This is a genomic window from Caballeronia sordidicola (assembly GCF_002220365.1).
Taxonomy (GTDB): domain Bacteria; phylum Pseudomonadota; class Gammaproteobacteria; order Burkholderiales; family Burkholderiaceae; genus Caballeronia; species Caballeronia sordidicola_C.
Genome location: NZ_MTHB01000262.1, coordinates 56,242 through 113,266, shown reverse-complemented (window position 1 = coordinate 113,266; position 57,025 = coordinate 56,242). Strand labels below are relative to the sequence as shown.

Genomic DNA, 57,025 nt, shown 5'->3' with positions numbered 1-57,025 from the left:
GCCTCGACGTTGCGCCGCGCGCGGCCCCAGGTCACCGCAAACAAAGCCGCGCGCGGCTTGTCACCGCTGCAGCAGTGGGTAACGCGCTCGAGTTCTACGACTTTACCGTCTATGGGTTCTTCGCCTTGCTGATCGGGAAGCTGTTCTTTCCCGTACACGATCCGGTCGGGCAGTTGTTGCTGGCGGTCGCGAGCTTCGGTGTCGGCTTTTTCACGCGGCCCGTGGGCGGGCTTGTGATCGGCATGTACGCGGATCGCGCCGGACGCAAGAAGGCGATGGTACTCACGCTCGGGCTGATGGCAGTCGGCACGGCGATGATCGCCGTCGCGCCGACGTACGGACAAGCGGGGGTCGCAGCGCCCATCATCCTGGTGGTCGCACGGCTCATTCAAGGATTTTCGGCGGGCGGCGAAGTGGGGGCATCGACTACGCTGCTACTCGAACAAGCGCCGCCCAACCGGCGCGGCCTGTATGCGTCGTGGCAGTTCGCGAGCCAGGGTCTCGCCGCGCTCGCGGGCGCGTTGACCGGCGTAGCGCTGACGGCAACGCTTACGACCGCACAACTCGAAAGCTGGGGATGGCGCGTGCCGTTCCTGATCGGCACACTGATCGTGCCGGTCGGCTGGTGGTTGCGCAAGACGCTCGAAGAAGAGCCCATGCCCACCCCGCAGCAAAAGGCACCGAAGCTACCTCTGCTCGATGTACTCCGCGATCACAGGCGCGCCGTGCTAATGGGCCTGGGACTGACGATTGCCGGTACATCGGCGCATTTCATCATCGTGTTCTATCTGTCGATCTACGCCGTCAAGACGCTCGGCCTGCCGCCTGGCATCGCGATGCTGTCAGGTTGTGTATCGGGCGCGATTATTTTTGTGCTCGCACCGGTCGGTGGATACCTGACCGACCGCTTCGGACGCAACACGCTCGCACAAGGCTCCCGCGTCGTGCTGTTGCTCGCGATCTATCCAGCCTTCGTTGCATTGAACCGATGGCCCACGACCAGCACGCTGCTCACGGTCGTCACGCTTCTTTCGTCGATCCACGCGATCAACGTCGGCGGCGTTGGCGCGATGCTCGGTGAGCTCTTCCCGCGCTCGGTGCGGGCGACCGGCGGGGCCGTGGTCTATAGCATCGGGGTCGCGATTTTTGGGGGGTTCGCGCAATTCTTCGTGACTTCACTGATCATCGCGACCGGTAGCACGCTTGCGCCCGCTTGGTATGTGATCGGCTGCGGTCTGCTGGGGTTGATCGCCGTCGCGTTCATGGATGAAAAGTCGCACAAGGCGCTGGATTGATTGAGCAGGCGAGGAGCCCGCAGACGTCGTAAATGTCTACGCGGGCCCGACACACAACGACGAATCAGTGCGGCGTCTCATTCAGGTCGTATTTCATGACCCGTCCGTGGCGTCCTTCCAGATCTCGCTCGCTGCTGTAAACATCGCCATCAAGTAGACGACGCTGGGCCAATACGGCGTCGAGTGCCGCCAGATCGGTTGGATCGAGCGTTGCCTGCATGACGCGCAAGTGATCGGGCAAGTGATCGCCACGTCGGACACCGACAATAATCGCTGCGACCTGCGGTTGCTGCAGCACCCAGCGCATCGCGATAGTCGGGATGGACACCGCATGGCGCTCCGCGATTCCCTTCAGCACAGACAAAAGCTGCTGAAACAAATCCCAGCCCCCGAAGTCATCGATCATCAGTTTGTATTTGACGAGCGACCGGTTCTCGAGATCGTCGGTCGGCTCGCTCTTGGCCAACCAGCGCTCCGAAAGAAAACCTCCCGCGACCGTGCCGTAGCACAGCAGTTGCATGCCCGCGCTCGCACAAAACGGCGAAAGCGTCGGCAACGGACGCTGATCCAGCAACGAGTATTGAACCTGCATGCTGACGAGCGGCGTTCCGCCTTCAACAAGTTCGCGAGTGTGCGAGGTATCGAAATTGGTGCCGCCAAGATGCGCGATCTTTCCTGCCCGCTGCAACTCGGTGAGCCAGTGCGCCGTCTCGAGATAACGCGGCACGTTGTAGTCCCACCAATGGAACTGCACTAAGTCGAGACGTTCGACGCCCAGGCGAGCCAGCGACCGGTCGATGGTCCGCTCGACCTGCTGGCGATCGAGCGTGGGCAGCGTCGCGAGATCGGGCACGTACTTGGTATGAACGCGCAAATCGCGAAGGCTGTCCTGGCCATTGCGAGCCAGGTAATCGCGGCGGAATTCACCGATCATTTCTTCTACGCCCGTGTAGATATCCGCGCAGTCGAACGTCGTGATACCGGCTTCGTAGTAGGCCGCCATGTCGGCGATTGCCGCTTCCCGATCGACCGAACCGTGACCACCGGCGAGTTGCCAGCCGCCTTTGAGAAGACGCGAAATCGTGTAACCGGGGGCGAGGTCGATGCTGTACTGCGAACTCATTGCTGTTGCTCCGTAGAGGAAAGTTTGACGGCCGTGGTATCGGCGTGGCTAAAGCGGCGCAGACCTGAGCGCACGATCCTGAAACGCGAGGGGCAGTTTGGATCGGGACAGGCGACCTCCGCGTCGGTGCTCATCCAGTCGTTCGGATGCAGCCGCCGTTGCTTGGACGCGAGCAGCGGCAGCAGCGCAGCGAGCGAGTAGATGGAGAAACCCTGACCGGGCGGCAGATGAAGCATCTCGCCCTTCAACTCGAAGTAGTCACCAACCTTTGCGCCGCAATACAGCTTCGCCCCGTCCGGCGCGACGACCTCGACACGCAGGTCGTATAACTCAAAAACGTCGTCCGCGGAGCCAGTCGGGTCTTGGATGGAAGGCATGGATATCTCCTGGAATAGGGGTGGCGATAAACGGCTCAGCCGTCGTGCCGCATCGGCATGTAAAGTATTTTCGTGCAGGCTGAACATACAGTTTTGTCGAGTGTACGTATCGTTATTTTGTACGTCAATACTGCACGACTATATAGAGTCACCCGATTTTCTAGGCGTTTTCCCGGCCTTATAGCGAAAATATCCCTCATTTATTTTTGACATGCTTGAATTTGTGTGCTGCCTGAGTGCACACTTCACCTCACAATATGTGCAGTCAGAACTTACAGGAGGTGGCATGGACAGCAACTTTCAAGGTGAGCGAAGTCGCCCTCGTTACTGGTATCGATGGATGCTGGTCATTCCGTTCATCTGGCAAGCCGCGTTGGCGCCAGCGGTGAACGACATCGCCGCGAGGCCGTTTGGACTGCCCTTCCCCATGTTCTGGCAGATGGCCGGCATTGTCCTGGCGAGCATCGTCATAGGGCTGGTGTTCTTCATGGATCGCCGGGCCGGCGTAGAAGACGAAGAAGCCGCTTTCCTGGAACAAACCTCCGCTTCCACGGGAGATGCGCAATGAAAATAGCCATCGTGCTGTGCATCCTGCTCGCAACCGTAGTCGGCGCAGTCGCTTACGGGCGGCGTACCCGCAAGAGTGCAACGCTCGCGGAGTGGGCGGTCGGCGGTCGCAGCCTGGGCACGCTGATCTTCTGGTTCATGAATGCCGGCGAGGTCTACACCACCTTCGCCGTGCTCGGTATTTCCGGCTATGCATGGGCGCTCGGCGCGCCGGCGTATCTTGCGTTCTGCTCTGTATCGATGAGTTACGCCGTCGGGTACTGGTTGATGCCCCGGATCTGGAAGGCCGGGCGGCTCGGCAAGCTCGTGACGCAAGCGGACTTCTTTGCAGCGCGCTTCGACGCGCCCTGGCTCGGCGTGATCACCGGCTTGATCGGGATAGCCTCGCTGATCGTGTACGTCCAGATCCAGTTGGTGAGCCTAGGGTTGATCGTGCAGCTCACACTCGACAACGCCATCTCAAGCAGCGCGGCGACCATCCTGGCGGGGCTGCTCATGATTGCGTTCGTGTTTGTCGCGGGCATCCGCTCGGCTGCGTTCGCCGCCGGCGTGAAGGACGTGCTGATGATCATCGTGGTGGTGTTGCTGAGTGCGACCGTGGCAAGCAAAGTAGGTGCAGGGTCGCTGCTCGATATCTTCGGCATGGTCGAAGCGAAGCATCCGGGCATCGGCAAGTTTCCGGGACTCGACCCCAGTTCGCCCACCACCGCCATCTGGTTGATGACCTCCGCTATCAACATCGCGCTCGGCAACTGGGTGTTTCCGCATCTGTTCCAGATGTCATATTCGGCGCGAAGCGCGACCTCCATTCGACGCAATGCCATTTGGCAACCGCTGTATTCGCTCGCGTACTTCTTCATTATCCTGCTCGGCTTTGCCGCGCTGCTCGCCAATACGCATCCGCCCGGCGACAACCTGAACGCCGCGTTGCTGCAGTTCGTGTCGGAGCGATATCCGTCCTGGGTGATCGGGCTGGTGGCGGGCACCGGATTTCTGCTTGCACTTGCACCAGGCGCCCTGCTGCTGGTCGCGGCGGGTTCGATCTTCACGCGAAATGTCGTGCGGCCGTTTGCTCCGCGCCTGAGCGAAAGTCAATCGCTGGCGTTATCGCGGGCCTCGCTCGTGTGTTTTGCTGCGGTGGCCGTGTACTTGTCGCTCGCCCAGAAGGGATCGCTGGTCAAGATTCTCCTCGATGCGTACTCGGCTATCGGCATGCTCGCTCCCGGGGTGTTTCTCGGTTTCCTCTGGAGACGCACAAGTGCAACGGGTGTTCTGGCCGGCATGCTGGCGGGTTTTATCGCGTTGCTCGCGCCGTTCTCCGCGCATTACTGGGGTACGCACTGGCCGCAGTGGGAGCCTGGCTTGATCGCCATGGCGATCAACGCTGGCGTGACCATTCTTGTCAGCCTTGTCACGCCGGCACCTGCGCCGGCCGCCGTTGGAATCGGCCTGCTGGACAGCGCCGCGCCGCCGGCTACGTCGCGCACCGGCTACAAGGTCGGCGCCTGAGATGCCATACCTGAAACGCGATCCCTGACTCGCGTTCAACCCTTCATTCGACTTATCCGCGCTCGCCCCGGCCGCCATCAAAACATGGCGAACGCGTCCCGCTTTGCACCCTCGACACGCCTTCTGGAGATCGCCGTGAAAAAGAGCTGGTTCTGTATTGGCGCGTTAATCGCGTCGCCTCAAGTCGTATTCGCCCAAAGCAGCGTGACGCTTTACGGCCTCGTGACGGCTGGGGTTACCTACGTCAATAACACTGGCAAGGGGCCTGTGTACGAGACCGAAACGTGTGCACCGCCCGGATGTAACCGATGGGGATTGAAAGGCCGTGAAGACCTGGGCGGCGGCAATGCAGCAATCTTCACTTTGGAAAACGGCTTCAACATCCAGAACGGGCGGCTGGGCCAGGGAGGCACGGAATTTGGCCGTCAGGCGTTCGTCGGATTGACGAATAACTACGGGACCATCACGCTTGGACGCCAGTACGATTCGCTGTCGGATACGGTGGGGATGTTTCCGTCGAGCAATAACTTTGCAACCGGCTACGGGTCGCACTTCGGTGACCTGGACAACCTTAACCAGTCGATCCGCATCAACAACGTGATCAAGTATGTGAGCCCGGTCTGGAACGGCTTGCAAATGGACGGCATGTTCAGCCTGGGTGGTCAGGCGGGCGACTTCTCGACCAACCGCGTGTGGGCCCTGGCGGGCTCCTACACGGCGGGACCCTTCGCGTTTGCGGCCGGTTACCTCGATATCAACACGCCCGCGACCAGCGCAAACGGAACGGGTGGCGTGTACGCGTCCAACGGAAATTATGTAGGATCGCTGAGCAACTACGTCGCGCTCCAGGACGCGAACGCCATGAAGGTCCTTAGCGCGGGCGCGTCGTATTCCATAGGAAATGCGAACGTGGGGTTGGTCTATTCGCATACGCTTCTGAAGAACAGCCAGTATTTCGTGGCAAATGGTTTCGCCAATGCCGGTAGCGGCAGCGATTTCAAACTCGATAGCTACGAAGTCACTGCCACGTATCACATCACGCCTGCCCTGCTGGTGGGAGGCGCTTATATCTACAACGCGGGCAAGGCGGATTACGAAGGGTTGAAGCCGACGTTCCAGCAGATCAACCTGGGCACGAACTATTCGATTTCCAAGCGCACCAGCCTCTTCGCCGTAGCCGTGCTCCAGAAAGCCGGCGGGGATGGCATAGCGCCGGTCTTCAACTCTGCAGGCGCTAATGTGGGGAGGACGGCAATTGCGGAAATTGCCGGCGCCGGAGTGGACTCCAGCTCGGCGAAACAGGTCCTTGTATCAGTCGGGATTACGCACGCGTTCTAAAGCGCTACTGTCGAAATTCGCCTGACATCGACTCTTGTTCGTTTCACTTTGCGATTGCTGAAGCAGGCCTTTGTCGACGTTCCCAGGCACTGGCTTTAGCTTCAGGGAACCATATGCTGTCTCGGCGACAGCGTCATGTCTGGGGTTTCATCATCTTCACCATCTGCTTCAGCATGAATTGCGGTGCGACCCGGCTCATCAGCTTCAGCACATTGCTAAGGCCCGGCCGGGATTTGTCCGAGCAACGGATGCTGGCAGTGCACGATGGCCAGAAAACCTTCGGCAGCGGCAATATCGTGCTGAACAGCGGTGGCCTGATCGACCTCAGTCACGGCGGCGGCCTGTCCGCCGGCAACCTGACGCTCCTCGCCGGAGGGACGCTGAACGCCAATGCTTCGGCGCACCTAAATTTGGGCGGCACGTCATCAAAAACGACGTGTACGACATGGATCACCCGGAGAAGGACAAAGTCGCCATCCGCGGTTAACGGCGGTCTGCGCTCGGTCACCGGCCTGATCGGAAAGCGCAACCATGATGCTGTCAGCTTCGAGACGCCGACGGGCACCATCGGCGTACGTGGCACCAACTTCGGCGCGCTGTTCTGCCAGAGCAATTGCGGCAGCATACCGACGTCGAGCGGGAACACGCCCCAGAATGGTCTTTATGTCGACGTGTCGCAGGGCGCCGTAGTGGTCAGCAATGGAGCAGGCCAACAGGTATTTCAGACCGGCCAGTTCGGCTATGTAGCCAACCTGAACACTCCGCCGGTAGTGATACCGCCGACACAGGGCATACCGGCTACGATGCCGCTGTCGATCAGCAAGAATGCACCGGCGGCGCAGAGTTCCAGTGCGAAGAGCGGTAGCGTGGATTGCATGGTGCGGTAAATGCCGCAAGCATTCTGGCCCTGTGTTGTAGCGCGAACCGGGCGGCAGGATCAAATGCAAACCGCTGAAACTGGATTCAACCGATGATCGGGGGCTCGCGGCCCCCTTCAGCGTATTGACACGCAAAACTCACTGGCCGTTTTGCAGTCTGGTCCGGCCTTTCGGCGCGAATGCCGACTTTCCAGCATCTCGTCTCATGCCTGATCTCACGGCTTCAGTGATGACTGCCGCCAGCCGCTTCGCAGCCTCCTTCATTTGCTCATTGCTGAACCCGCCGAACCCGAGCACCAGACCGGGCCGGCCGTTCCCCGGCGAAAACATCGGCGATACCGCTCGTACCGCTACTCCGGCTCGCGCCGCCATTGCGACCACCTCGCGGTCGTCCAGGCTTTCCTCGAGCCAGAGAACAAGATGCATGCCCTGGTCGCCGGGCTGAACCCACGCGACCTCTGGAGGCAGCAGCGTGTCGATAGCGGCAATAAGCTGTGCGCGATGGTTCGCATACACATTGCGAACCCGCCTGATGTGACGCTCGAGATGTCCATCCGCCATGAAAGCCGCGAGAACGTGCTGATCCGCATTCGGCGGGTGCCGGTCCATCAGGACACGCGCGCCACAAAACGCATCGGCCAGATCGTGCGGCACGATGACATAACCCAGTCGCAGCGACGGAAACAGGACCTTGCTGAACGTACCAAGGTAGACCACCCGGTCCGGCTCCGAGCTATGCAGCGACGGGAACGGATGACCCTCGTACCGGAACTCGCTGTCGTAGTTGTCCTCGACCACCCATGCGTCGTTCGTGCGTGCCCACGCGAGGATCGCACTGCGTCTTGCCATGCTCATCGGCATACCGAGCGGATATTGATGCAACGGCGTCACGAACGCCACTTTCGCGTGCGGCGCTTGCCTGATGCCTGCTTCGACATCGATGCCCTCACCATCCACCGGCACCCGAATCATTGCACTGCCCCGTCCGTTATTCTCGAGCGTGGCAGTGATACCGCGATATGCGGGATCTTCCACCCACGCCTGATCCTTCGAGCCCAACAATACCTGGCTCGCGAGATACAACCCCTGCTGCGTTCCGCTAGTGATGATGACCTGGCCGGCTTCACAGTGCACCGACCGCGACTTGCGCGCATAGGCAACAATCGCTTCACGCAGCGGCAGCGCGCCTCTTGGAGCGTCATAGCCGGCGGGCGCGCCCGGCCCTTTGGCGCGCACACGGTTGCCGAGCCGCCGCCAGATGTCGGCAGGCGCCGTCAGGCCCACCGGGACCGAGACGGCAAATGGCACCGGCGGTAGTGGACTGAATTCGCGCGCCACTTGGGCAAAGCGCGCCGCGGGTTCAGGCAAACGCGTCCGCGATGCTTGCCCGCGAGCCGACTGCGCTCGGCGAACTCGCGCCCCCGCCACCGACAATGCCTCGGCAACGCGCGTGGACGCACCTCGTTGCGACTCGAGGAAGCCCTCGGCGATCAGTTGCTCGTAGGCTTGCACCACCGTTCCTCGCGCGACCTGCAAGGAAGCGGCGAGCAGCCGCGTGGACGGCAACGCGTCGCCGGGCCTGATTTCTCCCCTGTGTATCGCCTCTCGCAGCAACTGCGCCAACTGACCGGACAGGTTTCCCGCACCGCGCTCGAGTGCGCCGAGCGCGGGAACGTCTAAAGCAAGGGGAGTCCGCGCCATTATTCTGGTCCAATGGAAATGATTCAAATTGGCTCTACAGAATAAACCAGTTTTGGCACACACTGCATGCAAGACGAATCCTCTTCGCAGAGGTGAACGACAGAAACCTACTGGAGCAAGCATGTATATACCCGCCCATTTCAACGAGTCTCGCAAAGACGTGCTGCACGCACTCATCGCGGAAAATCCGTTTGGCAGTCTGATTACCCATGGCAAGAGCGGTCTGGACGCCAATCACATTCCACTTGACCTTGCAGCGAACGAAGGTGACCTGGGCGTGCTGCATGCGCATGTCGCGCGGACCAACCCCTTGTGGCTGGACGTCGCCAATGGCGACGAAGTGCTCGTCGTCTTCCGTGCTGGTGACGCGTATATCTCCCCCACGTGGTATCCGAGCAAGCATGAAACGCACAAGCAGGTGCCGACCTGGAATTACATCGTCGTTCACGCTCATGGGCGCATCACCATTCGTGACGATGAGAAATATGTGCGTGGCGTAATCGCCCGTCTTACCCGCACGCACGAGGCAACGGAGCCCGAACCTTGGAAGATGGGAGACGCGCCGAGGGAATTCATCGACACCATGGTCAAATCGATTGTGGGTTTGCAAATCGATATCACTCGGCTCACGGGCAAGAGCAAGCTCAGCCAGAATAAGGAAGTCCGTGATATTCAAGGCGCCGGGGAGGCGCTTAAGGCACGCGAAAATCGGATTGGCAATGCGATGCTTGAGCGCGCAGCGGAGAAGCAGCGATAGTCCATGTCCTTTGGCGATATTCCGGCGAAATTTTGGGCCAGAAGGACGGCTACGACAGCGCGGAAGGGCATTACGCTCGGGACGCTTCCAGTCACCGATCGCTCGCGAGACTGAAATTCATCTTCCGCTGAGCGCTCACGTAACGGCTGATCTCCGTCAGCAGGTCTTTGGGGGCGGAGGACTTGCGCAATAGCACGAACGGCTCGGGGAAGTCGCGAAGGACGTGATCGGAGAGCAACTCGCCGGTGATAAATGCGACGGGAATAACGCCCGCCCAGGCGAAATGACGCCTGATTCGATCAGCAACCTCCATACCTGTGACTCCTTCGCGCAGACGGATATCGGCGACGATGAGATCGGGAATGCGGCTGTCATCAGCAAGGATGGCTTCGAATCCAGCCATCGACTCGGCGGCGTGCACGAGCGCGCCCGCGCTTGAGAAAAGACGTCTGAGGCCTTCGAGGACGGTAGGTTCATCGTCGCACACTAGCATGAACGTGCCAGTGAGATCGGGCGTGTAGACGTCGTCATCCTGAGCATTTGCCTCAACGGGCGGGGTCGATGCCGAAACTGTCGCGTAAAGGGAAAAGCGCGATCCGCGCCCTTCCACGGAGGCGAAACTTATGCCGTGACCCGGCAGAATATGGATCGCACGATGCACAATCGACAGCCCTAGTCCCAGCCCTTTCGAACGGTCGCGTCCCGGATTGTTGATCTGATAGTACTCGGAGAAGATCGCGTCCCGATGCGCAGGCGCAATGCCGGTGCCGGTATCCCATACATCGACGCGCAGCCGTTCATTCAGTTGCACCCAGCCAAGCACAACGCCACCCGATGACGTGTTCTTGATCGCGTTCGATACGAGATTCGATACGGACCGCTTGAAGAGCGATCGGTCGGTCTCGATGGACGGCGGGCACCGTCGGCGCCCCGCGATTCTTAGATCGATGCCACGCAACCGGGCCGTCTCCCGGTATTGCTCGAAGACCTCTGTCAACAGGCCGTGGGTATCGACCGGTACGACATGGGGAACATATGAGCCCAGCTCGCTGTAGTCCTGAATGTCCTTGAACATGTCGAGGATGTCGGACGCGGTCTCCTCGATGACATCGAGCTCGCGATCTACTGCGTATCCGTCCCTGATCCTCGTCCGGGCGCTTCGGATGAAAAGGTTGATTGCGGCGAGAGGCTGCTGGATGTCGTGATACGCCGATGAAAAGAATCGCTCTTTCTCCCTGCCGAGCTCCTGCATGCGTCTGTTTTGCTCGTTGACCACGCGCGACGCCGCTTCGACGCGCGCCTTGGCCGCGCGCAAGGTGCGCCGGTGTACGAATTCGCGCCTCGCGGCGCGTTCCAGCGGAATACTGAGCAGCACGCCGACGACAGACATCATCGGCAGCATCGTGGCATGCGCAGTCACCAACTCCACGCGCAGTTCGACACTTCCGCCGACGGGTTTGAAATAAAGCATGATCAGATAACTGACAACACATATCCCGATCAGCCAAGCCGCCGTGATCACCCGAAGCCGAAAGGCCATGAATATCACGAAAAGAGAAAATAAGAGCACCGGATAGACTTCCCGCCAGCCAAGGTCGCCCGGATAGAACTGCAGCATTCTCAGGGCGGTGAACCAGCAACTGATCGTCCAGACACTGAGCAGCCCGACGGCCCAACGTTCATCGAGTGCGCGCGGGGTCCAGAGCAGCACGGGAATCGTCATTCCGATCGCTCCGGCGACTCTCAGAAAAATCAGCTCGTTGTGGTGCAGATGGGCGGGATCGAGTACGTTTAACCGGCAGAAGTCGCGGATGGACCATACGACCCACAACGCGGTGAAGATTGCGATGGCGAGCCTCCGTTGTCCGGAGAACCGTCGCGCGTAGTCCCACCGGAACGCGCGTTCCTGAGCCGCCGAGCTGAACCTGCGCACCTTGAGGCCTGACGATCTCATGACAACGCTCGATCAGGAAATTCGCCGTCCGCGGATAGGGCAGCGTGCAATTCAAACAAGATAGCAGCCCGCCATCCAAAGTTATACACACAAATGTAGCGTTCCGGATGCGGCGGCCAGATCAGGAGCGCCTACATCTTTCCGGACTCAATTCCGGCCGCCCACCTACCTACGTGGGTGGCGACGGCGTCCAGGCCGACCGAGAATCGATATGACAGCACCGGCAAACGAGAGTCGAGGTTTTTCGTAACTGTTATTCGCCTCGGTACGCCGTCCTCTCCCGGACTTCGTTCCCATTGTTTTTGTTCTTGAGGCGGTCCGGGTTTGTCTCGTCCCGTCGCAACCGGATGTTGCGGCAACGCTCGTTAAAGGAGATTCTCATGAAAACAGTCTTGCTCGTCGCTGGTGGACTACTCTGCGCGTGCGCCTTGCACGCCAATGCGCAGGCAACCGGCGCAAATCCGACGACTGGGGTGCAGACCAGCGCGGACAATTCGGAAGGTTCGGACATATCTGGAAACTCCATGTCTGGCGCTCCTGCCACGCTCAATGGCAAAACCCGCGAGCAAGTCTATCAAGACCTTGTGCGCTCACAGAAGAGTGGCGAAGCGGCGCGGCTGCAAGAACTCTTTAAAGGCAGTTGAGCTTCCCTTAATCATGCGATCGGGGCTGCGCGTGAAAAGGGAAGGTGATAGCAATGGGCATTCCCTAAATCACCGTTCTCTATCGAACGGCGAATACACCCAGGCGTAGTCCCGGCCGCATCTGTCAACCCGCTCCGTGTTTTTGTCCTGTTTCCTACAGGACTCCATCGCTTTGCGGGTAAAGATCGGCTTTAACAGATGACCGCATGTAAGCGCAGCTACCCGGTGCCTCGGGATAAGCGTGCCGCTACCTCTCGGCACGTGGTCGGCACCGTTAATCCGAACCAGGCCCGGGACGCCATGCTATCTATTTCGTCAGTGAGGGGGTTGCGATCAATGCGTCGATCTTGCTGCTTTTGTTTTACTGATCGCACGCGTCGCAAAGCTTAAGAGTCTCCACGTCCTACGCAACTCGGATACGGCGGTTGTTCCCCGGGTACGATCGAGCAAAGCTTCAAAGGCATGAGACCTTTCATCCTCGCGGCCCACATCTTCACGTCGATATCCATTGGGGTCGGCATTGCATCGCCTCTCTGAGACCATTGCAAAGTATAGAAATCCTTTTCTCCTTTGACCACGGCAATCATGGCTGTCTCACTGTGTCCTGCGCTCGCCGCCGCGTTACCGCAACTGACGACCATGATGAACGCGTCCCGCGCGTTCAACTGCCCCTCATAGAGTCCCTTCACGGCGAAGGACGACGGACAGGCACGTTGAAACCCGCTGGCGATGCTGGTTGCGAACACTTTAGGCGTAGCGTCGGGATGCTTTGCGCTGAAATCTTGCGCCCCTGTGACCGTCAGCATCTGCGTCCAGTTCGAAACACTCTCGCCTGGCAAAACCCATTCATGGATGTAGCGATCCCCATGCGTGTTTTCGAATACCGAGACGAAGTTAGCTGGCTCGTGGAAATAGACAAGCTGACTGAAAATCGGTGCGATTACACCAACTGAACCTCCTCCACCCTCTTTAGGGGAATTCTCAGGCTGCGCAAATACACCCATAGAAAGTGAAAGCGCAACGAGCGAACTCGCAAGCGCGATAGCGGATCGTGGAAGGTTCATATTTTCCTATTTGCGATAGTGCGGACAGTCTAGTTCGTCTGGAATGACTCTGCGGCAGGAAAGCTCACACATGAGCAAATTTCCATCTCAACGTTGGTTATACTGAATTATTCTTCGTGGCCAAATAGCGCAATGCGTAGAGAGATGGGAATTCAAGGATGCCTGAATTTCCACACCTGCATCGGGTATCGATTGAGAGAGGCTCGCCTGACGCGAGCTTCGATTGAATGAAATTCGTCCTGCGCCATTCGTGTAACGCCCCGCTTAGGGATTCGGCGGCGTCACCGACAGGATGATCTCGGTTTGCTTGTCCGACTCATTCCGATATCGATGAGGAAGGCGCCCATCGAAGGAAACACTCTCGCCACCGACCACGGTGTAGTCGACACCAGCAATTTCCGCGATGAGTTCGCCCGCGACCACATAGACACACTCCGTTGAAGCGTGACCCCTGGGTTCTTCGGCTGATGTTTGGCCGGGATCGAGGACTGCGCGCAGCACTTCTAGCTGGCCGTTACCCGCGGTGAGCCGTTCATAGGTCACTTGCCCCATGGGCGCGATCAATCGTGCGCGGTTGCCGGGCCGGCTGATCCACACAGACGGCGCTGCTGTCGCGGTAAAAAGCGACGCGACGGATTCACCAAAGACGCCGGCCAGTCGCCGCATGGTTTCCAGGCTGGGATCAGTAACAGATCGCTCAACCTGGCTCAACAACGTCGCGGATACGCCTGCCTGACTGGCCAGGTCCCGCAACGACAGGCCGTGTGCGGTTCGCAATTCCTTGAGTCTCTCTCCGATCACGATGTAGCCACCCGCTTGTAAAGTCTCAATTAACAAAAATAAGTATATGGAGCGTACCGCGAGTGGTCAAGCCAGCGGCCAAACACCTTGGCAAAGCCGGCCCAAAGCCCCATCACGCCTGCCCACACGGGAGTGCACGGCGGTCAGTATTTGACGGAGCGCCGGCCGGGCAGCTTTAGAAAGTGCGATGAAGCGACATTGCGTGTGCAGTATTTCTTCACACCGGGCTTTGCGCGAGCGACCGGATCTTTGCCCGAGGGCACGGGTGGTGAAGCGTGGCGCGAATTCCAGACAGGACCACAACCACCGCCAAGGGACAGATCACTTGAACCGGTAATTCACCGCGGCAAGAAAATTCAACTCAGTTCGTTGCTCGGTGATCGGGCTGTGCCCTGCGTTGTGCTCCAACCGGCCGGCCGTGAGCGAGACTGATCCCACCCATTTTTTCGAAAAATCGTAGCTGACGTAGGTGTTGAGGTGAACGTCCCGGATGCCCGAACTCGTGTCATAGACCGGCAAACCAGAAGCAGCACTTTGACTGGCGGAAACGCCAAACAGCGTCCGGTTATAGACGGCATTAGCCCACGTCACGCCGGGCCCAACCGACACCAGCAACTTCGAAGTAAGCGGCATATTCGCCACCAGATCCCCACTGACAAGCAAACCCTGCCCCGTCCCCGCTATGTCCTGATAGGCCGCGACCGAGCCCGTCAACAGCGACAGGGAATAATCCGCAAACACCTTCAGCTTCGGACCATAGTGCACATTACCCAGGCCGTGAAGACGCGGATCGTCGGACTCATTCCGCGATTGAAAATCGAAGCTGATTGCCGTGCCGAAGTGATAAGCCGGGCCTTTCAGGAGGTTGATGCCGAGTACGTCGAGACCTTGCGAGAAGATCCGGTCGTCGTAGGAAATATCGAGCGACGGCAGCGGCAGGACCTGGAACGCACGAGAACCGGGGTATTTCGGCGACACCATCAACGCGGGGCCGATCGAGACTTTCCATAGCCCGGCGGCAGCGGGGCTCGCATCGGGGGACGCGCTGGCATCAGGCGCAGTACTTGACTCGTCCGCAACGGCGTTCGTCAGCCAAACGCAAGTGAACGAGACTACGGTGCAACGGCAAAAATCGGCAAACTTCACTGCGGGTTCCCTGGCATGTCGAGTCCTTCGGGCTCGTGTGGATTGAACGTCCTCGGCGGCTCGGCCTGGTCGCCTGCAATGCTCGCCGCTTCGTTCAGGCGCAAGAATACGCCATTATCCCTGCGTCAATCTCCCGCACGCCGATCTTCGCTAGCCGCTAATCACAATGCGCGACCTCGCGCCGCTCGGCATTGTGCATGGGAAAGTCCGCGAACGCGCAACCCATGAGGTTGTGCAGCGCCGCGCCGCCGGCGGGATCGCGATCCGCATGGATGACGTTTACCTGGTAACTCACCGCCCCGCTCGTCCGCTCGACAAACTGGATAGTCAGTGCATGAACATAGTGCTTGCGCCCAAACCATTCCTTCTGCAGCGCGACGTCGTCACATGCGCTTTCGGGTACGCCGGTGCACTCGGCGTGCACGCGCACGGCTTGCGGACGCGTCGCATAACCCAGCTTGACGAGATAGTCCGCGCTGTTCAGAGGCGCCTGGCGCAAGCCCTTCGCGGCCAGCGCTTCATCAAGCCAGCGAGCGGGCGCAGCATCGGTCGCAACGTCACCCTGTGGCTCGACACTTGACGATTGCAACGCATAGGTCTTGACGCCCTCGGTCGAGAAATCCCCGCCGTCCGCACTGTAGGCGCTGATCCTCACTGGCGGCTCACTGGCGCAACCGCACAGGAGCGCGAGAAGGAAGATGGCGCTTGCCATCGATCGTATGTTCACTTCGTTCCCCAAAAAACGTTTATTGCTTCTGCGTAGCGGGTTGTTCGCCGCTCGCTTCGCGCGGTTCGATTGTCTGTGCACGCAAGGTGATCGTGACCGTAGTCCCTTGGTCCGGCGCGCTTTGAATTGCGATCTCCCCCGCGTGGCGGCTGACCACCGTCTTGACGAACGCCATCCCCAGCCCGGTTCCATCGCTCGGCGGCTGGCCATCGAGATGAAAGCGCCGGAAGCGTTCGAACAAATGCGCCTGCTGCTCAAGCGCAATACCGTAGCCCGCGTCCCGCACCACACACACGATTGCGCCCGGCTTCTCCGTGACGATACAGTCGACGCGCGTGCCAGGCGGGCTGTATTTCACCGCGTTGCTGAGCAGGTTGATGAGCGCGCGCGTCATCAGCGACCGGTCCGCCAAAACCCAGTAAGCCTGACCTTCGCTCTCGCAACGCACCTCAATGTTCTTCGCGTTCGCGAGCGGCCAGATTTCGTCACTGGCGTCGATTGCGAGTTCATGCAGGTTCAGCAGTTCGAGGCTATAGTGCTGCGACTCGGCGCGGGCAAGCTGCACAAAATCATCGGCCAGTGCGAGTGTGCGGCGCGCATAGCGTTCGACGCGCTCCATCAACTCCATCGCCGGCTTGGAGTCGATATGCGGCCGCTCGGTATCGAGCAACGCGAGAATCGACGCCTGCGGTGAGCGCATGTCGTGCGACAGCAGGTGCAGCATGTCGTCGCGCTGGCGCTCGGAAGCATGCAGCGCGGTGATATCGACCCAACTCGCAATCCACCCGAGCGATTCGCCCGTGCTGGTCGTGCAGGGCGCATACCGCAGCATGTGATCGCGGCCATGGCGATCGCGCACTTCAATGCCATGCATCATCACGGCGGTGTGCCGCTCGACGCGTGGGTCGAGCATCTCCGGCCATTGCATGCCGGTTGGCAGCGAACCGCTGCTGCCTTCGTCGACCAGACGCACGAAATGGAACTCGCCGAAGAGCTGCATGATCGACAAGTCGGCGAACTGCAAGGGACCAAAATGCAGCCGCGCGGGATCATTGACCATCAGGATGCGGCCATCGCGATCACAGACCATGATCGGCTCGGGCAAACTGTTCAGGCTGTCCCAGATGAACTGTCGCATGTTGCGCTGGCGCTGCACGGCCTGGCGTGTGAGTGCGATCAGGCGTTCCAGCACGTCGCCCGCCGTGCCCTGCGGTTTGGGGTGGGGACCCGGCAGCAGATTCGGCTCAGCGGCAAGCAGACGCATTTCCTGTCCGAGATACGACATCGCGACCTCGAGACGCCGCCAGCTCCACAGCAAATAGATCAGCGCCAGGCCGCCGAGCGCCGGTACCGGCGAGAGCCAGCGAGAGCGCAAATACACCAGGCAGGCGCTCGCAATCAGGCAGGCGCAACCCAGCGCGATCGTCAGCATGAGTGACTGCAGCGGCGACACCACCAGCAGGGCCGCGAGCAACATGCCAACCGGCACGACGCTCGCCCAGCCGGCCGCCTCGTCGCCTATCGGTTCAATGGCGCGGCCGTCGAACAACGCGTCGAGGATAGTCGCGTAGATATCTACGCCAGGCAGCTCGCCCACTTCGCCCGAGATCGGCGTGGCAAAGCGGTCGCGCAGGCCGGCCGCCGTTGCGCCAACCAGCACGATCTTGCCTGCGAAGAATTCAGGGGGAACGGCTCCCTGCATCGCGGCCGCGAACGACACCCGCGGATAATCCAGCGACGTGCGCGAGAACGGAATCATCATCCGATGCGCGCGCTTCAGATCGCCCACGCCCGCCGGTCCCGATGATGCGAACGCCGCGTCAGCCGCCGCCGTTTCGATGCCGGGCAGCACGGCATCCGGCCCCCGCAACGCCTGATACACCGGCACCGTGATGCTCGGCCACCAATCCTTGCCGCTGCCTTCGAACAGCGAGACGCTGCGCACGATACCGTCGTGGTTCACTTCCAGGTCGATGTGGCCCACGCCCGCCGCCGCCGCGCGCAACACCGGGGCAGGTTCGACCACGGCGGGCTCGTTCCGGTTGACGGGCAGCCGGTCGACAAGTAGCGGCAGATAGGTCGGCACATGTTTCATGGCCTCGGCGAAAGCGGCATCGCCGGGAGACGGTTCGGTGAACAGCACGTCGTACGCGACGCTCGCCGGTTTCGCCTTCGCAAGCTGCGTCAGCAGCGCCGCATGGGTCTCGCGCGGCCACGGCCAGCGCCCGAGTTCCGCAATGCTTTCGTCGTCGATCGCGACGATCACAATGCCGCTCGAGGCACGGCTCGCGGCGTGCAGCAACAACTGATCGTAGAACAGGAAACCGGCGCGTTCCGTCAGCGGGCTCATCACGCCAAAGAGCACCGCGGCGACCCCCACCACCCCGATCAGCGCCCATTCAAGGAAAAAGCGCTTGCCAATGGACGGCCCCAGCCAGCGCCAATTGTGAAAGGGGAAGCGCCATGGCATGGGTCGCGCCTACCGCGTTTGAGTGAACGACCGGACTTCGCTCGGTATCGACACGACCCGACCGTTCTCGAAGGTATCGACAACAATCGTCCAGTAGTACTTTCCTGGGCTCAGATGCGCCACCGACATCTCGCCGCCCGACACGTCGAGCAGGTCGATCAACGGCGCGCTCAGGTCCGCATGATTCGACAGGATGAACCGATACTGCGCCCTCGACGCCCCGCCGTCGACATGCCAGCGGAATGCGTAGCCATTGCCTTCGATAGGCGTAGCCGCCGCGTTGGTGGTGTCGAGACGGCGGCTGAAGGTGAACACTTGCGGCAAGCCGTCGATGCCGTGCGTGTCAGTGGCCGAGACGCGCACGAAATAGTTGCCGTCGGGGAGGTTGTCGAACGCCGCGCGCGGGCCTGTCGTGCGCTGGTCGCGAAGCAGGTCGAGGAAATCGGCGTCGCTGGAAATCTCCGTACGGTATGCGAGCGCGCCGTCGACCGGCGTCAGGTCAAAGGTCACTTGCGGAGCGCGCTGCAACTTGCCCGGATCGACAATATCCGGCGGGTCAAGCAGCCGCACCGACGCGCCTGCGGCGTCGCCCGTGCGCGTCAGGTTGCCGTAGCCGGCCAGCACAAGCGTCTGCGCACCGCCCTTGACCGGCTGCGGGCCGAAAGCGTCACTAACCTCGCCGTTCACTGCGCCGTCCACGCCGATCTTGCCTGCCAGCACCTCGACGCTGGTCGCATCTTGCTCCGCCAGGTAATTCACCCGGAAGCGCGTGCCGCGCACGCCTGCCACCACGGACGGTGTAATGACCCGGAACGAATCGCGCGGGTTCTTGAACGGCGTGACGTCGGTCGTGACCTCGCCTTGCTTCAGGTCGAACTGACGGTCGACCGCGCCGGTCAGCAGCGTGGTACGCAAGCGTCCGATCTGGATCCGGCTGCTCGACGGCAGCACGACATGCGAGCCGCCGGGTAGCAGCATGGAAACGAACGCGTCGCGGCCGGTGCTGATTTCATCACCCTCCATCAACAGCGTCCCCGCATTAACCGGCATGGCTGGCGCGCCCGCCGTGCCGAGCTTGTCGACACTGCCGCGCACCGCCACCACTCGAGCCGTCAGCAGCGTCTGCCTGAGCCGCGAGGTGGGCATGAAGAGATGAGCGTCGACCTGCAGGTGCCGCGGATTCGCAACGTGATTGATGTCGCGCAACAGCCGCCAGTCGGAAGGACTCTGCATGTAGCGATCGGCGAGCGTGTAGAGCGAATCGTCCGCGCGCACCACATAGGGCGTCATGTCCTGCGACGGCACGTGTCTGGCGTAGACCGGCTGGATCGAGCAAACAATGGCGATGATGCCGGCCAGCGCCATTGAAGCATCCAGCCTCGAGCGTGGACCTTGATGCGCTGCCAAACCGCGCCTGTTTTTATGGAACCCGTTCACGACGATTCATTCCCCACTTTTTCCAGCCGATAGCCGTAGCTATAGATGGGTGTTATGCGGTAACCGTTTTGCGGTCGCAACACCAGCTTGGAGCGAATCTGCGAGACATGGGTATCGATTGTTCGCGACGGAATATCCACGTCCTGCCGCCACACCGATTCGCGCATATGGGTGCGTGACAGCGGCCGTGACAGGTTGCGAAAGAGCAGCAGAGCGAGTTCAAATTCCTTCTGCGTCAGCGTAGCTGCCACTTCATTGACCAGTGCGGTCTGGGTAGTCAGATCGAATCGATAGATGCCGTAGGTTTCCTCGGTCACCTCGTTCTGGTGCATGTAGATCCGCCGCAGCAAAGCTTCCACACGGGCGAGCAGCACAGGCCGCGACACCGGCTTGAGGATGTAGTCGTCGGCGCCGGCGTTCAGCATCTGGACGATGTCGCTTTCAACACTGCGGCTCGTCAGGAAGAGAACCGGCAGGTTCGTGGTGAGGTTTTGCCTGACCCATTTCAGCACGACGTCGCCCGGCATTTCCGGCATGTTCCAGTCGAGCAGCAGCAGATCGTACGGCTGACGCCTCAGCTCATGGATCAGGCTCTTGCCTTCGGTAAAAACCTGGCAGAAGTGCCCGGCGGCAGTCAGTGTCTGAGCCACGAACGCCGTCTGGCTCAGGTCGTCGTCCAGCACGCAAATCCGCATTGCCTGATATCCCGTTAAATAGTCAAAACGGCTTTGTCATTTATTTTGCTTGGGCGCCGAATGCCGGTGGCAGATTATTTTGTATTTTTATTATACTTTTTTATGCGAAATCAGCGCATTTGAATCAGCATCCGGTCAAAGCTTTTCATGACGTGATCCCACGCCGCATCCGAGTGATCCTCACGTGCCCGCGCGCACATGCACGCAAAAGCAATCAAACGCCGCGCCGTCTGTTCGCAATAAGTCAGCGGCATTGGAGCGACCTGATCTTCCTGAAGTCCCGCTTGATGTCCTGGAAACCGATCCTGAACGCGGTCTACCGAACGGTTTAATCTCTCCAGCCGTGATCGCAGAATATCCGCCAGCCAAGGTAACTCTGCCGCGCATGAATCGGCATAAGCCTCGATTGCCGCACGAGCATGCGGATCCGACGCAAGATCCAGCGTCAAATAACGCAATCTGTCAGCCGACTGCTGCGGTCGGATTTTCGACTTCCATGCAAGCGGGCCGCCGCTGGATTTATTCAACATTCAAAGCACCCTGGTCTAGTGACACTCCACGAGATCGCTTAAAAGCGATTGCACGGCGACGTCCTGTGTGTGGCTCAGGCCGCAATCGCGCAGCGTCAATAAACGGTTGCGCCAATAGTTCGCGTGAAAAATCGCGCCACTGGCTCCCATCGCGAGACAACGAGACATGATCGCTTCAATATGGACTATTTCCGCATCGATTATTATCGACGCACGATTTCCTTGGTATTGCGTTTTGGTATTCACTGATATCCCCGAAAACTGACGTCTAGTGCGCGGCGAACCAGCCTCTCAACGCTAATAATACGATTCGCCTTCATGGGTTTTCATTCCTCGGCGCGTAGCGCCGGGCATGCTTTTTCCCACTGATATTATTGACCTAAGGACAAACCAAAAATGTCCTTCGATGACGCACTCTACCGCCGATCACCGTGCTATCTAACGTACTTTTCAGTATTTAACAGTTCAACGAGACGACCCCAACAGGTATGGCCGAAGGCGTTGAAAGTGCAACGTTTGCGTTCGCGGTAAGTTAATCGTCAGGCTGAGCCGGAAATCGTTTGCGCGTCGTTCAGCGCCGAATAACACGGGGTGTTCCCTAACGACCATCACCCTCGATGCGTTTAAACTTCGTCGGCGCAAACGTTATCGACTCATCCACTTTTTACGGTCATCCATGAAATCGTTCTTGCTGAAGCTTTCCACATTCGCGTTCATCGGCGGCACGGTAGCCGCGACCACCGCGCCTACCGTGCATGCCGCCGAATTGCATGTCATGAGCTCAGGCGGATTCACCGCAGCTTACAAAATCCTCGGTCCAAAATTCGCCGCGGCAAGCGGCAATACCCTCGACACCGCCCTCGGGCCCTCCATGGGCAAAGCCCCCGAAGCAATCCCGAACCGGCTGGCCCGGGGCGAACCGGCGGACGTGGTGATCATGGTCGGCTACGCGCTCGACGACCTCATCAAACAAGGCAAGGTGATTCCGGGCTCACGCGTGGAACTCGCCGATTCGGCCATCGGCATGGTCGTTCGCGCCGGTGCGCCGAAGCCGGATATCAGCACGGTTGCGGCGTTGAAGGAGACGCTGCTGCACGCGAAGTCGGTCGCCTACTCCGACAGCGCGAGCGGCGTGTACGTGCAGAACGAGTTGTTCAAGCGCTTGGGGCTGGAGGACCAGATCCGTCCCAAGGCTACGATGGTGCCTAAGATTCCGGTGGCGTCGGTGGTGGCCAACGGCGACTACGAACTTGGCTTCCAGCAGGTGAGCGAGCTGCTGCCCGTGCCGGGCATAACGTTCGTTGGCAAGATTCCCGCGTCCGTGCAATCGATTACGCGATTCGCCGCCGGCATTCCGGTGGGCGCGCAACATCCAGCCGAAGCGAAAGCGCTGCTTGAGTATCTGGCTTCGCCGGAGGCGGCGCCGGTCGTCACGCAGACGGGGCTCGATCCTGTCACGCCGCACTAGTCACGTTAGGTTCAGCCGGGCCTGCTAATGTATGGGCTGAACCCGGATCATCGAAGGAGCGAAGCATGTTGACGAGCGTCGAGCAACTGGAAGATATCTACGGCAAGCCGAACGAGCGTTCGGTGCGCAAGGAGATTTCGTTCATCAGCGAAGACTACGCGGCGTTCATCCTTGCGTCGCCGTTCGTGATGCTGGCGTCGGCGGGAGAGGACGGGCTCGACTGTTCGCCCAAAGGCGATGCAATGGGCTTCGTCCGGATCCTCGATGCCCATACGCTGGCCATTCCCGACCGCCCGGGCAATAACCGTATCGATACACTCAGGAACCTCGTGCACGACCCGCGAGTGGCGTTGCTGTTTCTCGTGCCGGGCGTGGGCGAAATGATGCGCGTGAACGGCCGTGCATCGATTGCCGACGACAGCGAGCTGCTCGCCTCATTCAGCGTGAACGGCAAACCGCCGCGTACAGTGATCCTCGTGCATGTGGAGTCCGTGTATTTCCATTGCTCGAAGGCGGTCGTGAGATCGGACTTGTGGAACGGCGAGAAACACGTCGACCGCTCGAGCTTGCCCTCAGCCGGCGACATGCTGAAGGGCGTAAGCGACACCACTTTCGATAGCGACGCCTACGATCGCGCACTGCCCGGACGCCTCAAGACCGACCTGTACTAAACGGCGCTGTTTTCGACCTGCTACGCCCACGCTTGCGGCGAGTCACCGCATACCACCGTGCATTGCAGGCCCGACATGCGGCCGGCTTCGTCAATAGCCGCTTCCAGTGCCGCGAATGAAAATGTCTTCAGTTCGACGGACGCGAGCGGCAACTGGCGCGATGCGGCTAGCGCAACCAGCACGAGATAATCGGCGGGCGTGTACATGAAGTGGCCGATCAACTCCCAGTTGTTCTGCAGCATCTCGCGATAGGGAATCGGCAAATCCACCAGCATGCTGCCCATCAGCACGAGGCGCCCGGCGCGGCGCAGGCTTCTGAGCGTAGCGATCGTGGCGTTGGCATCGGTTGCATTGCCGACCATATCGAAAGCCAGGTCCGCACCTCCACCCGCCGCCGCGCGAATCGCGGTTACGTCGTGCGCCGCGTCGCCCGACAGCACGACCGGCACCACGCGGCCTCGTCCGAGTTCCACCAGCGTTTGCAGCGGTTGGGCGCGCCTGCCGAGCGCAACCACCCTGCTCGCGCCCATCGCCAGCGCGGCGAGTACTGCCGCCGAGCCGAAGTAGCCGGTCGCACCGTTGACGATCACGGTTTCACCCGCTGCCAGCCGTCCGCGCCGCAAACCGCCGAACGGCACCGCGAACTTGCCCAGGATCGCGAGGCGCTCGGCCGGGAGATCGTCGAGTCCATCGAGCGGAATCAGCGTCGACGCCGGGAATTGCGCCACTTCGCGCAAGCTGCCATGTGGAAATTCGGCGAGCATCGGCCCGCTGTCGGCGCCAAGGCCCGTCAGCGCGATCAGCACTTGCGCCGGTTCGCGTACCGTTTCGTTCGCGATCCAGTACGGGTTCACCGCGACACGCTGACCGACGTGAAACGAGATCACGCCCTCGCCGACCGCTTCCACGCGGCCAACGCCATTTGTCCCCGGCGAAAACGGTCCCGGCGGATACGCATAGGGCAACTTGCCCTCGACGTGAGCGCGCGTATAGCTGAGCAGCGGCACCGCTTCCATCCGGACTGTCACCGCGTTGCGGCGTGGCGCCGGCGGTGCTTCATTGCGCAGCGCCAGCGGCGTACCGGGTTCATCGAGCATCCACGCTTTCATCTGTATTCCCCTTAAGGTCGGTTGGACAGTTGAACTCTAGGTGCCGGGTACGTATTCTTGAAATCAATTAATAGAATGCGACCTATCAACGTGATTGATCTTCGCGGTATCGACTTGAATCTGCTTGTGTCGCTCGATGCGCTGCTGGCCGAATCGAATGTCACGCGCGCGGCGCTTCGGCTGCATTTGACGCAACCGGCTGTCTCGACCCAGCTTGCGCGGCTGCGCCAGATTTTCGGCGATCCGCTGCTGATTCCCGCCGAGACCGGCCGGGGCATGACGCGCAGCACGCGGGCGCTCGAATTGATGGAGCCGTTGCACCTCGCATTGAAGAATCTCGAAGCGGTCGTGCGCCATCAACCCTCCTTCGATCCGCAGACGGACCGGCGCAGTTTTGTCATTGCCGCGAACGACAACGCCACGGCGGTGCTCGGCCAGCGGCTGATGGAGCAGCTACCGGCGCTGGCCGGGCCGGGCGTGCGGATCGCGTTTGTGGTGGCCGACCAGCCGTCGATGGCGACCCGGCTAGAACGCGGTGAAATCGATTTGCTGCTGGGCTCGGAGCGGATGGTGCCGGCGTCGATGAAAGCCCGCAAACTCTTCGATGAGCATTTTGTCGTCGTCCAGCGCAAGGGGCATCCGCGCGGTACTGCTGCGCTCGATCTCGACACGTATTGCGCGTTGAGCCACGTGCTGGTGTCGACGAGCGGCGGCAGTTTTCACGGCTTCATGGACGAACACCTGGACGCGCTGGGGCGCGAGCGCCGGGTCGTATTATCGGTGCAGCATTTCACGCTCGTGCCTGAATTGCTGGCGCGCACGGACTATGTTTCGACGCTGCCAGCCCGCTTTGCCGAGCGTTATCGCGAACGCCTCGATATCTTCGATCTACCGTTCGAAGCGCGCGGCTTTACGCTGTTCGCCGCGTGGCCGCCTCGCAGTCAGGCCGATCCGGCGCACGTGTGGCTGCGTGACACGCTAGCGGCACTTGCCTCGATGTGAGGGCCTGACTCGTCCTCTTCGCGCAGCGCTTGCGACCTGCCGGTACCTGCTCATACCTTCGACATTGCGTTCCTTCTGTACGTCGGCGGCCCGGGCCCGACATACAAAATGACTTATCATGTTGCCCCAACGGCGACATCAGACATGGCGAGCGATGGCAGAACCAATCGAAATTCCACGCTTCGACGCAGAGACGAATTTCAAACTTGACCGCCTATGGTCCGAGTTCGAAGACGCGTCAGTGGAAAAAGAGTTTCAGCGCCATCATCGGATTGCAAACCATACCTCGCTGATGCGCACGCTTGTCTTCTGCACCCTGTTTTACGTCGCTTTCGCGATCACTGACATAGCCGCCCTCGGTTATTCCCGTACAACCTTCGTGCTTTTCCTGGCGCGCTGCTGCGTTGCGTTGACGGGCGTGGTCAGCCTACGCGTCGTAAGCTTTCCGCAGGTTTCCCTCGCCTCCGTGCGCGCGGCCGCGAGCGCGTTCGAAGTCGTCGGCTTCACTGCCTTCATGTTGATCACCTGGCTTCGTCCCACCGGAATGGCGGCGCATTGCATGTCCATGTGCATTCTGTTGATCGTGGTGTACAACTTCATTCAGAACAAGCTGCTCTGGGCTTTGCTCATATCCCTGGCCGCGACGATCGCGTTTATCGCCATTTGCGCGGTATCGAAGATGCTCGACTCGTCGTCGTTGCTGACGTCGTCGATGCTTCTGGCCTTCACCAACGTGCTCGGTTATGTCACAGCTCGCCGCCACAACCGCCTGGTCCGCGATGAATTCTGCCAGCACGCCTTGTTGCGCAACCTCTCCGTGCGCGACTATCTCACCGGCTGCTTCAACCGGCGGTATCTGACCGACGTGTTGTTCGACGCAGAACTCCAGCGCACCCGGCGGTACAAGCTCAAGCTCGCGGTCATCCTGTGCGACATCGACTACTTCAAGCAGATCAACGATACCTACGGGCACCCCGCAGGCGACGCCGTCTTGCGGACCTTCGCCGCCATGCTGCTTGCCCACACACGGCACCGGGTCGACAGCGTGGTTCGCTACGGCGGCGAGGAATTCCTGTTGCTGCTTCCACAAACGGATCTCGCCGGCGCGACAGTGCTGGCCGAGCGCATGCGCCAATCGTTCGAGCTGACCACCACGCGTGCGTGGGATGGCCGCGAAGTGCGTTCCACTGCAAGTTTCGGTGTAGTGGCTGTGAATTGCGCGGGCGAATCAGGTCTCGAGACCGAGGAAGGCCTGGTGGGCGCCGCCGATGCGCAGTTGTATCGCGCAAAAAATGCGGGGCGCAATCGGGTTTGCGCCAGCGCGGCGCCGGCCGTGTCGGGTGCTCTGGACTTGGATGACGGGCAAGAGGGCGTATTCGCCGTCACGCAGCCCTAGTTTTCGAGGTGCGGGGTTTATCGGTTCGCGGACACCAGCAACATCATGGGACGCTCCCGCTCCTCCGCGAGTTCGGGCCGCGCGGCGACCTCCCCATCTGTCGGTCCCCATTCCTGCACGTGGGCGATCGTAAAGCCCGCTCCAATCAGGTGATTCAACAACGTGCCCATTGTCCGATGCTGCTTGACCACGCCATCGGCGAGCCAGTTGGTGATCCGCGCACCTTCGCGTTGATAGCTGTCGATAGGCCAGGTCTTGCGGCCGTTCTCATCGGTCAACCATCCAGGATTTTGTGGCGCCATATAGATCGGATGCTCGATCGAGAAGACGAGCCTTGCGCCCGGCACAAGCGCACGATGGATGTTTGCGAGCAGCCCTCGCAGGTCTTCAATGTAGTGAAACGCAAGTGAGCTATAGGCCAGGTCGAAGCTGGCTTCCGGCAGATCGAGTTTTTCCAGATCAGCTTTTGCGTAGGTGATTACCGTGTCAGCAGACGACGACCTAGCGCGTTCGAGCATCTTCTCCGATACATCGAGACCGAGAACGCACGCCGCGCCCTGCTCGCGTGCCCAGCGGCAGAACCAGCCATAACCGCAGCCGAGATCCACTACCCTGAGGCCGCGCATGGCCGCAAGCAAAGCCCTGAGCGCCGGCCATTCCGCTGCACCCGCCAGCCCCTCCACCGAGCGGCCCAACTTGCTGTAACCCTCGAAGAACGCGGGATCGTCGTAGATGTTTTGTGTCATTTGCCAATGCATTCCATCGCTTGGTTTCGCCGGGGAGTGCTTGCTTCGCGGCGAAACGGGTGGGTACGGCACCCGCGTCAAGGAGCGGGGGCGCGTCCAGAATAACGCATGGAGCAAAGACAAATGTGGAACGCCGGCATCTCGGCGAGAAGGCGGCTTATCGGACGCTGCCGGTGCGCGACAGCGTCAGGGTGCGAAGCCGAGCCATGCTGCGTGAACAGAAGCAGCAAGGCCCATTTACCCGCCTTCAGGCGGCCGACGAACAAACGAGATCGCCCTCTACCAGCCGCAGAGTCTCCAATAGATAGGTTTCCTCACAATTCGCCTCCTTCCCGCCACGATCGATCACGATAAAGTCCGCCGCCCTATCCAGCACGATCAGCGGATGATGCCAGACGCCCCTCGCATAATTCACGCCCTGCCAGCCGCGCGTGAAAAACGCGCGCAGTCTTGATGCATCGAATTCGCCTGCCGGCGCGACCACCACCAGATACGACACTGCGCCCAGCGGCAAGAACGCCTGGCTGCCCAGCGGGTGACGCTCCATCATCGAGATCTCGACCGGTTGCGCATGCGGCTGGCCCCGGAACACGTTAATGAGCGGCCGGCCCCCTTCGTCCGCGCCAACATCCACGCGCGCCAGGTCGTGGAAGCGCTCCGTCGTGCCACCGTTGATCGGGAAATGCTGCGCGCCGTCGAGTTCGATTACATCGCCGAAAGGCTCGAACGCCGCGCGCGTCAAGGGTTCGAGCGTAAGCGTGCGCATCACTGCTTACTCGATCGCACCGAACAGGCGCAGTCGCGACACGCCGCCGTCCGGGAACATGTTGAAGCGAACGTGCGTGACGGGCCCAAGCGCGGCCACTTCGCTTTCGAATCGATGGATATTGTCCGCCGACAGCTTCTGTTGCGGCAGCAGGACTGGCCAGAACATCGCCTGTGTGACGAGCGACTCGTCCGTGCCGCCTGCGACCCGTGCGGCCTGCAGTGAACATCCATCGGGGAAATTGCCCTTGAAGTGGGCCGTATCGACTTCGATGGCGTGGATGACACCGGGGTGCGCGAGCGCCACGATCGCCCAGTCGTTGCCGGGCTCACGGCGCCGTCGCGTCTCCCAGCCGTCACCCATGTCCACGCCGCGTCCAGGCATCAGCATTTGCGACGCCGGTCCGAAATGCTGGTTGTTCGCCGCTACCAGATAAGCGCCGTTTTCAATCGCTGCAAGGTCCACTCGCGACCCGCGTTCAACACGCGTCCAATCCACCTTTGGCTGGCCATACACACGCAAGCGTGCGATGCCGCCGTCCGGGTAAATATTCACGCGCAGGTGCGTGTAGGCACGGGCATCGGCAATGGGGAGATAGTGATGCTGGTTGCCCTGCAGCGTGGTCGCCGGCACGATCTCGCGCCAGTCGGCGTCGTGTTGCGGCGCGGCGCTGTCGCTCGTGCAGGCATCAATCGACGCTGCCGGCGGGAAGTTGCCGGTGAAGTGGCTCGTATCCAGGTCGATGCCGTGAATGGTGCCCGGCCGCGCCAGCTTGACGATGCAGAAGTCGTAACCGGTGGTGCGCTTGCGGCGCGTTTCCCAGCCGTCCATCCACTTGCCGTTGTCGTCGTATTTGCCGGGGATGAAAACCGCCGGCTGCGGCTCGAGCATCCGCTCCTTGGGCGCGAAGAATTCATCACTGGCGAAGAGCGCTGTGGCACCGAGACGCGGATCGGCGAGGTTCATGAAGCGGCGGGTAAACGCCGGAGCGTTGGGGTCGAGAACTGGACTGGCCATGAGGTGGTTTCCTTTAAGACGATTCAGGGAGTGGCGACGAAGCGCGCGCGCTCAGACAGCGTGCGCGGGCTCGTGGCCATGGCTTGCGCCGGCGTGATCGGCCGGGACGAAAAGCAGTTCGGCATCCTGGTTCAGCACGCGCGTGGCGCGGACACGGTCAATATCCTTCTCCCACACGGCCACGACCACCGTCGCGACGCAGTTGCCGATCAGGTTGGTGACGGCGCGCGCAATGCCGACGAACCAGTCCACCGGCAGGATCAGCACGAGGCCGAGCACGGGAATGGCGGGGATCGCGGAAAGCGTGGCGGCCAGGATCACGATGGCTGAGCCAGGAATGCCATGCGCGCCCTTCGACGTCACCAGCGACACCAGTACGACCACGATCAGGTCGTGGATCGACAGCGGCGTATTGGTGGCCTGCGCGATGAAGATGACGGCGAGCGTGAGATAGATCGAGAAGCCGTCGAGGTTGAACGAATAACCGGTCGGGATCACGAGGCCGACGGTGGAATCCTTCACGCCCATCCATTCGAGCTTGCGCATGATCTGCGGCAGCACGGCATCCGACGAAGCGGTGCCAAGCACGATCAGCAGTTCCTCGCGCAGATAACGCACGAGCTTGAAGATGCTGAAGCCGGTGAGCCGCATCACCACGCCGAGCACGACGAAAACGAACAGGAAGCAACTGGCATAGAACACGATCACCAGCATGCCGAGTTGCTTGAGCGACTCGACGCCATAGGTCCCGGTCGTGAACGCAATCGCACCGAGCACGCCGAGCGGCGCGAGCTTGATGATGAAACCCATGATGCGAAAAAACACATGCGACAGTTCATCGATAAGACTCGTCACGTGCTGCGCCTTTGCACCCAGCAACGAGAGCGCCGCGCCGAACAGCACGGAGAACACGAGAACCTGCAGGATGTCGCCCTTCGCGAAGGCGTCGGTGGCGGTATCGGGAATGATCTTGAGCAGGAAGCCGGCCGTGTCTTTCAGGCTTTTCGCGTGTTCGGTGTAGGTGGCGAGCGAACCGGCGTCGAGCGTATGCAGGTCGATATTCATACCTGCGCCCGGTCGGGTTGCGTACGCGAGCAAGGCGCCGATCACGAGCGCGAGCGTGGTCATCACCTCGAAATAGACCACCGACTTCAGCCCGACGCGCCCGACCTTCTTCAGGTTGCCCGCGCTTGCCATGCCCGAGACGACCACGCAGAACACGATCGGTCCGATCACCATCTTGATGAGCTTGAGGAAGCCATCGCCGAGCGGTCTCAACGATTGCGCGAAATGAGGGAACACCGCGCCGATCACAATGCCCGCGACCAACGCGATCACGACCCGCCCAAACAGGGAATTAAGAAATCTCAACACAGTGGTTCTCCTCGGTGTCGCACGGCACGGGATGATGACCATGCTAACTGTTCAGACTGGTCCGACCAGTTGCTGATGAGGAATATTAGAAAGCCGATATAGTGGAGTCAAGATCCGATTGATACCGGTTTACCCGGCATCCCGGGGTGTTATTCGTCAGAAAAATCGTGATGAAGCAGACGCTTGGCGGCGTCGCGCCTACAATGGTGGTCAGACCGCGCCACTCTTATACGCCCTATGAAAAATGCTCCGCATACCGTGACCGATGCCGCCATCGCGACTATTCGTGAGCGCATCGAGACGATGGTTTATCCGGTGGGAAGTCTGCTGCCGGCGCAGCGGCAGTTATCGGAGGAACTGGCAATCAGCCGCGCCTCGCTGCGTGAAGCGCTGTCGACGCTCGAAGCGCTCGGGATGCTGAATATTCGTCCCGGCAAGGGCGTGTATGTGAATAGCGCAGAAGCGGCCGGTACGCACGCGTGGCGTTTTGCCGATCAGGCGTCGCTGCCCGATACCTACCAGATGCGCTTCGCGCTCGAGGGTTTCGTCGCGCGGCTGGCGGCGCCGGCTATTGGGGACGCGGACATTGTCTGGCTGCAGGACAACCTCGACTCGCTGCAAGGCGCGCTGACCTGCGCCGAACTCGACGAAGCCGCACAACTCGACTTCGCGTTCCATATGCGGATCGTGAGCCTCGCGGGCAATACTGCGATCGAATCGATCCTGCGCGGCAGCGCCGACATCATGAAAGAGAGCCAGCGTTTGCCGTTTTATCGGCGAGAACTGGTGCTGTCGACGTACCACGAGCATCTGGCCATTGTCGAAGCGTTGAAGGCACGCGACAGCGAACACGCCGGGCGCGCGATCGAAGCGCATATCGTGAACGCGGCTCAGCGGGCCGGCGTGCATTTTCCGATTCCGGTCTAGGCTGGCAGAACGTGTTCGCGCGGCGACATGACGAAGCGAAACGGGCGCGCGGGTTATTCACCGTTTATGTTGGCAACCCTGTGGATAACGTGTCTGGCTGTGATCTAAGCGCTTGATGTATCTCGAATTTGAGGCGCTGCTTCGCTGCGGTCAGCGTCGCGTCGGCCGGCGACAATCCGCTGGCTCCCGTCCTCGGCAACGAGAATCACCCTCCCCGCGGTGCCGGCGCGAACGACCGGCATCGAGCACGATGGGACACGTGCCGCGCGGGCATCGCCTTCTACAATGGTGTCCATGCCGCCACCTATTTCCAGACCGACATCCGATCGCCACGCCGAGTTGATTGCCCGTGCGCTGGCTCATGCAGAGAGTCATCTCGTTGAACCGCTGAGCGCCGACACGCTCGCCGATTGCGCGGCCATGTCGCGCCATCATTTTCATCGGGTGTTCCGCGCTTATACGGGCTGCACCGTGGCGAACTACGTGACCTTGCTGCGGCTTCGACGCGCCTGTGCGCTGCTGGTCAGTGGCCACGAGCCGGTATCGGATATTGCATTGACGGTGGGCTACGAGTCCGCGCAAGCACTCGCCAAAGCCATGCGCCGCGATCTCGACACCACGCCGACGGCTGTGCGTCGAGGCGATGTCTCAGCGTGGAAAGACATTTTTTCACGCTGTCGTGAGCCCGATTTTCCCTCTGTTTTCAAAGGAGCGGATGCGATGCAAGCCTCTCGAATCACCCACTTGCCCGAGGGCATCGTCGCCCTTACCGCCACAGGGCGCGGCATGGTCGACAACAATATGATGCGTGCGGCGCAACAGGCGTTTGGCGAGTTGATGCAGGCGCTGAATGGTGCGGGCCTTCGCGATCAGGTACGGAGTTATATGAGCGTGGTTCCTGACGACCCCAAAGGTCCTGATGATCCACACTGCCGTTTTATCGCCGGCCTGGTGTTCGGTTATTCCATGGCTACGAACAGCGGACAGTGCGAGCAACCGGACGGCTTGCCGCTTTCCGGCACGCTGAATTGGCAACCGATCGCGAGCGGCCGCTATGCGGTTTTCACTCACGTCGGCCCTTATACGACGCTGCATCGCACGTGGAAGGCGGCGTATCGGGACTGGCTGCCGTCCTCGGGCGAACAGCTTCGCGATGAACCGCCGCTGGAGGTCAACCTGAACCGGCCCGAAGTCACTCCTGCGGAAGAACTTCGGACGGAAGTGTGGTTGCCCTTGGTGTAGCGAACAGGTTTCGCTCGCGCCGATGAACCGATCAAGGCTCCAACGGCGCGAGCCGATTGAACGCTCAACATGTCAACGTTGCCGACGTTGTCGATGTAAGCCCGCTTACCAAAGCAAAGCATACGACTTGAACAGTCAGCGCGAGCAACGCCGCAGAAGCGCAGGGCAACTCCCCGGCGCCATACGATCCGATTCGATCGCTGTGCCACGCAACGCTCCGCACGCAACGCTCCGCACGCGGCGATCACGTATTGGCGCTCGCGGGCGCTTAAGCCGCTTAAACAGGACGAGGCGCCTGTAAGCCGGGCCAGGGCACCACGCGCCCCTTCACGGGAACAGTCAGGCGCCGGTGTTAATATCTGCCGCTCAGATTAAAGCCCCACCCCGCTCATATCCGATACCCGCTTAGGTCCAGCCACGCCTCGGACGGCCGCCGGAATTTCCACCCAGCACCTTCGTTCGAAGGAACCCGCAGTGATCCGATCGCACCCGCCGGCGCATTCAGATGCGTCCGGAGATGACCTGCATCGTCATATTGTCGATGCCGTTCATGAGCATGGCTGGTCGGAGCAGGATATTTTCTTGCCGCCGGATCTGACCCTCGCGCTGGCGCTGGAATGCGCGGCGCTGGCGGCGGCCGGCACGCTTACTCCGGCGCGGGTCAGCCAGGGCGCGGCGCGATCGCTGCAGCCGGGCGTGCGCGGCGACCGGATCCAGTGGCTGGAGGCGGGTCAGTCGGACGCGTGCGACCGTTATCTCGCGATCATGGAAACACTGCGCGTGGCATTGAATCGCGGGCTGTTCCTGGGTCTCGATGAATACGAAAGCCACTTTGCGTTCTACGCACCCGGTGCTTCATACATGCAGCACCGCGACCGGTTTCGCGACGACGACAGCCGCACCGTGTCCGTCATCGTCTATCTGAATGCAGACTGGCTGCCCGAGCACGGTGGCGCTTTAAGGCTGCATCCGGAAGGCTTGAGCACGCGGGATATCGCGCCGGTCGGCAACCGGATCGCGGTGTTTTTATCCGCCGACATGCTGCACGAAGTATTGCCCGCGACGCGCGACCGCTTGTCGCTCACGGGATGGTTCAGACGCCGCGCCTAGTGCTTAGTGCGCTTAAAGCGCGTGACGTCGCGGCTGGACCGTTTCCGGTTCCAGCCGCGATTCGCATTGACCGCTCGTTTCAAGTGCGAAGGCTTAAAAAAGCGCGTTCGTCAGCCCGGGGCATCCTCACCCAGGGTGCGTTGTTCACGGATCCACTGCGCGAACGCTTCATCTTCAAAGCGATATTCACCATGCGCCAGTTTGGTCACGATGTTGCCGGCCTGAAGCCGGCGCAACGAATGCGCGGGCGTGTTCATCGGCGGCGCTTTGGGCAAGCCGAGCAAGGTCCCCAGTTGCTCCCGTGCCGCCTGGCTATGAAAGTCTGAAACCATGCCGTCGGCCATCATGCCGAGCAGCGCACGGTCGGCTGGCAACAATCCGGTCCACTGCCGCTTGAATTGCTCGTTGTTGAACACATGCTCTTTCGTGAATTGCAATGCCGCGTCCGGGCCATCGAACGGATACGTGAGATGCCGCTCCAGAAAACGCCGGAAGAATTCAGGCGTGCAGTTGAGCTGATCGAAAGCGGCGACAGCATGTTTCATCGAGAGCTGATGCTTGGCAATGGTGTTGACCTTCTCCACCATGAACTCGAGGAAATCGCGGCCGAGCAGCGCAAAGGGTTCAAGCGGCGCCCAGTTGAAAAACGGCTCGGACGAGCGTCCGAACATGGTTCTCAAGGTCGATTCCGAACTGCCGGCAAAGATCACTTTCAGCCGGTCCTTGCGAACGTCCAGCCCCGCACGCAGCGCGTGCGCAAAATTCGAGTGAGCCGCGGCAGCTAGAACCTGCGCTTCGTCTATGATCAGAAGCAGCGGCTTCGGCTGGGAATCGAAGGCCTTGAGCGCGTCGGATAACAGCGTGCCGGCATACTTCTTGTCCTCCGCCGATAACTCCGCCTCGACCGATGCTTCACCGAATGCCGGAATCTTGCCCGTGGCCTTGAGATTCTTGACTGGACTGCGGGCGCGACGCGCAAGCCTGCCCCACCAGTTCGGCTCGACGGCGCCGTAGAGCGCACCCACAAGCGCGCCTGCGGGTTCCTCGTCGTCGTCCCACAGGTTCACGTAGGCTGTCAGGTACCCGGCTGCCGTGGCCGCCGGGATCAGGTCCTTGAGCAAGAATTCCGTCTTGCCCATCCGCCTCCGCGCGAACAACGTGCGCGCGGAGGACAGACCCAGCCCGAACAGGCTCAGATACCCTGCAGCGAGCTCCGGACGCGAGAAATGCCATTGATCGGGTTTCATGTTTCAAACTATATCATCTGATTTTAAATATATCAAACATGATGATATAACTTGACAGTCAGTGCCCCTCAAGCCTTTTCAGGATGCCCTTCATCCTCCAGTCTCCTTGCCGCCTCGCGCTTTAAAACCGCCCGGTCGATCTTGTTGGTCGACGCGAGTGGAAACGCATCCATGAACCAGACTTGCCGCGGATGCTGATAGGCCGGCGCATGTTCCAGCGCGAACGCTTTCACCTCTTCCGCGCTCAATTGCACCCCAGGTTTTAGCACGACAAAGGCCACGGGTTTTGTACCCTTGATCGCATCGTCGACGGGAATCACGCTCGCTTGCTGGATCGACGGATGCCGCTCGAGCATCTTCTCAACGTCACCCGGGAAGATGTTTTCGCCGCCGGAAACGAACATGTCGTCGCGTCGTCCGATAAACGCATAGAAGCCGTTTTCGTCGCGGCGGAATACATCGCCGGTGCGATAAAAGCCGTCCGGCGTGATCGGCGTCACCAGGTCCGGGCGATTGTGATAACCGTTCATCAGCCCCGCGCTGCGAATCTCCAGTTCACCTTCGCTCGCGAGCTCACCGTTCGTATCGATGAGGCGAAGTTCGACTTGGGGGTGCGCCGCGCCGATCGCTTGCGCGGGCGTGGGCAAACCGTCGGGATGTGGCCCGAACACGACCGGCCCGCCCTCGGTAGTGCCATACGCGTTGATCACCTTCGCGTTCGGCAGCAGCGCGTGAGTCCGCTCGAGCAACGCGCCACTGACCGGCGCCGAGCCCATCCGCACATAACGAACCGACGACAAATCCGTGCGCGCGAGCAGTTCGCGCTCCTGCATCATCATGGCGATCATCGGCGGCACGGCAGTGAGCCACGTGCAGCGATAAGTATCGATAGCGCGAATGTAATTGCGCGCGTTGAAGGCCGGCATCAACACGGTCGTGGCGCGAGCGGCCAACACAAGGAACACCAGCGCAAGCGCGTTCATGTGATAAAGCGGCGCGGCGATCAGCACGCGCTCACCGCTCAATGGCTGCGCCTTTAAGCGCGTCTCGACCACCCAGAGATGGCTCGCGTGCGAGAGGACGACGCCCTTCGGCCGTCCCGTGGAACCTGATGTATAGAGGAACAACGCGGCCTCGTTTTTGTGAGGAACTATCGGCTCAAAGCGCCGCCCTTGCGCTTTTTCTGCCGCAATAAACGATTGGAATCCTTGAGTGCCGGGGGCTTGTTCCCGCCCATCGAACACCACGCGCGCAAGGCTCGCCGGCGCGTCGCCCACGCGCTGCGAATCCGTGAACACAAGGCGTGCTCCGCTATTCGCGATCACATCAGCAATCAGCGCGCGCGGGAATTTATAGTTGACCGGCACGGCGACCAGCCCCGAGCGCATGATGCCCAGCATCGTCGCGACATAGTCCGCCGAATTGGCCGCGAGCACGGCAATGCGCTCGCCTCGCGCGTACTGAGCGGCGAGCGTATAAGCCACAGCGTCAGCGAGCGCATCGAGTTCAGCGAAGCTGTATTGACGCTCGTTGAACCCATCGTCCAGGCCAATGATCGCAAGTGTGTCAGCGCCTCGATCGCCACCCTCGCCGCGTGCAATCAGCGCGCCGAGATTCGTCGGGAAAGTCATGGTATGAATTCCAGCAAGGTATCGAAGCGAGGCAAAGCGACGAGCGCTCGTTGCCTCTCGATGAACGCGGGCAAACCTGCCGCTTCGGCTCTCTCACCCGCCAGGCGCCAGGCTGGCGTACGCACCGTAATCGCGGCATAACGCGGGCCGTGCGCAGCAATGTACTGCGCCGTCGTGCCAAACCGCGCGTCGAAATCCGCACGCGTCCAGTACACCAGTTCGAAGCCCGCCTCGATCTCGCCGAGTTGCACATACGGTTCGGGCGCAACATCAATCAGATGCAACGCGCTCAACCCCGCCGCGCCATTCGGATGGCTCTGCCATTCGCTGCGGAAAACGAGCTCGGGCGTCAGGTGCTGGCAAAAGTAGACGCGGCCTCCGTCAAACTGGCCTGGTTTCAGCCGCACCGTGGTGAACCGCGCGTCGACCGGGGGCGCGCCGTCAAGCTCGACCGGCCGTGAGAAGGTCTGCGGCGGCGTGGCGTGAAAACCGGCTTGGCGCAGGGTATCGAAGGTCGCAGCCGGATCGTCGATGCGGAACACCAGGCCATCAGGGCCTAGCGGACTCGACACAATCTCCTCGCGCACGGTCTTGCCATCGGCAGGCAAGCCGATGAGTTCAAGATAGTGGTCATCGAACACGATCGCGTGATTGATCGACCCGAGCGTGTGATACCCGCGCGGCGCGACCGTGAAGCCGAGTTGCTCGAAGGTGCGCTGGGCGGCGTCGGTATCGAAACGCGTGTTGATGACGAGATGGTCGAGCTTCAGCATCAGGTTCTGGCCGGCGCCGGGGTTGGGGTTGCAGCCGCCGTTGAATAGGCGCCGCGGCCGCTGGCAACGAGCTTGCCGTCTTTGTCGAAGACCTGTGCTTCGGACACGGACACCTGCGAGCCGAACTTGATTACCTTTCCCTTCACTGTCAGGTCACCCCGAAACGCGGCGCGATGATAGTCCACGCGCAGGTCGATGGTAGGCACGCCCCGTCCGGTCTTCGTTACCAGCGCCCAGTCCGCCGCCAGGTCCACGAGTGCGGCGAGAATGCCGCCGTGCGTGTAGCCCTTCTCCGGATTCACGACCCATTCTTCGCGCCACGTAGCGCATAGTTCGATCTCGCCCTCACTCACCGATACCACCTTCAAACCCAGCCATTCGTGAAACGGGCCGCGCCGCAAACGCGCCTCGATATCCTGCGCGCTCGGCAATGTTGCTTCGCTCATGATGTTTTCCTCAGCTTTTCTAACCGGTGTATCAGGGGTTGACCACGACCTTGCCCAGCACTTCGCGGTCTCGAATCAGGCGCAGTCCCTCGGCGGCTTCCTCCAGCGGCAACACCCGGTCGATGGCCGGCACCAGTTCTCCCGCCGCAATCTGATCGAGCAATGCGCGCAGGTTTTCATCGTAGAAACTGTTCGAGCCGATGATCTTCAGTTCAAAGCTCCAGATGTATCGAAGGTCTTCGGCGGGCGCGTGGCCAGCCGTTGCACCACATACGAGCAACGTGCCGCCGCGCTTCAGGCATTTCAGCGACGGCACCCATGTTTCGCCGCCGGTGAAATTCACCACCACGTCCACCCCACCCTCGTAAGTCCGGCGTTGCGGCTTGCCGTACTCGCCGATCGCCCACTTCGAGAAGTCCGTGGACTTGTAGTTAACCGTATGATCGGCGCCGAGCGCTTTCAGTTGCTCGCACTTCTCGTCGCTGCCGGCACACGCGATCACCTCGGCGCCCAATTGCTTCGCGATAAGAATGCACGCCGTGCCCACCCCACCGCTTGCGCCCAGAATCAACACGCGATCGCCTGCTTTCACGGTCTTGTGCGTGACCAGCATGCGGTGTGCCGTGCCGTACGCTACCGGCAACGCGGACGCGGCGTCGTAGCTCACGGCATCGGGTAACGGGATCAACTGCCCGACCGACACGAGGCAGTATTGCGCCATGCCGCCATCAAGCATTTCGCCCATCAGGCCTTTCTCAGGATAAAGCGGATTCACGAGCACACGATCGCCCGCCTTCCAGCCCTCAACGCCCTCACCCAACTCCGCGATTTCACCCGCCATGTCCAGGCCGATCACCACCGGGAACGGCACCTTGATGCCCGGCATGCCCTTCACGGTGAACACATCGTGATAATTGAATGACGACGCACGCACGCGGATCACCACATGCCCGGGCGATGCCTTCGGCACGGGTTTGTCGTTCACCACGTGGAGTTGATCGAGGTCGCCGTGCTGGTTCAGCACGAGCGCCTTCATGGTTGATGCAATGCTGGTTGTCACAGTGTCTACTCCGTTTTATTGGATCGATTTCGATGCGGCATATGGGCCGGTGTCGAAGAGATCGGCGGGCAGCGTGCCTTTGATCACACCGCCATCCACAAAGATCTGGTGCTCGCGCTTGAGGGTCTCCAGATCAATCGGTTCAAAGGTGACGCGGTTGATATCCGACCAGCGCGCGGCGTACGCTTGCGCGTCCTCGGCAGGCAAATTCGCGCTCTTCTGCAGGATTGCCGCGACGTCGCTCTGATGCGTCGCGCCCCATTGCAACGCGGTGCGCATGCCTGCGATCAGCTTTGCCACGTCTTGCGGATGCTGGGCGAGGTAATCTGCACGGATCGCACTCACGCCTATATAGGGGGTTGCGTCGGACTTCGTCAGCTTCTTCCACTCAGCGCCGAAACTTCCGAGCTGCCTGACCTTCAGCTCCTTGAGTTGCGCGATGGTTACCGAGCGCAATGCGGCGGCATCGACCTGTTTTTGCACGAGGAACTGGGCGAGCCGCGCTTCATTTCCGGGGACGATGGAAAAATCGTTCGCCTTGATGCCGTCGTTACCCTGCAACACCGCGGTGGCAATCGCGGCAACCGAGCTTCCCGGCGGCGACATGCCCACCTTCTTGCCGCGCAGGTCTGCGAGTGACTTGATCAGCGAGTCCTCGGGTGCGACGAATTCGACATCGGCCGGTTGTGTCGCAAGCACGATCTTCAACGGCACGCCCTCGGCCGCCGTGCTGAATACAGCGGCTGCCGGGGCGGCAAACGCAAAGTCGATCGCGTTCGCCGCCAGTGCGCGATTGGGCGCGTTGACGTCGGAGAAGCGAATGAAAGTGACATCGAGGCCGCGTTGCTGCAGGAATTTTTGTGCCTCGAGTACCGCGCCGAAACCCAAGCTGACGCCGCTCGTCCAATAGCCGATGCGCATGGGTTCCGCGTGCGCCGTTTGCATGGCACCGAGCATCGCGGCGGTCGCAACAACGGTCGCAACCCCCGCTCGCCTGAAGAGTGAAATACCTTTCATGGTTTCTTGTTTCCCGTTAGATCAGTCGGTCTTTTTCCAGCGAAACAGGCGGCGTTCAAGCGGCTTCAACACGCCCGCTTCGAGCAGCAACATCAGGACAACCAGCGTGACGGTCCACGCGAAAACCTGATCGGTCTGCACGAGATCGGCCGCTTGCCGCAGGCGGTAGCCAACGCCGTTCGACGACCCGATCGTCTCCGCCACTAACGAGACGCGCCAGCCAAAGCCGAACGCGAGGCGCGCTCCGGCGAAGAAATGCGGCAGGATGGTCGGCAGAAAAATCTTGCGCATGATCTGCGTCTGCGACATGCGAAAGCTGCGCGCGAGCTCGACAAGATTGATGTCTACTGTCAGCGCGCCTTGCCAGACGTTCGTCAGGATCAGCGGCATTGCCGTCATGAACACGACGAAGATGGTGGTCGCGTTCGAGATGCCGAACCAGATGATGGCGAACACCGCCCAGATCGCCGACGACACCGTGTTCACAATCGACAGCAGCGGCTCGAAGAAATGCGCCACGCGCGGATTCGAACCGAGCGCAATACCGAGAGGCGCACCGGCCGCGGCTGCCAGCAGAAATCCAGCCACGACGCGATACAGCGTGATGCCGAGATCGTCGAAGAACGTACCGCTTTGTAGGAGTCCGACAAATGCGTGCGCCACGCGCAGCGGTCCTGGCAGTACAAACTGCGGCATGCGCAGCGCCGCGAGCCACCACGCCGCGAGCAGCAGGATGACGAGCACAAAACGTTGCGCAACGGTTGAAGCGAACGAACTACGGGAAACAGTGGACATGGATCAGATCAGAAGACGCAATTGGCGGATTGCCTCGGCCACGCTCGGATCGGTGGCGGTACGCGGGCGCGGCAGCTCGACATCAACAATCTCGCGCACGCGGCCGGGCCGCGGCGCGAGCACCACGACTCGATCTGCAAGCACGATCGCTTCCTCCACGTCGTGGGTCACGAACAGCACGGTCATGCGCTGCATCGCGTGAATGCGCAGCAGTTCGTCGTGCATTTGGGAGCGCATCTGCGGGTCGAGCTTTGAAAACGGTTCGTCCATCAGCAGGATGCGAGGGCCGGTGACAAGGCTTCGCGCGAGAGCAACACGGCTGCGCATGCCTCCCGAAAGCTGATGCGGGTGAGCATCGGCGAAACCTTGCAGTCCGACCAGATCGAGGACCGCGTTCGCGCGGGTATGGCGTTCGCGAGCGGGAATCGCGGGGCTCGCTGCTTCAAGGCCGAACTCGGCATTCGCACGCGCAGTCCGCCAGGGTAACAGCCGGTCTTCCTGGAACATATACGAGAGCGCATTGCGATCCTTCGTCCCCTCGGTCCGTTTGCCGTCGATCCAAAGCTCGCCTTCAGTTGCTTCGAGCAGACCTGCAACCATGTTGAGCAGCGTGCTCTTGCCGCATCCGGACGTGCCGAGCAGCGCCACTATTTCACCTTGCGCGACATCGAAGGAAACATGATCCAGAACCTTTAGTGATCCGAAGTTCTTCCCTACGCTGCGTAGAGAAATAGCAGCAGAAATAGCGCCAGAAATAGCAGTGCTCATCGGCGAAGCTCCGCCACCGTGTACAGCGGCAGCGATGCCCCCGCGCTGGAAAGACTCGCGTAGACCTTGTCCATTGTCATACTCTGGAACGTCTCTATGTGACGGCGCGCAATGGTCTCTGCACGACGTCCATCGCCCGCGATGAACGCATCGATCATCGCGTTGTGATCGTGCTTGATCTCGGGTTTTGTCCCCTGCACGCCGAAGCCAAGCGCAACGAGACGCGACATTTCGTCGAGCAGGCTCGCGAGCGTTCGATGCAACCGTTCGTTACCGCTTGCCGCGGCTATCGCCAGATGAAATTCACGGTTCGCGTCGAGAAATACATCGATTTGCGCCGACAACGCCCGCTCCGGATGCGGCACGCGGCACGCCGCTTCGAGCCGCCGCAGCAACTCTACGTCCACACGGCCGCAGGCTAGCCGCGCTGCCAGTGGTTCAAGCTGTACCCGTAGCGCGAACACCTCTTCCACGTCCTTCAATGTGATGGCTGCAATGCGGTAACCCTGTCGCGGCAAAGAACGCACGAAACCTTCGTGCACGAGCCGCACGAGCGCAATGCGGCAGCTCGTTTTACCGATGTCGTACTCCGACATCAACTGGCTTTCGGTAACGGTTGACCCGGGCATCAGCTTGCATGAAAGCAGGTCCCGGCGGATGCGGTCATACGCGTCATTGCCGCGCAATACTGCGGGGGCAGAAGATACGAGCAGATCTGGTGAGTGCGCAGGGGATTCGTCGTAGGTCATGGCCGTTGGGTTGTGAGCTGCTCACGACATGTAGTTGAGACGTTCAAAAAACTATCGTAGGCGTTTACGACATTTTTCATAAACAAGTTATTCAAATAAGGAAGTCCGGTAGGGAGATATCGTGGGAGGCTCAGTGGTTTGTGACGTCCGGGGCTCGTGCAGGCGCGGATCCGTTGCCTGAATTATCGAAGCTGATCTGCAGCATTTTCCTTTCCAATCCGATGTAATGCTGACCATTGTCGGTAATCCTCATCATGACTTTTATTGCCTGGTTCGCAACTAAGTGACGTCGGAAAGGGCGCGAGCGCTCGAATTGTTGTTACTGGCGGGCGAAATTAACCAAAAAAATTAAGCGCCCGCTGATCTGGCCTGCAGTTTGCGTGTATCTCCTTAGCAAACTTCATTGGAGATCAATCATGCTCAAGGCTCTGATTCCTGCAGTTGTTATCGCTTCAGCGCTCGCCGCGCCCACATTCGCGTTTGCTCAGGACAACACGCAGGTGCCGCGCTCCGCGGTAAAGACCGACCTGCAACAAATGGAGCAGTCGGGCTATAACCCGGCGGCGGATCGCACCACTTATCCAGACCAGGCCCAAGCCGCCGAGCAGCGCGTGGGTTCAGAACGCGGCATGGCCGCTACGTCATATGGCCCTTCTATGAACGGTACTTCCGCTTCAGGCATGGGCTCGCAGATGACCCAGCCGAACGGGACGCATTCCGTCTATTTCGGTCATTGAGTCGCCTGGCTAGAATTGAGTTTGTCTGAATGCCCATGGGTGGAAAAGGCGGCGGCCAGTGATGTTGGGTCGCTCTGCCTTGCGCGGGCCGTTTGTGGGAGGCAAGTGCATTACGAAAGAGGCCGTTTCCAACGTGAATTGGAACGGCCTCTTTTTATGGTTCAGCTCGTATTGTTTGTTGATTGAAGCTTCTGTTGCTCGAAGCTCGCGCGTTAATATGCGCGCCCTTTCCCTTTTAACCTACGCACCCTATTCCTGCTCTTCCGCCGTTTCGTCGAGCATCCGCATTGCCGCTTTCTCCGCGTTTGACACATGCAGCCGTGCGGCCGCGCCGGCACCTTCCGCGTCGCGCGCCTTCAATGCTTTGAACAATTTGTCGATTTCACGAAGGCTGGCTGGAAGGCGATCCGGATGCATCAGTGAAGTCGCGCGCAACAGGTTGACCCGCGAATACAGGCTCGTCAGTATCTCTTTCACCAGCGCATTGCCGCAGTTATCGAGCAGTACATCGTAGAGCTCGGTCTTCGCTCTGAGCACGCCCGCTTGATCGTTAGCCAATGCTTGCGCACGCAGCAGCTTCGCTTTTTCGCCGAACTGCGCGATAGCCTCGTCGTCCGCAATTCGAGCGAATTCTCCAGCGGCGAAACCTTCGAGCAATCCTCGAATTGCATATAGCTCAGTCGCCTCATGCTTCGACATGATCGCGACCACTGGCCCCTTGTGTGGCACGCTGCGTACCAGCTTTTCCGCTTCCAGCCGACGCAACGCCTCCCGAACCGACGTCCGGCTGACTCCCAGGGTTTCACACAATTCACGCTCGATGAGCCGCGCGCCCGGCGCGAAGCGCCCTGACATAATGGCCTGTCGAAGCACATTCTCCACCTGATGCCGCAGCGTTTCCGGCCGCACCAAACCCATTTCGGATGTCATTATTGTATTCCCGTCTGACAAAGATCATCCTGGGATGATACTTGATACGGCATCTCAAAAAGAATGATCATGAGGCCAGCTTTACGCCGCTCTGGAGTGGGTGTCCGAGCTTACCGCTCTGGCATCCGATTGAATGATTGTCGTACGAATTGGAATACGGTGTCAGATGTTGGCCAGCCCCTTAGAACCTTTAGTCGTCGACTTTTTTTGGCCTACCTTTTTGATCGCGCAACGTGAGCGTCTGGAAGGATAAGAAGGCAAGTTCACACCTTCGTATGGAAAGGTTGGCGACAAACCATGCGGCGCGCTACCCCGGCGGCGATCTAAGAATGACCGAATCTATCCACGTTGGCTCTTTGGAAGCGGATTCTGTGACTTCGGCCGACTGGTAGGCCGTAGGCTGAGCGGAGGGCAGATGGGTAGCCGATAGACCGTTAGTTGCGACTAAGCGAAATCCGTTGAAACGGCTATAGATCTCGAAGCCTCGGTAATGTGTAAGGATCCTTATTTTGTTCGAATGGATTTCTAGGCGTTGCTGCATTTCGCAGTTTCCTGCGGCGCGAGTGAGCGTGATGTTTGCCCACAAAATGAGGCGACGCGCGTAAGCCCCTATCCGACGAGCGGGAATACAGCTATCGAGTTCATACGGAGACTTGATGCCGCTCGTGTGTCGATACACGCAGGTCATGCCAGATTGAGCAGGTCCAATCCGTGCAGCGCGAGCGGAAAGCATCAAATTTTCAGAACTTCGCAAAAATGGACCGAAGCGCTTCATCAAGCATTGACCTTCGAACCTTGCCCTGAACTCTCTGCAAGCCGCGCTTCACGTGTATCCAAGGAAACGCCGGCACACGTAGCCCGGAGCATCTTCTTCATCTCGTTGAGGCGGTTGTTGATCGTTGATGTCCGTGTTCGCGGTATTGCTTGTACGGTCGTCTCGGTACCCTTCGGCTGGACCGCGTGATTGTTCTCGCACTTTAATCGGAATGCCGTGACTTGATCGGACGTTGCTCGGACGACTTCCCTTGCATTCAGCGCTGCGACGAAGGCGACTGTCCATTGGCCGGTCGATACACGCGGCCTTGCTTCCCGGTAGTCGTGGACGGAGATCGAATCAGCTGTGCTGGAGATCGTGATGAGGCGGGTATTGGCAATATCGATAAACACATGTCCAGCGCACTGAAGCACTGTGGCATCGATATTCGCAGCTTGAGCTTTCTCTTCGGCAAGTCGTTCTGCAGCGAGCCGCTTGGCCCGGATTTGATGTCCAAAATCAACCGGGGAACGAAGCAGGGCGCGGAGGTAGCTGATCGGGCGCTTCGCATTTCGCAGATGCTCCCAGGTTGCTTCGACTACGTCGGACAGCAGCTTCGCTTGTGCCTTCGCTTCTCGCATGAGTTTAAAAATCAAAAATTGACGAAAACCCAAACTCAGCAAGCGCTGGAGATCCGCTGGGAGCTCTCCTGGTTGTCTCTTTTGATTCTTAGGGAATAGATCCTTATATATAGCTCCGTCTGCCACCGTGACACACGGCGGGCTAAATGAATGGCCAAGTGCGCTGGGGGTTTCAGCGTCCAGCGAAGCTGACTCATCGAACGGAGTGGCAGACAGCTGGCGCGCGGGAGATTGCGTGTCAGACGACTGAGTTTCGGACAACGGTGACATGTACCCGAGGACGATGGCGGATTTCTCTGTGAGATGCAGATACGCGCGACCAAATAAGCCTGCTGTTCCGAAGCGCTTCTGCGGCACGCGTTCAATCAGACCTGCTGCTTCGAGGTCGTCCAGACTCCGATAGAACGTACGCATCGATTGCATGGCGCGACCGGTCAGAAGTTCGCGACGAGCGAAAATGGCGGCGTACGGGCGATTGGCGTCAACGGTACGTGCAAGTGCCGCCAACACCGCGCGAGCGCGAGCAGGGAGTGCCGGGAAGTTCGCAGCACGATGCGCTGCCCGGAATACGACCCAAGGGAGGTTTGATTGACCGGCTAGAAATTCATCCAGCGCGGTTTGATCGATATTGACAGAGTCGTCAGGGGGTGGAAGAGGGTACAGGTCCCCCTCGCCAGCAACGGAAAGTTGCGCGATAAGCATGTCACACGTCCATTTCTTCAAAATGGAAGAGAAACGCTTGACTGCCGATCGCTATCCGCTACACTTCGAGGTGTTGGGCCTTTATCCGATTCCCGTCGGAGAAATGCAGCGGTGGGCAAGCGACAGCGAAGCCCGGTTACTCAAAAGCCTTCGGTTCCCGCCGAAGGCTTTTGTTTTTCCTGCATTGAAATCAGTTCATGATCATTCTCGGCCGTTTGGTTAAGTCCATGATTTTTAACGATTCCCTATTAGGGAAGTCCTGAGTCGCATTTCACCACTTCAGGGTGCTGACGTGGTGCGCGCTAAGTCGTTGATTTAAAGCAGTTCCCTACTAGGGATCACTGCTTTTCGAGTTCCGACTCAATGAACGCGTGAATTCGTTCTGCCCATTGCTCCGCTTCATCAGCAGCCTTGCCAGAGAATGAAACGCCAACTACCCCATTTCGAGCCGAAATCTGGCAAATCTTCTTGGCGCCACGTTTTACAACCAGGGGTTCGTGCTTTTCACGGGGCGCCCGGTCGGGCTTCGTCGCCGCGACTGCTTGCGCCTGGGTGTACGTGTCATCAGCCATCAGCCGCTCGATCGCTGCTTTCACCTTGTCCGCCCGTCCCTCCGCTACCGCTTTAGCCATTTGCTCTGCTGCATTACTTCCCAGTCGTTCGGGTCGAGTTGCCAGCAATTCTTTGCATTCGTCAGGCAGAAGATCGAATTTCATGATCCGCCCGACGTGCGAATCGCTAATGCCCGCAGCCTTCGCCAAATCCTCTTTCGTAATTCCCGTTGAGTCCTGAAGCGATTTGAAGCCCCAGAATTTCTCAAAGTCCGAAAGAGTAGGTGATAAGAGGTTCGAGAAGAAAGCGGCGTACTCGACCATCGACGCATCGATGTCCAGCACGATGCCGTCAATCTCGGTGCGCCCCAGTTCGCGATACACCGAAGCCCGGTTATGGCCGGCCACGATGTCGTACTCGCCGTCGTGGCGCTCACGCACCGTAATAGGCTGGGCGAGAGGGTAAGCCGACAGGTTTGCTTTAAGTTCTGCGTACTCTGAGGACGTAAGACGTCTGCGGCGGCCCGGAATCTCGTGAAGCTTGTCTAGGGGGAGTTTGCCGGGTGCACGTTGTTCCAGCGCACGTTTCAGCTTGTCAATTTCAGCCTGCTGGCTGTGAACCCGCCCTTGAAGACCAATCAACTGCCCGGGCGCGGTGCGAGGCGCGACCGGTTCCGAAGGCGTATCGAGACTATCGTCGTCCAATCGAATACCTGCTGCCTTCGCCTTTTGTTTCGCTGCTGTAGACATGCTTACTCCTTGTCCCAGAGGTAACAGACCTTACTGTCGATCAGATCCACAACCTGGTCATAGGGCACGCGGATTCGCCGAAGCGTCGCGGCATTGCCGTCGTAGTTCGGGAAGTCGTACACCGTCGAAAAATCGTTGGTGGTCGTTCGTGCAAGATCGGTTTCCGGGATTTCGACCGGCAAGACACGCTCGCCATAGGTCGTAATGACCCAGTCGCGAACAATGGACGCATTCGCCTTATTCGGCATGCGCGTCACCAGGATGTCGATGAAATCGAACACCTTGGCTTCATCGGCTGACTCCCCGAACTGCTTCATGCCGGAGACCATGTCGGAAAAGAGAGACCAGAACTGGACCATTGATGCGAACGAGAGTGTGTCCGGCATTACCGGCACGATGACCCCATCTGCCGCGAAAAGCGCGTTGATGGTCAGATAACTCAACGTGGGCGCGGTATCGATGATGATGTAGTCGTACTCGTGCTTGAGTTCCTTGAGTCCGTCGTTCAGCACGTTCCAGAACTTTGCACTCGGCGACGCGTGAACGCGCGCCGGGAGCATGAATTCGGCGTTGAACAAATCCGTGGATGACGGGATCAGGTCAAGGTTTTCCCAATACGTCTGCATCGGCAAGTGCTTCATGTCGAAGGTTTCGCCGCTGACGTAAGCTTCGATCAAGGGCAAAATAGTCTGGTCGCCATTGATTTCTGCGTGCGGGTTGATCCCGTACAGCGTGGTCGCACTGCCCTGCGGGTCCATATCTATATGGAGGACCCGGCGCCCGTGTCGCAAGGACAAGCCTTGCGCCAGCACCATGGACGTCGTGGTCTTGGTCACGCCGCCCTTGAAGTTGCCGATCGCGATGACTTTCCCGTCCTTGCCTGCCGGACGTTGTCTTGGCTTGCGTTCCGCCTTGACCCATTCGATCGTTTCGGCGAGCGTAAACTGCCGCGCGGCCCCGGGCTTTTCCTGGGTGCCTTGAGGCAGTTCTCCTTTCTTGATCAGATAGGAGAAGCGGGCTTTGTCGATGCCGCACAGTTCCTGCAGTTTGCCGCTCGGGAACACCGGGGCAACCTTCCGCGGGAAAGGCTGAAGCATCTGAGTACGAATTCGCTCGAGCATTTTCGCGGAGCGAGCCGCCAAATTGACGAGGTCGTCCGGCGTCACCTCGATGGGTGGCGTCGAAAGGTTAATATCCATGCGTTCTTCCCGGTGGCTCTTGTTCTACCTAAAACGTGGATTCTCCCTTAAAAGGTAGAACCGACGGTAAGCGAAGACTAAGAGGTATACGGAGTAAACGCAAGTAAACTTTGCCGGACCAGGATAGCCGCAAAGGCACGTGGTTGTTGGGCTTCGAGCAAAAAGGTGAGAAAAGACTTGAGGCAAATCGGGGAGGCTGCGACGCTTTAGGTCTGTAGATTCAAGCGTCGGCGAGGAATTTCTTGCTGTTAGCGCGCCGGCAAAACGCCGCTTTTACCGTCTGCGAGCGAACCGTGACGGCGGGTTTTTACATAAAGAAGCGTGGTGGACAGGTTCGCATGGCCGAGGCGGATCTGGACTTCCCTACAATCCGTGCCGCTTTCGAGTGCGTGATGCGAGTGGGTGTGCCGGATCCAATGAGTGCTCGCATTGAAACAACGACGTGAATCAAGCAGATTTTGCGGGGTTGAAAGAACTGAGGTCCAGGCGAAAAGCCGCCGGAATACCTGCCCCATCCCATCGGGTGTCAGTGAGTCGCCGGTGCGAAAATGCGCCAGCAGCGGGGTGTCGGCCGGACAAGCGCCGGGATCCCTGGGCAAACCGCGGGCTCGCAGGCTCTCAAACACCAGTTCCATTACGGCCTGTGGGACCGGAATGGTCCGTGCCGCATGGCGTTTCCCGGGGATGCCCAGTTGCCAGCCGGTAGCCGACGCGCTCCCAACGTCGGTTTCAAGTCCATTTTCCAGCGTGGGCCGGATCAGCCGGCCGGTTGTTGCATGCGCCAGTTCTGATCGCCGCAACCCGGTCGAGTAGGCAAGATTCAGTGCCAAATAGTCGCGCAATTCCCTTTGAGAATACCGGTCCCGAGCGGCTGCCCCGACCACGCTCTGCCACTGCGCGTGATTGAGAGAACGCCCTGAAACGTCAATCCGCGCGCCGATCGCTACCGCCGGAGCATTCGAAAACGGGTTGTGCGCCCAATAGTTCTGTTCGACCAGCCACTGGCCCATTGCGTGAAGGATTGCCCGCGCGGTTTCCCGGCTGCGATTGGAGAGGGCGCCGACAAACGGCCGCCAATCCACGTGAGTTCGCTCGATTTTCGCGCGTCCGACCCAGCGGCCGGCCGGCTGCGGATCGGCCAAAAACGTCCCGATATACCCCGCGCAGTCGGCGCCATCCAGCGACGACATTGCCTTTTTCTTTTCGTTGATTGCCCACAGAAGCAGGCGTTCGGCCTCCCGGCGATAGGCGCGGGCGGTGTGCGGGCTATGTTGCCGGGTGGCAAGCCACGCATCGATTGCCTGTAAATCCGTGTCCAGCGAACACGGCAAACCGTGGTTTTGCGCCCGGTTATTACCTGCTGACCCGTCTATTTCAGTGGGTACCGCCAGTGACTCGATCGGCACAATGCCGCTCTGGCGCGGCCGAACAAGCGCCGGATCGCCTTGGACCAAGCGTCGGCGCGGAACGAGCGCACGTTTGGACAGCATATGACGGAGCGAATCGGCGTGAAGAGCAAGCCAGTCAACAATCCGGCGCGCTGCCTTTGGCCCGACACGCTCGACGCTCGCATACCAGCGGTGGCCGCGCTGCTCGATGAATCCGAGCAGATCGGCGAGCGTGTGGATACCAGTGTGCTGTAGACGGCCGGCGATCGCGGGTTCGAGCCAGCTCGCGACCGGGTGGTCCGGCTGCGGCGCCTGGACCAGACTGGCTTCCATGCGAGCGAGGGCGTCGATCTGACGTCGGCGCAGGCGGGCATTCCGGGTCGAACGCCGATCAACGCCCAGGCTGTTTTCCTGCGGAAATTCCGCTTGATAAAGCTCGAGCAGATCAGCTTCACTATGGAAACCGTCTGGATCGACGGATTCCCGATAAGTCTCCAGCGAGGGCATCTCGCTGGCTGCCAGCGGTCGTGCGTCGGGAATGCTGCCTGGTCTCAGGCGCAGAAGATGGGTGGCTTCGACATCACGGGTGCGGCGTGCGGCGCCAGACAAGGTGTCGCGTAATAGCCCGATCAGACGTCGGGTCGCGCGGATGTCGGTAGTCGCGTCGCCGTAAGTCGCATGCAGTTGCTCGACCGCCACGCCATCCAGATATCCGCGATAGAGCGCGAAATGTTCTCGAGTAAGCCGCTTGATTGAGGTGCGGTTCTCGGGGTTGCGAACGGATGATGGTGGTAAAGCAGCCGGCATGAGTTATTTATGCTTTCGTTTCAATAGCTTGGAGGGAGGCTACCAGCGTAGAGGCGGTTTGACAACAAAAAACGCTACATCTGATAAGTATACGAACACACGCCAGTGTCGACGCTGCGTCGCCGCGCCGGTTGCAGTTTGCTGACGCTTTCCGAGATGAGACAGGCGACGATCGAAATCTGAAGCGCCGACGCGTGCACGCTAAAAGCAGTGGAAGCAGCTGATGAACGAAGCGGCGTCGAACGTCGATGCTGAGGACAGTTTTTCAGGTTCAGCAGGCGAAGAACAATGAGGACAATGCAACGCCGTCGTCACATTGAACGGATCGTGCGTGTCGATCCCAGCGGCTGACCCGCACGCACCATGGCTACAAGCTATAAGAAACTTGCGATCACGCCGCGAGCGCGTCGGCCACCACGGTGGCCAGGGGAGTAGTCGGCCGGCCAAGGAGTTGACTCAACTGATGACCGTCATCGAAGAGTGCTCCCTTCGATGCACCCGTAGCCGAGTCCGACAGCAGCGCAGCCACGACTTCAGGCAATCCCACGCCAACCAGGGCGGCTTTGTAGTCCGCCTCGGAAAGATTCCGGTATTCGACCGTCTTGCCCGATTGCTTCGTTACTTCGGCAGCGAGCTCAGCGAGGGTATAGGCGGAGTCGCCGGCCAGTTCATAAACGCGTCCCGCCTGGGCGTCGCGAGTCATCACCAGCGCGGCCGCTTGCGCATAGTCCGCGCGTGCGGCCGAGGCAATCTTGCCGTCGCCCGCGCTGCCGAGGATCGCGCCGTGTTCGAGTGCGGAGGCGAGGCTGCCGGTGTAGTTCTCGGTGTACCAGCCATTACGTAGCAAAACGAACGGTACGCCCGACGTGCGCAGCGCCTCTTCCGTCTCGCGATGTTCACCGGCCAGTCCCAGCGGCGATGTGCCGGCTCGCAGCACACTGGTGTAGCCAATCAATTGCACGCCGTTGCGCTTCGCGGCATCGATTGCGGCGCGATGCTGGACTGCGCGTTGGCCAAGTTCATTCGATGAAATCAGTAGCAACTTGTTCGCGCCCTTGAAGGCGGAGTCGAGCGTGGCGGGCTCGTTATAGTCGGCGCGCCGGACTTGCACGCCCAGCGCGGCGAGATCGGCCGCCTTTTCCGGACTGCGGACTGCGGCAACAATGTCGCTTGCCGACTGGGTCTTCAACAACGCTTGGATAACAAGCCGGCCAAGTTGGCCGGTGGCTCCGGTAACGACGATCATGATCAAACTCCTGGGATGAATGCGACAGAAACCGTACCGTATCGGATAAACTAACTTTTCGTAAGTACGTACGCCGAGGTAAGTATCCATGGACTCAAATGTTGGTTTGGCCCGCGACGGCGTGCCGCTGTCGGATCTGTTGCGTCGCGGTGAACTGCTGTCGGCGGACTGCCCCTCGCGAGAAGTGCTCAAGCACATCACCAGCCGGTGGGGTGTTCTCGTGTTGATGGTCTTGCTGGAGCAGACCTGCCGTTTCAGCGATCTGCGCCGGAGAGTGGATGGCGTGAGCGAAAAAATGCTCGCGCAGACGCTGCAGTGGTTGGCGGCCGATGGCTTCGTCATACGCACTGCGTATGACGAAGTTTCGCCGCATGTGGACTATCGGCTGACGTCGCTGGGGGAGGAAGTCGCGCGTCAGGTCGCGTCGTTGGCGGACTGGATCGAGGTGAATCTGTCGCGCATCCTGAGTGCGCGGACGGTGGACGCGTAGAAGGCCGCCACTGATCGGTGATCGCGTGCGGTGTTGCGACCTTCGCTCGATGGAAACACTGATGCCGAGGCTGGCGCGCTGCTCGACCACTTGCGCGCCGCGCAGAAGCGTCCGTTGCAGCGGCTGAAGGTGCTGGTCGTGCTGCCCGAGCCGGATCCGGCGGGTTATATGCAGTGGATCGTTCGAGTGCCCGGGCAGGACGGCCGAGGTTTTTACCGATGTCCAGCGTCCGGCAGCGCCACGCTTTCGCTTGCCAAAAGATTGGCGCGCATCCAGTCCTCAAGCCCACGCGCCGCAATGCCACTTTGGGCATTGAACGTCTGTGACTTGTCCCATGCCACGCCTTTTCCTTCGGCGAATACCGCTCGATATTTCTTGATTGAATTGTCGGGATCCGCGGCCAGTTCGCGTTTCAATTCCGGCACGCTCCACTCAGTGCGATGGACATTCAGGTCCAGTAGAGCATCGACGGCATCGGCGAGTTGTCGGTAAGTAATGGTGTCGCCGGCTATGTACACGATCTGATCGACGATACGTGGCTCCGTGAATACGATCGCGGCGGTCAGCGCGCCGATGTCGTCGGCCGTTGTCACGGTCACGCCGTTGTCCCAGCTTCCCAATGCATTCACGGTGTTTCGTTCGAGGTCCACCACCCCGAACGATGGTTCGAAGAGAAAGCTGGTGAACATGCCTGTCGATACGATCACCCACTCCGTCTGATCTTGCGAGCGCAGCAGGTCGCGCACGTCGAGCTGCTCGTCGAACAGATTCTGCGGGCTGCCCCGGCCGATGACATCGTAGTCGACGCCGAATTGCCAGGGGAAATATCGCTCCACTCCCGCCTTCAGCGCGGCGCGTGCGAGCTTGCGCTGAACGCCGCTGCCGCCCACGAATCCGGTGCACGAGATGACTGTGTGAAAGCGTTCAAAAACAGCGGCCAGCGATTCTTCCGATTGCTCCGCCAGATCGCCGGCGACCAGTTCGATGCCAAGCGAACGCAACTCGGCAATGTCCTTTTGCTTCGCGGGATCGCGCGAATCGATCGTTGACTGCCGCAGCAAAGCCGCGATAGAAATGCCCGGAACCTGCGCGGCCCGGTGCGAGAGACTGCGCAACATGGCCATGCCGAGTTCGCCGGCGCCCAGGACGAGCATAGAATTAGCATGCGACATACAAGTACCCTTTTTAGCTTGAGAAAAGTTATCGGAAGCGCGTGCTTGTGCGGTCCGTCAGCACCGGCTCAAAACTCCGCAGTGCATTAAAGGGAGGTCAGCCGGACAATCGGAAGTCTAGTGGCGGGTGCACGCGGTATTGTTCGCCGTCACGGAAATGAGAACGCGTGCGCATCGAACGGTCCGGCGGGAGAGGCCGGAGATCAATGTAAGATGAACGCCCACTTCTGAACTGCCTGCAGACGGCGAAATACGAACCGGACATGTGCCCCGTTCATGGACAAACTTCAAGCGATGACAACCTTTGCGCGGGTCGTCGAAACGCAGAGCTTCAGCAAGGCGGCGCAGACTTTGTCAATGCCCCGGTCATCGGTAACGACGCTGATCAAGAATCTTGAGCGGCATCTGGGCACAACACTGCTTCGGCGAAGCACACGGACGCTCAGCCTCACCGATGCGGGCGAGCGCTACTACGCGTCATGCCGGGCAATCCTGTCGGACATAGCACAGGCTGAGAGCGGCCTGTTGGCGGACGCGACGGCTCCGCATGGGCGAATACGAGCGGGTATGCCGGGCGTCATAGGCCGCGCGATCGTGTTGCCGCGACTGCGGGAATTCGAACAGCTTTTTCCCGGTATCGAACTGACGCTGGTTCTTAGCGATCGTCCCGTCGACCTGATCTACGATGGCATTGATTGCGTCATCCGCACAGGCGAGCTGGCGGATTCCTCACTGACCGCGCGCAGGCTAGGTCAACTGAGCTGGCTGACCTGCGCGGCGCCGCGATATCTGAAGGAGTATGGGGAACCTGATAGCGTCGAAGCGCTGAGTGCTCATCGCGCGGTCAACTACATAGCGAATGCTACGGGCCGGCCGCTCGACTGGCGTTTTAACGTCGATGGTGAAAACGTCACCGTGACAATGCCAAGCCGCTTTGCCGTCAACGAAACAGAAGCGTATTTGCAATGCGGCCTGGAAGGTTTGGGGCTGATCCAGTTGTCGGAGTTTGTTGCGTCGCCGTACCTCGAAACTGGGCGTCTGAAAGAAGTTCTGGCGAGCGCAAGAAGTGCTCCCGTATCTATTTCAATCGTTTATCCGAACGGTAGGAATGCAGGCGCGGCGATCAAGGCTTTTGTCGATTGGGTCATCCGGATCTTTCCGCAAAGCGGAGTCAACCCGGATTGAGCATCGAGATAACAAGCCGCTGCAAAACATCGTCATGGCGCACCGAGTACCGGGCCGTTGATCTTTTCTCCTTTCATCGAATGAGCGCCTGATTGAACGTCGCGTTGGAAAAGGGGCCGAGATCCGTTGCTGACAGCCGGCCGTTTGTATCGTGGAACGAATTGCGCAACAGCCAACGCTACCGCGACACTCAACAAGAAAAACAGCGGGTGCAGGGTAACGCGATCGGGTCCATATGCAATTTCATCCCCATGCTTCTTGCCGTCTACAGCGGCATCAAGCTATATCCATCGTGTTGCAAAACAGTAATGGTCGTGAGCGCTGAGAGTGAGCGCGTTACACCGGGGAGAAGTCCATCTTGGGAAAAACCATTGCCGATCAGCGCCTGCGCGCAAACCGATACTTCAACGCCCGCAGCCTGCAGCGCGGCAATGAGACGCACATTCGGGTTTGGCCTTGAATCGAGGGCGTGGTGTTGCTCGTCGTTCAAAACGCTGGATGTTGCTTCGCCATGGATAACGGCGACACAGTGAAGGCGATCGGGTGTCACCCCGGACATGCTGTACAAGTTCACCGCTCGCGCAACACGTTCGAGTCCGGCATTGGGTGCCTCCGGCGTCTTGCCAGGCGCGCTGACTGAGAAGACGATTTTGTATGTTGCATTCGCCTCCGGAACATGAACCGCACCATTGATCCAATGCGCTTTGCCGAATTGCTCGATGACCGGACTTGCGGCCGCGAAGTTATCTTGCGTCATGAGTTGCCTGTATCGATTGAGGTATTGAGTTGATCCAGCGTCAGCGCTCCGGCGCGGTGCTTGCCGTCCGGGAAAAAGAAGGCCCTCGGACGCAAGCGGTCGAAAGTCATCGCGGCTGCCATGAGTGATAAAGCATAGGATGATCGAACATCTTGCCGACGGTCGAACCCGGCGTCTCGCCAAGCATACCGCTCACCACCAACGCCGCGATCCCGATCGCGATGTGCGGGTTGTGAACGCCGACTACGTAGAGAATGAGCGGCACGGCGAGAATCGAACCGCCTGCGCCGACGAGGCCGAGGGAGAAGCTCACGAAACCGCCGCACAGCGCCGCGGCGATAGCATGTGTCGCCGGGGTGGAAGCCAGGGTCATCGATCAGCCCTGCAGCCTGGCAGGCGAAGTTAGCTGACCACAAGCCAGGTTCGCCGGTATGGCGACATCCATCATCTTGGGGTTTGGAAGATTCAAGCCCCTCATGATCTCCACATATTCGCTTTCGGTTTTCCCCGCCAGCCTCGGATTGAAATGCCTCTCTTCGCCGATGCTTGAAGCGCTCCATCCCTTGTAATCGTGGGCGGGATAAAGCGTGGTCGCGTCGGGAAGCTTGAACAGCTTGTTGACGATTGAATCCCACGACCGATGCGGGTCTCCGCCCTGAAAGTCCGTCCGTCCGCTGCCGCGAATGAGCAGGACATCGCCGGTGAAAACGGCTTGCGGTGCCGCAGGGTTCAGGACGAAGCTAAACGATTCGTCGGTGTGTCCCGGCGTATAGAGAGCGCGTAGCTCGATGCCGTCGACACACAAGATTTCGTCTTCGCGTACGTGCTGGGATAGGCAATGCGCCTGCGATAATTCGCCCATGATCGTGGTGCAATGCGTGGCGTCCCGCAGGTCACCGAGTGCGGTGATGTGATCGGCGTGCGTGTGGGTGTCGATGGCGTGAACCAGCCGCAAATCCAACTGCTCGATCACCTTCAGATAGTGCTCAAGCTGCTCTTTTACGGGATCGATGATCACCGCCTCTCCACCAGCCCGAGAGGCGAGCAGGTAGGTGTAGGTGCTCGACTGACCATCGAAAAATTGCCGGAACAACATTGCCTCATAACCTCGGAAAAACCACTATATTACGTTTGAGTATAAGCTTATATCTATATAGAATATAGTATCGAAGGCATCGAAAGTCAACGGGTGTGAGGCGGCGAATGCGGGTAAAAGGCCGGAAGGCGAGGTGGAAAATGCTCGCGGAGCAGTCCGTTAATCTGCAACTGAAAACGAAGACGGGATGACAAACGATGGTTGTTGACTGGGCGAATTTCACACCGATCGAATCCCTGCTGGGAAGCGCGATGATCGGCTTGTCCGCGGCGCTTTTCATGCTGCTCAACGGG

Annotated in this window: 55 protein-coding genes (2 of these 55 running past the window's edge); 19 read left to right on the top strand and 36 right to left on the bottom strand. The window is 60.0% G+C overall.

The genetic code is table 11. The features are described from left to right. Positions 1–1,295, top strand: partial view of an MFS transporter gene (locus tag BSU04_RS38250; RefSeq protein WP_089165416.1) — the 3' portion only. Its footprint begins 22 nt before the window's first position; 1,295 of the gene's 1,317 nt are visible here — the last part of the coding sequence; its start codon lies off the left edge, out of view; the stop codon is at positions 1,293–1,295. 64 nt (positions 1,296–1,359) lie between these two features. On the opposite strand, the gene BSU04_RS38245 is transcribed toward BSU04_RS38250, so the two are convergent. Continuing rightward, positions 1,360–2,418, bottom strand: a complete 1,059-nt coding sequence (locus BSU04_RS38245) for an aldo/keto reductase (RefSeq protein WP_089165415.1) — start codon at positions 2,416–2,418, stop codon at positions 1,360–1,362. Continuing rightward, positions 2,415–2,795 carry a TIGR04076 family protein gene (locus tag BSU04_RS38240; protein WP_089165414.1) on the bottom strand — a complete coding sequence of 127 codons (381 nt, stop codon included), beginning with the start codon at positions 2,793–2,795 and terminating at the stop codon, positions 2,415–2,417. The genes BSU04_RS38245 and BSU04_RS38240 overlap by 4 nt, the downstream gene beginning before the upstream one ends. A 286-nt stretch (positions 2,796–3,081) precedes the next feature. Here BSU04_RS38240 and BSU04_RS38235 point away from each other — a divergent pair, with 286 nt between their 5' ends. The 4 genes from BSU04_RS38235 (at position 3,082) to BSU04_RS38220 (ending at position 7,096) form a co-directional block, all read left to right on the top strand. Continuing rightward, entirely contained in the window at positions 3,082–3,363 is a 282-nt protein-coding gene (locus tag BSU04_RS38235; RefSeq protein WP_089165413.1) for a DUF3311 domain-containing protein, read from the top strand. Further along, positions 3,360–4,871 carry a sodium:solute symporter family protein gene (locus tag BSU04_RS38230; RefSeq protein WP_089165412.1) on the top strand — a complete coding sequence of 504 codons (1,512 nt, stop codon included), beginning with the start codon at positions 3,360–3,362 and terminating at the stop codon, positions 4,869–4,871. The genes BSU04_RS38235 and BSU04_RS38230 overlap by 4 nt, the downstream gene beginning before the upstream one ends. Positions 4,872–5,006: 135 nt before the next feature. Continuing rightward, positions 5,007–6,209 carry a porin gene (locus BSU04_RS38225; RefSeq protein WP_179258585.1) on the top strand — a complete coding sequence of 401 codons (1,203 nt, stop codon included), beginning with the start codon at positions 5,007–5,009 and terminating at the stop codon, positions 6,207–6,209. Positions 6,210–6,457: 248 nt separating this feature from the next. Further along, entirely contained in the window at positions 6,458–7,096 is a 639-nt protein-coding gene (locus BSU04_RS38220; RefSeq protein ID WP_179258584.1) for a hypothetical protein, read from the top strand. A gap of 129 nt (positions 7,097–7,225) precedes the next feature. Here the strand turns inward: BSU04_RS38220 and pdxR are convergent, their stop codons facing one another. Next, positions 7,226–8,788: a MocR-like pyridoxine biosynthesis transcription factor PdxR gene (gene pdxR / locus BSU04_RS38215; protein ID WP_089165409.1), complete on the bottom strand. Its 1,563-nt coding sequence runs from the start codon at positions 8,786–8,788 to the stop codon at positions 7,226–7,228. 121 nt (positions 8,789–8,909) lie between these two features. On the opposite strand from pdxR, the gene BSU04_RS38210 reads away from it, so the two are divergent. Continuing rightward, on the top strand, positions 8,910–9,545 hold the full coding sequence (locus BSU04_RS38210) for an FMN-binding negative transcriptional regulator (RefSeq protein WP_089165408.1): 636 nt from the start codon (positions 8,910–8,912) through the stop codon (positions 9,543–9,545). A 91-nt stretch (positions 9,546–9,636) separates the two neighbouring features. Here BSU04_RS38210 and BSU04_RS38205 read toward each other — a convergent pair whose 3' ends face one another. Continuing rightward, positions 9,637–11,499: a hybrid sensor histidine kinase/response regulator gene (locus tag BSU04_RS38205; RefSeq protein ID WP_089165407.1), complete on the bottom strand. Its 1,863-nt coding sequence runs from the start codon at positions 11,497–11,499 to the stop codon at positions 9,637–9,639. Between the two features lie 380 nt (positions 11,500–11,879). Here BSU04_RS38205 and BSU04_RS38200 point away from each other — a divergent pair, with 380 nt between their 5' ends. Continuing rightward, positions 11,880–12,143, top strand: a complete 264-nt coding sequence (locus tag BSU04_RS38200; protein WP_089165406.1) for a hypothetical protein — start codon at positions 11,880–11,882, stop codon at positions 12,141–12,143. 386 nt (positions 12,144–12,529) lie between these two features. Here BSU04_RS38200 and BSU04_RS38195 read toward each other — a convergent pair whose 3' ends face one another. The 7 genes from BSU04_RS38195 to BSU04_RS38165 all read right to left on the bottom strand — a co-directional run bounded on the left by BSU04_RS38195 (position 12,530) and on the right by BSU04_RS38165 (position 20,483). Continuing rightward, entirely contained in the window at positions 12,530–13,207 is a 678-nt protein-coding gene (locus tag BSU04_RS38195) for a hypothetical protein (protein WP_089165405.1), read from the bottom strand. Positions 13,208–13,471: 264 nt separating this feature from the next. Continuing rightward, complete coding sequence (locus tag BSU04_RS38190; protein WP_089165404.1) at positions 13,472–14,008, bottom strand: cupin domain-containing protein; 537 nt, start codon at positions 14,006–14,008, stop codon at positions 13,472–13,474. A 321-nt stretch (positions 14,009–14,329) separates the two neighbouring features. After that, positions 14,330–15,100 carry a MipA/OmpV family protein gene (locus BSU04_RS38185; RefSeq protein ID WP_256983783.1) on the bottom strand — a complete coding sequence of 257 codons (771 nt, stop codon included), beginning with the start codon at positions 15,098–15,100 and terminating at the stop codon, positions 14,330–14,332. A gap of 211 nt (positions 15,101–15,311) precedes the next feature. Further along, on the bottom strand, positions 15,312–15,881 hold the full coding sequence (locus BSU04_RS38180) for a DUF4136 domain-containing protein (protein ID WP_144021486.1): 570 nt from the start codon (positions 15,879–15,881) through the stop codon (positions 15,312–15,314). A gap of 19 nt (positions 15,882–15,900) precedes the next feature. Then, on the bottom strand, positions 15,901–18,351 hold the full coding sequence (locus BSU04_RS38175; protein ID WP_089165402.1) for a CHASE2 domain-containing protein: 2,451 nt from the start codon (positions 18,349–18,351) through the stop codon (positions 15,901–15,903). Between the two features lie 9 nt (positions 18,352–18,360). Next, positions 18,361–19,716: a FecR domain-containing protein gene (locus BSU04_RS38170; RefSeq protein WP_089165401.1), complete on the bottom strand. Its 1,356-nt coding sequence runs from the start codon at positions 19,714–19,716 to the stop codon at positions 18,361–18,363. Between the two features lie 68 nt (positions 19,717–19,784). Beyond that, the gene (locus BSU04_RS38165; protein ID WP_089165400.1) at positions 19,785–20,483 is read right to left on the bottom strand and encodes a response regulator transcription factor; all 699 of its coding nucleotides are present in this window, start codon (positions 20,481–20,483) and stop codon (positions 19,785–19,787) included. Between BSU04_RS38165 and BSU04_RS46865 the strand changes: the two genes are divergently transcribed. The 3 genes from BSU04_RS46865 to BSU04_RS38150 all read left to right on the top strand — a co-directional run bounded on the left by BSU04_RS46865 (position 20,483) and on the right by BSU04_RS38150 (position 23,152). Then, entirely contained in the window at positions 20,483–20,815 is a 333-nt protein-coding gene (locus BSU04_RS46865; RefSeq protein ID WP_179258583.1) for a hypothetical protein, read from the top strand. The genes BSU04_RS38165 and BSU04_RS46865 overlap by 1 nt on opposite strands. 874 nt (positions 20,816–21,689) lie before the next feature. Continuing rightward, entirely contained in the window at positions 21,690–22,481 is a 792-nt protein-coding gene (locus BSU04_RS38155) for a substrate-binding domain-containing protein (RefSeq protein WP_089165399.1), read from the top strand. Positions 22,482–22,546: 65 nt separating this feature from the next. Further along, the gene (locus BSU04_RS38150; RefSeq protein ID WP_089165398.1) at positions 22,547–23,152 is read left to right on the top strand and encodes a pyridoxamine 5'-phosphate oxidase family protein; all 606 of its coding nucleotides are present in this window, start codon (positions 22,547–22,549) and stop codon (positions 23,150–23,152) included. A gap of 20 nt (positions 23,153–23,172) precedes the next feature. On the opposite strand, the gene BSU04_RS38145 is transcribed toward BSU04_RS38150, so the two are convergent. After that, entirely contained in the window at positions 23,173–24,261 is a 1,089-nt protein-coding gene (locus BSU04_RS38145; RefSeq protein ID WP_089165397.1) for a zinc-binding dehydrogenase, read from the bottom strand. A gap of 75 nt (positions 24,262–24,336) precedes the next feature. Here BSU04_RS38145 and BSU04_RS38140 point away from each other — a divergent pair, with 75 nt between their 5' ends. After that, a complete protein-coding gene (locus BSU04_RS38140) occupies positions 24,337–25,263 on the top strand; it encodes a LysR family transcriptional regulator (RefSeq protein WP_089165396.1) in 927 nt (308 codons plus the stop codon). A 154-nt stretch (positions 25,264–25,417) separates the two neighbouring features. Then, positions 25,418–26,659, top strand: coding sequence for a GGDEF domain-containing protein (locus tag BSU04_RS38135; RefSeq protein ID WP_089165395.1), 1,242 nt, complete (start codon positions 25,418–25,420; stop codon positions 26,657–26,659). A gap of 17 nt (positions 26,660–26,676) precedes the next feature. Here BSU04_RS38135 and BSU04_RS38130 read toward each other — a convergent pair whose 3' ends face one another. The 4 genes from BSU04_RS38130 to BSU04_RS38115 form a co-directional block, all read right to left on the bottom strand. Continuing rightward, complete coding sequence (locus BSU04_RS38130; RefSeq protein ID WP_089165394.1) at positions 26,677–27,405, bottom strand: class I SAM-dependent methyltransferase; 729 nt, start codon at positions 27,403–27,405, stop codon at positions 26,677–26,679. 247 nt (positions 27,406–27,652) lie between these two features. Continuing rightward, entirely contained in the window at positions 27,653–28,171 is a 519-nt protein-coding gene (locus BSU04_RS38125) for an ureidoglycolate lyase (protein WP_089165393.1), read from the bottom strand. Between the two features lie 6 nt (positions 28,172–28,177). Further along, positions 28,178–29,188 (bottom strand): allantoicase, encoded by a 1,011-nt coding sequence (gene alc / locus BSU04_RS38120; protein WP_089165392.1) that lies wholly within the window; start codon positions 29,186–29,188, stop codon positions 28,178–28,180. A 51-nt stretch (positions 29,189–29,239) separates the two neighbouring features. Further along, complete coding sequence (locus BSU04_RS38115; RefSeq protein WP_373452915.1) at positions 29,240–30,604, bottom strand: C4-dicarboxylate transporter DctA; 1,365 nt, start codon at positions 30,602–30,604, stop codon at positions 29,240–29,242. A 195-nt stretch (positions 30,605–30,799) separates the two neighbouring features. On the opposite strand from BSU04_RS38115, the gene BSU04_RS38110 reads away from it, so the two are divergent. Continuing rightward, complete coding sequence (locus BSU04_RS38110; protein ID WP_089165390.1) at positions 30,800–31,489, top strand: FadR/GntR family transcriptional regulator; 690 nt, start codon at positions 30,800–30,802, stop codon at positions 31,487–31,489. Positions 31,490–31,593: 104 nt separating this feature from the next. On the opposite strand, the gene BSU04_RS38105 is transcribed toward BSU04_RS38110, so the two are convergent. Then, complete coding sequence (locus tag BSU04_RS38105; RefSeq protein ID WP_089165389.1) at positions 31,594–31,785, bottom strand: hypothetical protein; 192 nt, start codon at positions 31,783–31,785, stop codon at positions 31,594–31,596. Here BSU04_RS38105 and BSU04_RS38100 point away from each other — a divergent pair. Together BSU04_RS38100 and BSU04_RS38095 are read left to right on the top strand one after the other, a co-directional pair. Beyond that, entirely contained in the window at positions 31,784–32,731 is a 948-nt protein-coding gene (locus BSU04_RS38100; RefSeq protein WP_179258582.1) for an AraC family transcriptional regulator, read from the top strand. The genes BSU04_RS38105 and BSU04_RS38100 overlap by 2 nt on opposite strands. A 474-nt stretch (positions 32,732–33,205) precedes the next feature. Beyond that, positions 33,206–33,841 carry a 2OG-Fe(II) oxygenase gene (locus BSU04_RS38095; RefSeq protein ID WP_089165387.1) on the top strand — a complete coding sequence of 212 codons (636 nt, stop codon included), beginning with the start codon at positions 33,206–33,208 and terminating at the stop codon, positions 33,839–33,841. Positions 33,842–33,951: 110 nt separating this feature from the next. Here BSU04_RS38095 and BSU04_RS38090 read toward each other — a convergent pair whose 3' ends face one another. The 9 genes from BSU04_RS38090 to BSU04_RS38050 form a co-directional block, all read right to left on the bottom strand. Continuing rightward, positions 33,952–35,088, bottom strand: a complete 1,137-nt coding sequence (locus BSU04_RS38090) for a hypothetical protein (protein WP_089165386.1) — start codon at positions 35,086–35,088, stop codon at positions 33,952–33,954. Between the two features lie 68 nt (positions 35,089–35,156). Further along, positions 35,157–36,719: a class I adenylate-forming enzyme family protein gene (locus tag BSU04_RS38085; RefSeq protein WP_089165385.1), complete on the bottom strand. Its 1,563-nt coding sequence runs from the start codon at positions 36,717–36,719 to the stop codon at positions 35,157–35,159. Continuing rightward, positions 36,716–37,492, bottom strand: a complete 777-nt coding sequence (locus BSU04_RS38080; RefSeq protein WP_089165384.1) for a VOC family protein — start codon at positions 37,490–37,492, stop codon at positions 36,716–36,718. Before BSU04_RS38080 ends, BSU04_RS38085 begins: the two co-directional genes overlap by 4 nt. Continuing rightward, complete coding sequence (locus tag BSU04_RS38075; protein WP_089165383.1) at positions 37,492–37,938, bottom strand: PaaI family thioesterase; 447 nt, start codon at positions 37,936–37,938, stop codon at positions 37,492–37,494. The genes BSU04_RS38080 and BSU04_RS38075 overlap by 1 nt, the downstream gene beginning before the upstream one ends. 31 nt (positions 37,939–37,969) lie before the next feature. Further along, entirely contained in the window at positions 37,970–38,974 is a 1,005-nt protein-coding gene (locus tag BSU04_RS38070) for a quinone oxidoreductase family protein (RefSeq protein ID WP_179258588.1), read from the bottom strand. Positions 38,975–39,013: 39 nt separating this feature from the next. Beyond that, positions 39,014–40,015, bottom strand: coding sequence for an ABC transporter substrate-binding protein (locus BSU04_RS38065; RefSeq protein WP_256983769.1), 1,002 nt, complete (start codon positions 40,013–40,015; stop codon positions 39,014–39,016). 21 nt (positions 40,016–40,036) lie between these two features. Beyond that, positions 40,037–40,810 carry an ABC transporter permease gene (locus BSU04_RS38060; RefSeq protein WP_089165382.1) on the bottom strand — a complete coding sequence of 258 codons (774 nt, stop codon included), beginning with the start codon at positions 40,808–40,810 and terminating at the stop codon, positions 40,037–40,039. 3 nt (positions 40,811–40,813) lie between these two features. Next, positions 40,814–41,578 carry an ABC transporter ATP-binding protein gene (locus BSU04_RS38055; protein WP_089165381.1) on the bottom strand — a complete coding sequence of 255 codons (765 nt, stop codon included), beginning with the start codon at positions 41,576–41,578 and terminating at the stop codon, positions 40,814–40,816. Next, positions 41,575–42,327, bottom strand: coding sequence for a GntR family transcriptional regulator (locus BSU04_RS38050; RefSeq protein ID WP_089165380.1), 753 nt, complete (start codon positions 42,325–42,327; stop codon positions 41,575–41,577). The genes BSU04_RS38055 and BSU04_RS38050 overlap by 4 nt, the downstream gene beginning before the upstream one ends. Before the next feature lie 416 nt (positions 42,328–42,743). On the opposite strand from BSU04_RS38050, the gene BSU04_RS38045 reads away from it, so the two are divergent. Beyond that, a complete protein-coding gene (locus BSU04_RS38045; RefSeq protein ID WP_089165379.1) occupies positions 42,744–43,064 on the top strand; it encodes a DUF4148 domain-containing protein in 321 nt (106 codons plus the stop codon). Between the two features lie 249 nt (positions 43,065–43,313). Here BSU04_RS38045 and BSU04_RS38040 read toward each other — a convergent pair whose 3' ends face one another. The 6 genes from BSU04_RS38040 to BSU04_RS38010 form a co-directional block, all read right to left on the bottom strand. After that, positions 43,314–43,994: a GntR family transcriptional regulator gene (locus tag BSU04_RS38040; RefSeq protein WP_089165378.1), complete on the bottom strand. Its 681-nt coding sequence runs from the start codon at positions 43,992–43,994 to the stop codon at positions 43,314–43,316. 774 nt (positions 43,995–44,768) lie between these two features. After that, positions 44,769–46,091 carry a hypothetical protein gene (locus BSU04_RS38035; RefSeq protein WP_089165377.1) on the bottom strand — a complete coding sequence of 441 codons (1,323 nt, stop codon included), beginning with the start codon at positions 46,089–46,091 and terminating at the stop codon, positions 44,769–44,771. Positions 46,092–46,429: 338 nt separating this feature from the next. Next, complete coding sequence (locus tag BSU04_RS38025; RefSeq protein ID WP_256983767.1) at positions 46,430–47,392, bottom strand: ParB/RepB/Spo0J family partition protein; 963 nt, start codon at positions 47,390–47,392, stop codon at positions 46,430–46,432. A gap of 2 nt (positions 47,393–47,394) precedes the next feature. Beyond that, on the bottom strand, positions 47,395–48,591 hold the full coding sequence (locus BSU04_RS38020; RefSeq protein WP_089165375.1) for a ParA family protein: 1,197 nt from the start codon (positions 48,589–48,591) through the stop codon (positions 47,395–47,397). A gap of 248 nt (positions 48,592–48,839) precedes the next feature. After that, entirely contained in the window at positions 48,840–50,786 is a 1,947-nt protein-coding gene (locus tag BSU04_RS38015) for a phage integrase family protein (RefSeq protein WP_089165374.1), read from the bottom strand. A 391-nt stretch (positions 50,787–51,177) separates the two neighbouring features. Then, the gene (locus BSU04_RS38010; RefSeq protein ID WP_089165373.1) at positions 51,178–52,032 is read right to left on the bottom strand and encodes an SDR family oxidoreductase; all 855 of its coding nucleotides are present in this window, start codon (positions 52,030–52,032) and stop codon (positions 51,178–51,180) included. 88 nt (positions 52,033–52,120) lie between these two features. On the opposite strand from BSU04_RS38010, the gene BSU04_RS38005 reads away from it, so the two are divergent. Next, complete coding sequence (locus BSU04_RS38005; RefSeq protein ID WP_179258581.1) at positions 52,121–52,522, top strand: winged helix-turn-helix transcriptional regulator; 402 nt, start codon at positions 52,121–52,123, stop codon at positions 52,520–52,522. A gap of 212 nt (positions 52,523–52,734) precedes the next feature. On the opposite strand, the gene BSU04_RS38000 is transcribed toward BSU04_RS38005, so the two are convergent. Continuing rightward, a complete protein-coding gene (locus tag BSU04_RS38000) occupies positions 52,735–53,694 on the bottom strand; it encodes an aromatic alcohol reductase (RefSeq protein ID WP_089165372.1) in 960 nt (319 codons plus the stop codon). 276 nt (positions 53,695–53,970) lie between these two features. Between BSU04_RS38000 and BSU04_RS37995 the strand changes: the two genes are divergently transcribed. Beyond that, positions 53,971–54,879, top strand: coding sequence for a LysR family transcriptional regulator (locus BSU04_RS37995; RefSeq protein ID WP_089165371.1), 909 nt, complete (start codon positions 53,971–53,973; stop codon positions 54,877–54,879). A gap of 265 nt (positions 54,880–55,144) precedes the next feature. On the opposite strand, the gene BSU04_RS37990 is transcribed toward BSU04_RS37995, so the two are convergent. The 3 genes from BSU04_RS37990 to BSU04_RS37980 form a co-directional block, all read right to left on the bottom strand. Continuing rightward, positions 55,145–55,636, bottom strand: a complete 492-nt coding sequence (locus BSU04_RS37990; protein WP_089165370.1) for a DsrE family protein — start codon at positions 55,634–55,636, stop codon at positions 55,145–55,147. A 106-nt stretch (positions 55,637–55,742) separates the two neighbouring features. Further along, positions 55,743–56,009, bottom strand: a complete 267-nt coding sequence (locus BSU04_RS37985; protein WP_218827414.1) for a hypothetical protein — start codon at positions 56,007–56,009, stop codon at positions 55,743–55,745. A 3-nt stretch (positions 56,010–56,012) separates the two neighbouring features. Beyond that, positions 56,013–56,732, bottom strand: coding sequence for an MBL fold metallo-hydrolase (locus BSU04_RS37980; protein WP_089165369.1), 720 nt, complete (start codon positions 56,730–56,732; stop codon positions 56,013–56,015). A gap of 197 nt (positions 56,733–56,929) precedes the next feature. Between BSU04_RS37980 and BSU04_RS37975 the strand changes: the two genes are divergently transcribed. After that, a protein-coding gene (locus tag BSU04_RS37975) for a YeeE/YedE family protein (protein WP_089165368.1) crosses the window boundary here: on the top strand, positions 56,930–57,025 show its 5' end (the start). It continues 339 nt past the right edge of the window; only the first 96 of its 435 coding nucleotides appear in the window; the start codon lies at positions 56,930–56,932; its stop codon lies beyond the right edge, outside the window.

Coding starts and splice junctions, on each gene's coding strand:
- BSU04_RS38245 (WP_089165415.1), bottom strand. CDS start 2,418: ATGAGTTCGCAGTACAGCATCGACCTCGCCCCCGGTTACACGATTTCG.
- BSU04_RS38240 (WP_089165414.1), bottom strand. CDS start 2,795: ATGCCTTCCATCCAAGACCCGACTGGCTCCGCGGACGACGTTTTTGAG.
- BSU04_RS38235 (WP_089165413.1), top strand. CDS start 3,082: ATGGACAGCAACTTTCAAGGTGAGCGAAGTCGCCCTCGTTACTGGTAT.
- BSU04_RS38230 (WP_089165412.1), top strand. CDS start 3,360: ATGAAAATAGCCATCGTGCTGTGCATCCTGCTCGCAACCGTAGTCGGC.
- BSU04_RS38220 (WP_179258584.1), top strand. CDS start 6,458: ATGCTGGCAGTGCACGATGGCCAGAAAACCTTCGGCAGCGGCAATATC.
- pdxR (WP_089165409.1), bottom strand. CDS start 8,788: ATGGCGCGGACTCCCCTTGCTTTAGACGTTCCCGCGCTCGGCGCACTC.
- BSU04_RS38210 (WP_089165408.1), top strand. CDS start 8,910: ATGTATATACCCGCCCATTTCAACGAGTCTCGCAAAGACGTGCTGCAC.
- BSU04_RS38205 (WP_089165407.1), bottom strand. CDS start 11,499: ATGAGATCGTCAGGCCTCAAGGTGCGCAGGTTCAGCTCGGCGGCTCAG.
- BSU04_RS38200 (WP_089165406.1), top strand. CDS start 11,880: ATGAAAACAGTCTTGCTCGTCGCTGGTGGACTACTCTGCGCGTGCGCC.
- BSU04_RS38195 (WP_089165405.1), bottom strand. CDS start 13,207: ATGAACCTTCCACGATCCGCTATCGCGCTTGCGAGTTCGCTCGTTGCG.
- BSU04_RS38175 (WP_089165402.1), bottom strand. CDS start 18,351: ATGCCATGGCGCTTCCCCTTTCACAATTGGCGCTGGCTGGGGCCGTCC.
- BSU04_RS38170 (WP_089165401.1), bottom strand. CDS start 19,716: ATGGCGCTGGCCGGCATCATCGCCATTGTTTGCTCGATCCAGCCGGTC.
- BSU04_RS38165 (WP_089165400.1), bottom strand. CDS start 20,483: ATGCGGATTTGCGTGCTGGACGACGACCTGAGCCAGACGGCGTTCGTG.
- BSU04_RS38155 (WP_089165399.1), top strand. CDS start 21,690: ATGAAATCGTTCTTGCTGAAGCTTTCCACATTCGCGTTCATCGGCGGC.
- BSU04_RS38150 (WP_089165398.1), top strand. CDS start 22,547: ATGTTGACGAGCGTCGAGCAACTGGAAGATATCTACGGCAAGCCGAAC.
- BSU04_RS38145 (WP_089165397.1), bottom strand. CDS start 24,261: ATGAAAGCGTGGATGCTCGATGAACCCGGTACGCCGCTGGCGCTGCGC.
- BSU04_RS38140 (WP_089165396.1), top strand. CDS start 24,337: ATGCGACCTATCAACGTGATTGATCTTCGCGGTATCGACTTGAATCTG.
- BSU04_RS38135 (WP_089165395.1), top strand. CDS start 25,418: ATGGCAGAACCAATCGAAATTCCACGCTTCGACGCAGAGACGAATTTC.
- BSU04_RS38130 (WP_089165394.1), bottom strand. CDS start 27,405: ATGACACAAAACATCTACGACGATCCCGCGTTCTTCGAGGGTTACAGC.
- BSU04_RS38125 (WP_089165393.1), bottom strand. CDS start 28,171: ATGCGCACGCTTACGCTCGAACCCTTGACGCGCGCGGCGTTCGAGCCT.
- alc (WP_089165392.1), bottom strand. CDS start 29,188: ATGGCCAGTCCAGTTCTCGACCCCAACGCTCCGGCGTTTACCCGCCGC.
- BSU04_RS38115 (WP_373452915.1), bottom strand. CDS start 30,604: ATGGTCATCATCCCGTGCCGTGCGACACCGAGGAGAACCACTGTGTTG.
- BSU04_RS38110 (WP_089165390.1), top strand. CDS start 30,800: ATGAAAAATGCTCCGCATACCGTGACCGATGCCGCCATCGCGACTATT.
- BSU04_RS38100 (WP_179258582.1), top strand. CDS start 31,784: ATGCCGCCACCTATTTCCAGACCGACATCCGATCGCCACGCCGAGTTG.
- BSU04_RS38105 (WP_089165389.1), bottom strand. CDS start 31,785: ATGGACACCATTGTAGAAGGCGATGCCCGCGCGGCACGTGTCCCATCG.
- BSU04_RS38090 (WP_089165386.1), bottom strand. CDS start 35,088: ATGAAACCCGATCAATGGCATTTCTCGCGTCCGGAGCTCGCTGCAGGG.
- BSU04_RS38085 (WP_089165385.1), bottom strand. CDS start 36,719: ATGACTTTCCCGACGAATCTCGGCGCGCTGATTGCACGCGGCGAGGGT.
- BSU04_RS38080 (WP_089165384.1), bottom strand. CDS start 37,492: ATGCTGAAGCTCGACCATCTCGTCATCAACACGCGTTTCGATACCGAC.
- BSU04_RS38075 (WP_089165383.1), bottom strand. CDS start 37,938: ATGAGCGAAGCAACATTGCCGAGCGCGCAGGATATCGAGGCGCGTTTG.
- BSU04_RS38070 (WP_179258588.1), bottom strand. CDS start 38,974: ATGAAGGCGCTCGTGCTGAACCAGCACGGCGACCTCGATCAACTCCAC.
- BSU04_RS38065 (WP_256983769.1), bottom strand. CDS start 40,015: ATGAAAGGTATTTCACTCTTCAGGCGAGCGGGGGTTGCGACCGTTGTT.
- BSU04_RS38060 (WP_089165382.1), bottom strand. CDS start 40,810: ATGTCCACTGTTTCCCGTAGTTCGTTCGCTTCAACCGTTGCGCAACGT.
- BSU04_RS38055 (WP_089165381.1), bottom strand. CDS start 41,578: ATGAGCACTGCTATTTCTGGCGCTATTTCTGCTGCTATTTCTCTACGC.
- BSU04_RS38050 (WP_089165380.1), bottom strand. CDS start 42,327: ATGACCTACGACGAATCCCCTGCGCACTCACCAGATCTGCTCGTATCT.
- BSU04_RS38045 (WP_089165379.1), top strand. CDS start 42,744: ATGCTCAAGGCTCTGATTCCTGCAGTTGTTATCGCTTCAGCGCTCGCC.
- BSU04_RS38040 (WP_089165378.1), bottom strand. CDS start 43,994: ATGACATCCGAAATGGGTTTGGTGCGGCCGGAAACGCTGCGGCATCAG.
- BSU04_RS38035 (WP_089165377.1), bottom strand. CDS start 46,091: ATGCTTATCGCGCAACTTTCCGTTGCTGGCGAGGGGGACCTGTACCCT.
- BSU04_RS38025 (WP_256983767.1), bottom strand. CDS start 47,392: ATGTCTACAGCAGCGAAACAAAAGGCGAAGGCAGCAGGTATTCGATTG.
- BSU04_RS38020 (WP_089165375.1), bottom strand. CDS start 48,591: ATGGATATTAACCTTTCGACGCCACCCATCGAGGTGACGCCGGACGAC.
- BSU04_RS38015 (WP_089165374.1), bottom strand. CDS start 50,786: ATGCCGGCTGCTTTACCACCATCATCCGTTCGCAACCCCGAGAACCGC.
- BSU04_RS38010 (WP_089165373.1), bottom strand. CDS start 52,032: ATGATCGTCGTTACCGGAGCCACCGGCCAACTTGGCCGGCTTGTTATC.
- BSU04_RS38005 (WP_179258581.1), top strand. CDS start 52,121: ATGGACTCAAATGTTGGTTTGGCCCGCGACGGCGTGCCGCTGTCGGAT.
- BSU04_RS38000 (WP_089165372.1), bottom strand. CDS start 53,694: ATGTCGCATGCTAATTCTATGCTCGTCCTGGGCGCCGGCGAACTCGGC.
- BSU04_RS37995 (WP_089165371.1), top strand. CDS start 53,971: ATGGACAAACTTCAAGCGATGACAACCTTTGCGCGGGTCGTCGAAACG.
- BSU04_RS37990 (WP_089165370.1), bottom strand. CDS start 55,636: ATGACGCAAGATAACTTCGCGGCCGCAAGTCCGGTCATCGAGCAATTC.
- BSU04_RS37985 (WP_218827414.1), bottom strand. CDS start 56,009: ATGACCCTGGCTTCCACCCCGGCGACACATGCTATCGCCGCGGCGCTG.
- BSU04_RS37980 (WP_089165369.1), bottom strand. CDS start 56,732: ATGTTGTTCCGGCAATTTTTCGATGGTCAGTCGAGCACCTACACCTAC.